General features: G+C 61.6%; 28 protein-coding genes (2 of these 28 cut by a window edge). 19 read left to right on the forward strand and 9 right to left on the reverse strand.

Annotated features, from left to right (window positions below; genetic code table 11):
* A protein-coding gene (locus tag BMY54_RS10655) for a family 2 encapsulin nanocompartment cargo protein terpene cyclase (RefSeq protein ID WP_305881821.1) crosses the window boundary here: on the reverse strand, nucleotides 1–5 show its beginning. 997 nt of this gene lie to the left of the window's left edge; the window shows 5 of its 1,002 coding nt (coding positions 1–5); its start codon is at nucleotides 3–5; its stop codon lies beyond the left edge, outside the window.
* Nucleotides 6–268: 263 nt separating this feature from the next.
* Between BMY54_RS10655 and BMY54_RS10660 the strand changes: the two genes are divergently transcribed.
* The 7 genes from BMY54_RS10660 (at nucleotide 269) to BMY54_RS10690 (ending at nucleotide 28,043) form a co-directional block, all read left to right on the forward strand.
* A complete protein-coding gene (locus BMY54_RS10660) occupies nucleotides 269–1,441 on the forward strand; it encodes an MFS transporter (RefSeq protein WP_093431924.1) in 1,173 nt (390 codons plus the stop codon).
* Between the two features lie 72 nt (nucleotides 1,442–1,513).
* Nucleotides 1,514–2,254, forward strand: a complete 741-nt coding sequence (locus BMY54_RS10665; RefSeq protein ID WP_093431927.1) for a thioesterase II family protein — start codon at nucleotides 1,514–1,516, stop codon at nucleotides 2,252–2,254.
* A 39-nt stretch (nucleotides 2,255–2,293) separates the two neighbouring features.
* Nucleotides 2,294–3,277: a TauD/TfdA family dioxygenase gene (locus BMY54_RS10670; RefSeq protein WP_093431930.1), complete on the forward strand. Its 984-nt coding sequence runs from the start codon at nucleotides 2,294–2,296 to the stop codon at nucleotides 3,275–3,277.
* A 178-nt stretch (nucleotides 3,278–3,455) separates the two neighbouring features.
* Entirely contained in the window at nucleotides 3,456–6,857 is a 3,402-nt protein-coding gene (locus BMY54_RS10675) for a non-ribosomal peptide synthetase (protein ID WP_093431933.1), read from the forward strand.
* A complete protein-coding gene (locus BMY54_RS10680; protein ID WP_093431936.1) occupies nucleotides 6,854–14,677 on the forward strand; it encodes a non-ribosomal peptide synthetase in 7,824 nt (2,607 codons plus the stop codon). The genes BMY54_RS10675 and BMY54_RS10680 overlap by 4 nt, the downstream gene beginning before the upstream one ends.
* A gap of 13 nt (nucleotides 14,678–14,690) precedes the next feature.
* Nucleotides 14,691–27,011, forward strand: coding sequence for a non-ribosomal peptide synthetase (locus tag BMY54_RS10685; RefSeq protein ID WP_093431939.1), 12,321 nt, complete (start codon nucleotides 14,691–14,693; stop codon nucleotides 27,009–27,011).
* Between the two features lie 75 nt (nucleotides 27,012–27,086).
* Nucleotides 27,087–28,043: an alpha/beta hydrolase gene (locus BMY54_RS10690; RefSeq protein ID WP_093431942.1), complete on the forward strand. Its 957-nt coding sequence runs from the start codon at nucleotides 27,087–27,089 to the stop codon at nucleotides 28,041–28,043.
* Between the two features lie 1,175 nt (nucleotides 28,044–29,218).
* On the opposite strand, the gene BMY54_RS10695 is transcribed toward BMY54_RS10690, so the two are convergent.
* The 5 genes from BMY54_RS10695 to pvdM all read right to left on the reverse strand — a co-directional run bounded on the left by BMY54_RS10695 (nucleotide 29,219) and on the right by pvdM (nucleotide 37,151).
* Nucleotides 29,219–31,699: a TonB-dependent siderophore receptor gene (locus BMY54_RS10695; RefSeq protein ID WP_175559580.1), complete on the reverse strand. Its 2,481-nt coding sequence runs from the start codon at nucleotides 31,697–31,699 to the stop codon at nucleotides 29,219–29,221.
* Between the two features lie 114 nt (nucleotides 31,700–31,813).
* A complete protein-coding gene (locus BMY54_RS10700; RefSeq protein WP_093431948.1) occupies nucleotides 31,814–33,463 on the reverse strand; it encodes a cyclic peptide export ABC transporter in 1,650 nt (549 codons plus the stop codon).
* A gap of 109 nt (nucleotides 33,464–33,572) precedes the next feature.
* Nucleotides 33,573–34,460 (reverse strand): dihydropyoverdine dehydrogenase, encoded by an 888-nt coding sequence (locus BMY54_RS10705; protein ID WP_093431952.1) that lies wholly within the window; start codon nucleotides 34,458–34,460, stop codon nucleotides 33,573–33,575.
* A gap of 37 nt (nucleotides 34,461–34,497) precedes the next feature.
* Nucleotides 34,498–35,784, reverse strand: a complete 1,287-nt coding sequence (locus BMY54_RS10710) for a pyoverdine-tailoring periplasmic protein PvdN (protein WP_093431955.1) — start codon at nucleotides 35,782–35,784, stop codon at nucleotides 34,498–34,500.
* A complete protein-coding gene (gene pvdM, locus BMY54_RS10715; RefSeq protein WP_093431958.1) occupies nucleotides 35,781–37,151 on the reverse strand; it encodes a pyoverdine-tailoring dipeptidase-like protein PvdM in 1,371 nt (456 codons plus the stop codon). The genes BMY54_RS10710 and pvdM overlap by 4 nt, the downstream gene beginning before the upstream one ends.
* Before the next feature lie 207 nt (nucleotides 37,152–37,358).
* Between pvdM and BMY54_RS10720 the strand changes: the two genes are divergently transcribed.
* Complete coding sequence (locus tag BMY54_RS10720; protein WP_093431961.1) at nucleotides 37,359–38,984, forward strand: pyoverdine maturation tyrosinase PvdP; 1,626 nt, start codon at nucleotides 37,359–37,361, stop codon at nucleotides 38,982–38,984.
* A 159-nt stretch (nucleotides 38,985–39,143) separates the two neighbouring features.
* Here BMY54_RS10720 and BMY54_RS10725 read toward each other — a convergent pair whose 3' ends face one another.
* From BMY54_RS10725 to BMY54_RS10735, 3 genes are read right to left on the reverse strand one after another with little or no spacing between them, the layout of a single operon-like run.
* A complete protein-coding gene (locus BMY54_RS10725; RefSeq protein ID WP_093431964.1) occupies nucleotides 39,144–40,538 on the reverse strand; it encodes an efflux transporter outer membrane subunit in 1,395 nt (464 codons plus the stop codon).
* A gap of 7 nt (nucleotides 40,539–40,545) precedes the next feature.
* Nucleotides 40,546–42,519 (reverse strand): MacB family efflux pump subunit, encoded by a 1,974-nt coding sequence (locus BMY54_RS10730; protein WP_093431967.1) that lies wholly within the window; start codon nucleotides 42,517–42,519, stop codon nucleotides 40,546–40,548.
* Nucleotides 42,520–43,683 (reverse strand): efflux RND transporter periplasmic adaptor subunit, encoded by a 1,164-nt coding sequence (locus BMY54_RS10735; RefSeq protein ID WP_093431970.1) that lies wholly within the window; start codon nucleotides 43,681–43,683, stop codon nucleotides 42,520–42,522.
* A 322-nt stretch (nucleotides 43,684–44,005) separates the two neighbouring features.
* On the opposite strand from BMY54_RS10735, the gene BMY54_RS10740 reads away from it, so the two are divergent.
* The 11 genes from BMY54_RS10740 to BMY54_RS10790 all read left to right on the forward strand — a co-directional run.
* Nucleotides 44,006–44,488, forward strand: a complete 483-nt coding sequence (locus BMY54_RS10740; RefSeq protein ID WP_042704912.1) for a sigma-70 family RNA polymerase sigma factor — start codon at nucleotides 44,006–44,008, stop codon at nucleotides 44,486–44,488.
* A gap of 131 nt (nucleotides 44,489–44,619) precedes the next feature.
* Nucleotides 44,620–45,954 (forward strand): lysine N(6)-hydroxylase/L-ornithine N(5)-oxygenase family protein, encoded by a 1,335-nt coding sequence (locus BMY54_RS10745; RefSeq protein WP_093431973.1) that lies wholly within the window; start codon nucleotides 44,620–44,622, stop codon nucleotides 45,952–45,954.
* Between the two features lie 573 nt (nucleotides 45,955–46,527).
* The gene (gene mgtA / locus BMY54_RS10750; protein WP_093431976.1) at nucleotides 46,528–49,227 is read left to right on the forward strand and encodes a magnesium-translocating P-type ATPase; all 2,700 of its coding nucleotides are present in this window, start codon (nucleotides 46,528–46,530) and stop codon (nucleotides 49,225–49,227) included.
* Between the two features lie 145 nt (nucleotides 49,228–49,372).
* The gene (locus BMY54_RS10755) at nucleotides 49,373–50,089 is read left to right on the forward strand and encodes an MgtC/SapB family protein (protein ID WP_007913384.1); all 717 of its coding nucleotides are present in this window, start codon (nucleotides 49,373–49,375) and stop codon (nucleotides 50,087–50,089) included.
* A gap of 312 nt (nucleotides 50,090–50,401) precedes the next feature.
* Nucleotides 50,402–50,935: a fimbrial protein gene (locus BMY54_RS10760; RefSeq protein WP_093431979.1), complete on the forward strand. Its 534-nt coding sequence runs from the start codon at nucleotides 50,402–50,404 to the stop codon at nucleotides 50,933–50,935.
* 147 nt (nucleotides 50,936–51,082) lie between these two features.
* Entirely contained in the window at nucleotides 51,083–53,464 is a 2,382-nt protein-coding gene (locus BMY54_RS10765) for a fimbria/pilus outer membrane usher protein (RefSeq protein WP_245398032.1), read from the forward strand.
* A gap of 29 nt (nucleotides 53,465–53,493) precedes the next feature.
* Nucleotides 53,494–54,228 (forward strand): fimbrial biogenesis chaperone, encoded by a 735-nt coding sequence (locus BMY54_RS10770; RefSeq protein WP_093431982.1) that lies wholly within the window; start codon nucleotides 53,494–53,496, stop codon nucleotides 54,226–54,228.
* Nucleotides 54,225–55,247: a fimbrial protein gene (locus tag BMY54_RS10775; protein ID WP_256573864.1), complete on the forward strand. Its 1,023-nt coding sequence runs from the start codon at nucleotides 54,225–54,227 to the stop codon at nucleotides 55,245–55,247. Before BMY54_RS10770 ends, BMY54_RS10775 begins: the two co-directional genes overlap by 4 nt.
* Before the next feature lie 115 nt (nucleotides 55,248–55,362).
* Complete coding sequence (locus BMY54_RS10780; RefSeq protein WP_093431988.1) at nucleotides 55,363–56,550, forward strand: EAL domain-containing response regulator; 1,188 nt, start codon at nucleotides 55,363–55,365, stop codon at nucleotides 56,548–56,550.
* 150 nt (nucleotides 56,551–56,700) lie between these two features.
* Nucleotides 56,701–57,327 carry a response regulator transcription factor gene (locus BMY54_RS10785; protein WP_093431991.1) on the forward strand — a complete coding sequence of 209 codons (627 nt, stop codon included), beginning with the start codon at nucleotides 56,701–56,703 and terminating at the stop codon, nucleotides 57,325–57,327.
* Nucleotides 57,328–57,671 carry the 5' portion of a transporter substrate-binding domain-containing protein gene (locus tag BMY54_RS10790; protein WP_256573866.1) on the forward strand. It continues 3,292 nt past the right edge of the window, so only the first 344 of its 3,636 coding nucleotides appear in the window; the start codon lies at nucleotides 57,328–57,330; its stop codon lies beyond the right edge, outside the window.

The raw sequence follows: 57,671 nt of genomic DNA on the forward strand, positions 1-57,671 counted from the left end.
GTCATCAGAGCCCGATTGGCGAAAAAAGGCACCTGTCAGACCTGACAGGTCTGCGCGCTTTGCGACAGATGGTCATCCTGGATCCAGAGTCTGACGGAGGTTTCTGGCGGTCTGGTCAGTTGCCAGCGGCAGTCCGGCAGGGGCGACTGAGCCATCTGTTCAGCGAAACGACCCGGGGCTTCGCACCTTCACATTCCACCAACAATTCCCTGCTTCCACGCCACCCGACCCTATGGCAACTTGGCGGCCCTTGATGAGGCTGCAGTCCATGGCAAACCCCTACCGCGAATTGTTCAACGCCCCCGGCGCACGGAATTTTGTCCTGGCCGGAATGATCGCGCGCATGCCGATCTCCATGACCGGTATCGGCGTGATCACCATGCTCTCGCAGTTGAAGGGCGGGTATGCGCTGGCCGGCGCGGTGGCGGCAACCTTTGCCCTGGCCACAGCGTTTTGCGCGCCGCAGGTATCGCGTCTGGTTGACCGTTATGGGCAGCGACGCATTCTGCCGGTATCGGCATTGATCGGCGGCGGGGCGCTGCTGCTGTTGCTGCTGTGCACGCGGTTGCAGGCGCCGAACTGGACGCTGTTTATCTTTGCCGCACTGGCCGGGTGCATGCCGAGCATGTCGGCGATGGTGCGGGCGCGCTGGACGGAGATCTATCGTGGCCAGCCGCAGTTACAGACGGCTTATGCGTTGGAGTCAGTACTCGATGAAGTCTGCTTTATCGTCGGTGCGCCGCTGTCGGTGGGGCTGTGCGTGACGCTGTTTCCCGAGGCCGGACCACTGGCGGGACTGTTGATGCTGGCGGTCGGCGTCACCGCGTTTGTCGCCCAGCGCAGCACGGAGCCCTCGGTGCATCCGCATGAGCCACACCATCAAGGCTCGATCATTCGCTCCACGGACATGCAATGGCTGCTGTTGTTGATGACCGCCATGGGCGTCATCGTCGGTGTGATTGATGTGGTCAGCGTCGCGTTCGCCCAGCAACAGGGGCAGCCGGCGGCGGCGAGCATCGTATTGTCGGTGTACGGAATCGGTTCTTTCCTGTCCGGTATCGCGTTCGGTGCGATGCGCTCGAAGCTGCCGTTGCCGCAGCTGTTTTTGTACGGTGGAGTGGCGACGGCGGTGACCACATTGCCGCTGTTGCTGGCGAGCAATATTGTTGGATTGTCGGTGGCGGTGTTCGTCGCCGGGCTGTTCTTCTCACCGACGCTGATTGTGGCGATGGCGTTGATCGAGCGCATCGTACCGCCGGCCAAGCTCACTGAAGGCCTGACCTGGCTGGTGACCGGTTTGAGTATCGGCGTGGCGGTGGGCGCCGCCGGCGCAGGTGCGCTGGTCGATGCCTTCGGCGCGCGCAGCGGCTTCTGGCTGGCGATTGCAGCCGGGGCGGTAGTCCTCGCATCGGCGGTGCAGAGTTTCCGTCATCTGAAGTGATCGGCTAACCGACTAATTCCCGCGCTATCTCATCCGTTCTCTTTTACAGATAACCCTATTGAGGTAAACGCGGTGACAAAGCTGACACTGCTGTGCCTGCCCTATTCGGGCGCCAGCGCCATGGTCTATAGCCGCTGGCGGCGCCAACTGCCGTCGTGGCTGCACTTGCAACCGGTGGAGCTGCCCGGGCGCGGTGCCCGTTTCGACGAACCCCTGCAAATCGACATGCGTGCGCTGGCCCGGCAACTGGCCCGCGAGCACAAGGCTGGCTTGCAGACGCCTTACGCACTGTTCGGGCATAGCCTCGGCGCGCTGCTAGCGTGCGAGATGGCGCATGCCTTTCGCGAACTCGGGGTACCGGAACCGGTGGCGTTGTTCGCTTCCGGTACTGCTGCGCCAACGATGCGCAGTGACTACGATCGCGGCTTTGCCGAAGCGCGTAGCGATGAGGAATTGATCGATCAGCTGCGCACTTTTCAGGGCACCAGCGAAGAAGTGCTGGCTAACAAAGAACTGATGAGCCTGACCCTGCCGGTGCTGCGCGCCGACTTCATGATGTGCGGGCGCTTCACGCCGGCGCAGCGTTCCTTGCTCAATTGTCCGGTGCACGTGCTGGGCGGCAAGGAAGACCGCGCGACCACCGAGCAACTGATCGGCTGGAGCAAGGAAACCCTGGGCAGTTTTTCCGTGGACATGATGACCGGTGGGCATTTCTTCATTCATGAACACGAAGCCCGGGTCATTCGCACGATCAAGACCCATCTGGAAGTCCATCAGCGCCGTCATGCGCAGGCTACGGCACCGGCGTTTTAGCGCGCGGTTCACCTATCGAGTGATTACAGGAGGCCAGTCATGGCTGTTGCTGTGGGATTTTCCGTTCGGCCACTGCTGCCGCAACGGGGGCGCTTGCCGTTGTTGGTGGAAGCGACCGATGCGGACACTGACTTGTTGGTGGTGTTCGATGAATTGAAAGAACTGGTGGACGAGCATCTGCTGCGCGACGGCGGGGTGCTGTTTCGCGGCTTCCGTCTGAACGGTGCCGAACAGTTCCGGCAGTTCGCGGCCAGTTTTGGCCATCCGTTGTTGAACTATGAATTCGGTTCGACGCCGCGCACCAACGTGACGCAGGGCGTGTACACCTCCACCGAATACCCGGCGCACCAGAGCATTCCGCTGCACAACGAGCAGGCTTATTCCCGCGACTGGCCGATGAAGATCTGGTTCTACAGCATGATCGCCGCCAAGTCCGGCGGCGAGACGCCGATTGCCGACAGCCGTGAAGTTTATCGGCGCATTCCGTTGGCGATTCGCGAGCGCTTCGTCAGCAAAGGGCTGATGTATGTGCGCAACTTCGGCAACGGTTTGGATGTGGCTTGGGAAGACGTGTTCAACACCGACGATCGCGAGGTTGTCGAGGCCTACTGCAAGGCCCACGGCATTGTCTGCGAATGGAAGGACGACGGTGAGTTGCGTACTCGCCAGACTTGTCAGGCGGTGGCGGTGCATCCTGTGACCGGCGACAACGTCTGGTTCAATCAGGCGCACTTGTTCCATATTTCCAACCTGCAAGCGGAAGTGCGCGAAAGCCTGCTCGATATCGTCGACGAAGAAGACTTGCCGCGTAACGTTTATTACGGCGATGGCTCGGCGATTGAAGACGAGGTGCTGGCGCAGATTCGCGCGGTGCTCGATGAGTGCGCGATCAGCTTTCCCTGGCAGGAGGGCGATGTGCTGATGCTCGACAACATGCTCTCGGCACACGCGCGTTCGCCATTCGAGGGGCCGCGCAAAGTGATTGTCGCCATGGCGGAAGGGCATTCACAGGGGCCGCTCTGAGCAATCCCCACGCCTGGTGGTAAAGCAGCCGAAGCCGGTCTCGTACCGGCTTCGGCGTTTGTGTGCCTACCGTCGGGCCGCTGTTGCGCCAGCGCGCTAAATCATCACGTTTGTCATTCGTTCTTGTTGATACGACCGGGTCTCCTGGTCACGCCGCCGATCAGCAAGGACCCCATGCATGAATGCCGCAGACGCCCAGAAACTAGCCCGTCGCTTTATCGAACTGCCACAGGACAAACGCCGTTTGTTCCTCGCCGGCATGGCCCGTGAGGGCATCGATTTTGCGCAGCTTCCCATGACTGCCTGTGACGGAATCGCCGAGCGCGACGGGCTTTCGTACGCCCAGCAGCGGATGTGGTTTCTTTGGCAACTGGACCCGCACAGTGCCGCTTACAACTTGCCGATGGCGGTGCGCCTGACGGGTGACCTGCAAGCACAGGCGCTGGAGCAGGCGTTCAGTCTACTGGCGGCGCGGCACGAGTGCTTGCGCACCACCTTCGGTCAGGAAGGTGAGCGCGCGTTTCAGCGCGTCGCCGAACCGCAGCCGTTGAAACTGCCGATCACTGATCTGAGTGCGCTGCCCGAGGCCCAGCGCTGGCCGCTGGCGCAGCAGCACATGATGGCTGAGGCCGCTCAGGCCTTCGATCTCGAGAACGGTCCGCTGCTCAGCCTGCGCCTTTTGCGCCTGGCCGAGCAGGAGCATGTGTTGCTGCTGACCTTGCACCACATCATCGCTGATGGCTGGTCGATGAACATTCTCATCGATGAATTCATGCGCACTTACGATGCTCTGGTGGCGGGGCGCGAGCCGTCATTGCCGGCACTTACCGTGCACTACCGCGATTTCGCCCTGTGGCAACGCAGTTGGCTGGAGGCCGGTGAGCGCGAACGTCAGCTGGATTACTGGCGCACGCAATTGGGCGACGAGCATCCGCTGCTTGAGCTGCCGACCGATCGTGCCTATCCGGCGCAATCCAGTCATCAGGGCGCGCGTCTGGAAACGGTGATCGACGCAGCGCTGCGCCAAGCGCTGAAAAGCCTCGCGCAACGTCAGGGCGTGACGCTGTTTGTGGTGCTGTTGGCCGCGTTCAAAACGTTGCTGCATCGCTATAGCGGCCAGACCGATATTCGCGTCGGCGGGCTGATTGCCAACCGCACCCGCAGCGAAACCGAAGGGCTGATCGGCTTCTTCGTCAACACGCAGATTCTGCGCAGTGAAGTCACCGCACAAACCCGTTTTGCCGATCTGTTGCAGAGCCTGCGTCAGGCCGCGCTCGGTGCTCAGGTTCATCAGGATCTGCCGTTCGATGCCTTGATCGAAGCCTTACAACCGGCGCGCAGCCAAAGCCACAACCCGTTGTTCCAGGTGATGTTCAACCACCAGCCGCTGGTGACCGACTTGCACGATGTGCAACTGGAGTCCGGTTTGCAGGTGGGCTATTTGACTGAGGAGCAATTGGCCGGCAGCGGTCGCCAACATGCCGCCACCAGCGACCTGATGCTCGACACCCGCGAGGAGGGCGAGCAGTTGTTCGCGGCGTTCACCTACGCCACCGATATTTTTGATGCCGCGACCATTGCCGCGATGGCCGGGCATTGGCGCAACATCCTCGCGTCCGTGTGCCGCGATCCGCAGCAAGTCGTCGGCGAAATCGAACTGCTGGCGGCGGCGGAACGTGCACAACTGATTCAGGCCACCGCAGCAGAACCTGTGTTCGCCAGCGTGCAGAGCCTGTTCGAAGCGCAAGTAGCGCGCACGCCACAGGCAGCGGCGGTGATTCTGACGACCGAGCCGTCGCCGGCACTCAGCTATGCCGAGTTGAACAGCCGCAGTAATCGTCTGGCCCATCAGTTGCGCGCTCGCGGTGTTGGCCCTGACGTGCTGGTCGGCGTGGCGCTGGGGCGCTCGCTGGAACTGGCGGTGGCATTGCTGGCGGTGCTCAAGGCCGGCGGCGCCTACGTGCCGCTGGATCCGCAAACCCCGGCCGAACGTTTGCGCCATGTGCTTGATGACAGTGGCTTGAAACTGTTGCTGACCGATCACGCCGGCCTCGCCAGCCTGCCGGATCTGGATGACGTCGATTGCCTGTGCCTGGAGCAACTGGCCGAGAGTGATCGGGCCGACAATCTGCCGGTGACGGTCGCCGCGCAAAACCTCGCCTATGTGATTTACACCTCCGGTTCCACCGGGCGCCCGAAAGGCGTCGCCGTCAGCCACGGCGCGCTGAGCGAGTTCATCGCCCGCGCCATCGATTACAGCGACCTGCGTGAAGGCGATCGCGTTCTGCAGTTCGCCACCAGCAGCTTCGACGGCTTTGTCGAGCAGTTTTTCCCGCCGCTGTGCCACGGCGCCGCAGTCGTCCTGCGCGATGCGCGGTTGTGGGACAGCGCGGCGTTGCATCAAGTGATTGTCGATCACGGCATCACCCTGGCCGACTTGCCGGCCGCTTATTGGTATTGGCTGGTGCAGGAATATGCCGCTAATCCACCGAGCGGCTTCGGTGCGCTGCGGCAGATTCACGTCGGTGGCGAGGCGATGGCGGTGGACGGTTTGCGCCTGTGGCAACAGGCCGGTTTGGGCCATGTGCGACTGCTCAATACCTACGGGCCGACCGAAGCCACGGTGGTGTCGAGCATTCACGATTGCACGGCATTGACGGCAGACGCCGTGTCGTGGCGCGGCATTCCGATCGGCCACGGTCTCGACGCGCGGCGTTTATACGTGCTGGACGATGATTTGAACCTGCTGCCGCAAGGCGCGGTGGGTGAGTTGTACATCGGTGGTCCGGGCCTGGCGCGGGGTTATCACCGCCAGCCGATGCTCAGCGCCGAGCGTTTTATCGCCGACCCGTTTGCCGATGGCCAGCGCCTGTACCGCACCGGTGACCGCGCGCGCTTGCGACCTGACGGAGCCGTGGAGTACATCGGCCGGGTCGATCATCAAGTGAAGATTCGCGGTTTCCGCATCGAGCTGGGCGAAATCGAATCGCGCCTGCAGCAATGCCCTGGCGTTCGCGAAGCCGTGGTGCTGGCGGTGCCGCTCAGCGGCGGCCAGCAACTGGTGGCCTACGTAGTCGCCGATCACGCCACGCTCGAAAACGCCGCGACGCAAGCGGCGTTCCGTCAGCAAATTCGCGCTGCCCTGCAAGCCCATTTGCCGGACTACATGGTGCCGGGCCACTTGCTGTTGCTGGCGAACCTGCCGCTGACACCCAGCGGCAAGCTCGATCGCAAGGCGTTGCCGGCGCCGGATCCGAGTCAACTGCAAGGCGACTATCGCCCGCCGCAAACAGTCACCGAACAACAACTGGCGCAGATCTGGACGGATGTCCTGCAAGTTTCGCGGGTCGGTCTGGACGATCACTTCTTTGAACTGGGCGGCCATTCGTTGCTGGCGGCGCAGGTGATCGCGCGCATCAAAACTCAATTGGGCGTGGTGCTGCCGCTGCGCAGCCTGTTCGAGAAGCCGCTGCTGACCGAGCTGGCCGCCGTGCTGGCGCAACTGGCAGATGGCGCAACGAACGACGACTGGTCCGACATGGATCAGTTCATCAATGCTTTGGAAGGAGAAGAAGTATGAGCGGCACCATGGCGGAACGTATCGCGAAGAGGTTCGTCGGCTTGCCGCTGGAACAGCGTCGACTGTTTCTGGCCAAGTTGCGCGAAGATGGCAAGGACTTCAGCCTGTTGCCGCTGCCGGTCAGTCGTCACGATATCGCGCCGATTCCGTTGTCGTTCGCTCAGCAGCGGCTGCTGTTTCTCTGGCAACTCGAACCGCAAAGCGCCGCCTACAACATGGCCGCCGGCCTGCGCCTGAACGGGCGTCTGGACGAAGTGGCACTGCAGCGTTCGTTCGATCATCTGGTGGCGCGCCATGAAGTCCTGCGCACGGTGTTCCAGACTGACGGTGATCAGCCGCATCAGGTGATCCTTGCGCAGCAACCGCTGGCCGTGGAACGCATCGACCTGACGGACTTGCCGACAGCAGAACGCGAGCAAGCGTTGGCGCAACAGGTGCAGACCGTCACCGCACGACCATTCGATTTGCGCCACGGGCCGCTGCTGCGCGCGAGTTTGTTTGCCTTGGCCGACGAGGAATTCGTGCTGGTGGTGAGCATGCACCACATCGTCTCTGACGGCTGGTCGATGGACGTGATGGTCAAGGAATTCGTCCAGAGCTATCAGGCCTTCAGCCTCGAACGCGAACCGCAATTGCCGGCGCTGGCGCTGCAATACGCTGACTACGCGATCTGGCAGCGCCGCTGGCTGGAAGCCGGCGAGGGCGAGCGTCAACTCGATTACTGGCGCCAGCAACTGGGTGAAGAGCATCCGCTGCTGGAAGTGGCGCCGGACTTCGCCCGGCCACTGACGCAAAGCTTCGAAGGCCAGACCCTGAGTTTTGATTTCGGTGCGCCGCTGTCCCTGCAACTCAACGCTTTTGCCCGTAGCCAAGGCATCAGTCTGTTCATGCTGGTGCTGGCCGGGTTCTCGTTGTTCCTGTCGCGGCAGGCCGGGCAGCGCGACATTCGCGTCGGCGTGCCAAATGCTAACCGTGGTCGTGCTGAAGTCGAAGGGCTGATCGGCTTTTTCGTCAACACCCAAGTGCTGCGTTGCGAGGTGGATGAGCGCGGCAGTTTCGAGGATTTGCTGGCGCGGGTGCGTGAAGCTTCGTTCGGCGCGCAGGCGCATCAGGAGTTGCCGTTCGAGCAACTGGTGGACGAGTTGGTGGCTGAACGCACCCTCGGCCACAACCCGCTGTTCCAGGCCAAGTTCAACCAGAACGTCGGCATGCAGAAACAGCGCGCGATGGCTCTGCCAGGGCTGACTGTTGCCGAATATCCGCTGGACAAGGACGGCACTCACTTCGATCTGGCGCTGGACATCACCGATGACGGCACGCTGATTCACGGCCAGATGACTTATGCCAGCGATCTCTATCGCCCGCAGACCGTCGAAGCTTTCGTGCCGGCCTTGCTCGGTCTGTTCAGCGAATTGCTGAAAGCGCCGCAGGCACCGTTGCACAGTGTTGCGTTGATCTCGCCAGCGCCGCTCCCGGCACACGCCGAACCGGCGTTGTTGGTGTTGCAGCACTGGGATCGTGAAGTCGCGCGCCAGCCCGAAGCATTGGCCGCGTGCGACCTGAATCAGGCCTTGAGTTTTCAGGCGCTGGATCAGGCGGCCAATCGACTGGCCCATCATTTGCGCGCCCAAGGCGTGCGCGACGGCCAACCAGTGGCGGTGCTGATGGAGCGTTCGCTGGACTGGCTGACCTGTGTGCTGGCGATCTTCAAGGCGGGCGCGGTGTACATGCCGCTGGACGTCAAGGCGCCGGACGCACGTTTGCAGCAGATGCTCGGCGCTGCGAAAGCACGGCTGCTGTTGTGCGCCGAAGACGATGCGCGTGTCTGCGCGCTGGCGGTCGATGGCTGTCAGGGCATCGCCTTTGCAGCGTTGCAGTGGCAGTCAATGCCGGACACTTGCCCAGCCGTGACGCTGTGCGCGCAATCACCGGCGTACGTGATTCACACCTCCGGTTCCACCGGGCAACCGAAAGGCGTACTGGTCAGCCACGGTGCGCTGGGCAGTTATGTGCGCGGTGTGCTGGAACGACTGGCGCCGACGGCGGACAGCAGCATGGCGCTGGTCTCGACCATCGCTGCGGATCTTGGTTTTACCGTGCTCTTCGGTGCGCTGTGTTCCGGGCGCCTGTTGCATGTCTTGCCGGAAGAATTGGGTTTCGATCCGGACCGCTTTGCCGAGTACATGGCCGCGCATCAAGTGGGCATGCTGAAAATCGTCCCGGGCCATCTGGCCGCGTTATTACAGGCCGCGCGGGCTGCCGACGTGCTGCCGGAACACGCGTTGATTGTCGGCGGTGAAGCGTGCTCGCCGGCGCTGGTCGAGCGCGTGCGCCAGCTCAAACCGGGCTGCCGCCTCATCAACCACTACGGGCCGAGTGAAACCACGGTGGGCGTGCTGGCCCATGAAGTCGGTGATCTGACCCTGACGCGCAGCGTACCGGTCGGTAGCGCACTGGCCGGCGCTCACGTTTACGTGCTCGACGATGTGCTGAACAACGTTGCCGATCAGGTGGCCGGCGAGTTGTATATCGGTGGTGACAGCGTGGCGCTGGGCTACCTGAATCAGCCGGGGCTGACGGCCGAGCGCTTCCTGCCCGATCCGTTTGGCGCGTCGGGTGCGCGGGTGTATCGCAGTGGTGACCGGGTACGCCGCAATCGTCAGCAAACGGTGGAATTCATCGGCCGCGCCGACGATCAGGTCAAGGTGCGCGGTTATCGCGTGGAGCCGGCGGAAGTCGCGCGGGTGTTGCTGGGCCTGGACGGTGTCAGTGAAGCGGCGGTGCTGGCGCTGTCACTGGATGACGACCCGACGCGTCTGCAACTGGTCGCGTGGTGTGTGCCGGCGGCGGGGCGGACCATGCAGGCGCAGGCGCTGCGCGAGCAATTGCAGGCGTGCCTGCCGGATTACATGGTTCCCGCGCAGATTGTGCTGCTGGAAACATTGCCACTGACGGCCAACGGCAAGCTCGACAAGCGTGCTTTGCCGGTGCCGGGCGTGGTCACTCAGCACTTCGTCGCGCCAGTGGGTGAAGTCGAAGAAAAACTCGCGGCGATCTGGGCCGATGTGCTCAAGCTTGAACGCGTGGGCAGCAGCGACAACTTCTTCGAACTGGGCGGTGACTCGATCCTCAGCCTGCAGATCATTGCCCGGGCCAAACGCCAGGGCATCAAGCTGAGCCCCAAGCAACTGTTCGAAAAACAGACCATCGGCCAACTGGCTGCGGTGGCCAAGTTGATCGAAGCCAAAGCCGTCGCGGCGGCACCGGTCGCTCGCGGACCGTTGCCGCTGTTGCCGATTCAGGCACGTTTCTTCGCAACCGCGATTGCCCAGCGTCAGCACTGGAACCAGTCGGTGATGTTGCAGCCGACCACGCCGCTCGACGCCGCGCATCTGCGCACAGCGCTGGCGGCGTTGATCGAACAGCACGATGCGCTGGCGATGAATTTCCAGGCGTCCGCTGACACGTGGCAGGCAATGCCGCAGACTCAGCGTGATCCGCAGCTGTTGTGGGTGCGTGAGCTGGACAGCCTGGATGCTTTGCCGGCATTGGCCGATGTGGCCCAGCGCAGTCTGAATCTGCAACAAGGGCACTTGGTGCGGGCGGTGTTGGTGAACCTGCCGAATGCTGAGCAACGCCTGTTGCTGGTTATCCATCACCTGGTGGTCGACGGTGTGTCGTGGCGCATTCTGCTGGAAGATCTGCAGCACGCTTACACTGCGCTGGCGGCGGGCACGCCGCTGGTCTTGCCGGGCAAAAGCAGCTCGCTGCACAGCTGGGCCGAGCATTTGCACCGTTACGGGCAAAGCGCAGCGCTGGCCGCTGAGAGCGCCTACTGGCGGCAAACCCTGGCGGCGGGCGACGCGCAACTGCCACGGGATTTCCCGCAGGACACCCAGACCCGCGCACAAGCGGCCCGGGCCAGCACGCGCTTGAGTCAGGCGCTGACCCATAAGCTGCTGAAAGTGGCGCCAGCGGCGTATCGCACGCAGATCAACGACCTGTTGCTGACGGCCCTGGCGCGGGTGTTGTGTGACTGGAGCGAACAGCCTTCGGTACTGATTCAGCTCGAAGGTCATGGTCGCGAAGATCTGTTCGACGACATCGACCTGAGCCGCACCGTGGGCTGGTTCAGCAGCCTGTTCCCGGTGCGCCTGACACCGGCGGCGACGCCAGGTGCGTCCCTCTGTGCGATCAAGGAGCAACTGCGGGCGGTGCCGGGCAAAGGCATCGGGTTTGGTGTGCTGCGTTATCTGAGCCAATCCGCCGAGTTGCAGGGATTGCCGCAGCCGCGCGTGACCTTCAACTACCTCGGCCAGTTCGACGGCGCATTCAACGCCGACGCGGGTGCGCTGTTCGTGCCAAGCGGCGAAAGCACCGGCGCCAATCAGGACGCGGCCGCGCCGCTGGGTAACTGGCTGAGCGTTGACGGTCAGGTCTACGGCGGTGAGCTGGAATTGACCTGGACCTTCGGCAGCGGCATGTATCGCGCAGAAACCGTCGCGGCGCTGGCCGAAGCCTATCGTCGCGAGCTGGAGCGTTTGATCGAACATTGCTGCGACAGTGGCGAGGTGGCTGTGACGCCGTCGGACTTCAGTCTGGTAACGCTGACCCAGGCACAACTGTCGGCGCTGCCAATCCCGGCCCGCGACATCGTCGACCTCTATCCGCTGTCGCCGATGCAGCAGGGCATTCTGTTCCATAGCGTCAACGATCCGGAAAGCCCGGCGTACACCAATCAATTGCGTGTGGATGTGCAACAACTCGACGCCGAGCGTTTCCGTCAGGCCTGGCAGCAAACCGTTGATGCCCACGAGATCCTGCGCACGGCATTTGTCTGGCCACAAGACGCTGGCGCCGCAGTACAAGTGGTGCGTCAGAGTGCGCAGATGCCATGGCGCGTGCAGGACTGGCGCGGTCGTGCTGACCTCGGCACGGCGCTGGAAAAACTGGCCGGCGAGGACTTGGCCAACGGTTTCGACCTGACCGGCGCGCCGCTGTTGCGGGTGACGCTGGTGCGCACCGACGAGGCCACGCATCACCTGATTTACACCTGCCATCACATCCTCATGGACGGCTGGAGCACCTCGCAGTTGTTCGGCGAAGTGCTGCAGCGGTATGCCGGCATGACCCCGGTGGCCGGGCAGGGGCGTTATCGCGATTACATCGAATGGCTCGGCCAGCGCGACCAACAGGCCAGTCGTGATTTCTGGACGACCGCCCTCGCTGATCTTGATGAGCCGACGCGTCTGGCCGGTGCCTTGTCGGGCGGGCAGCACGCGGCCAGCGGTTACGCCGATCACGAGCATGTATTCAGCGAGACCTTGACCGCTGAGTTGAACCGCTTCGCCCGCGAGCAGAAAGTCACCCTCAATACCTTGGTGCAAGCGGCGTGGCTGGTGTTGTTGCAGCGTTATACCGGGCAGGACCATGTGGCCTTCGGCGCGACCGTCGCCGGGCGTCCGACGGATTTGCCGGGTGTCGAGCAGCAGATCGGTCTGTTCATCAACACCTTGCCGGTGGTCGCGGCGCCGTCCGCCGAGATCGCCGTCAGCCAGTGGCTGCAACAGGTGCAGGACGTCAATCTGGCCCTGCGTGAACACGAGCACACGCCGCTCTACGACATTCAGCGTTGGGCCGGTGCCGGTAACGGCGCGTTGTTCGACAGCATTTTGGTGTTCGAAAACTACCCGATGGCCGAAGCGCTGCAACAGGGCCCGGCCACCGGTCTGACGTTCTCGGCGATTCGTCGTCAGGAACAGACCAACTACCCGTTGACGCTGGTGGCGGTCACCGGGCGTGAACTGAGCCTGGGGCTCAGTTACGACCGGGCCAGTTTCGATGCGGCCGCAATCAGCGGTTTGAGCGCGCAACTGGAGAGCCTGCTGACGCAGTTCCTCGCCGATGCCTCACAACCGCTGGGTGCGTTGCAATTGCTCGCCGAACCGCAGCGTCAACAAGCCATCGCTTGGGGCAAAGCTGACCTCACGGCAACGGACGCGCGCACGGTGCTGGAACACCTCGCCGCGCAAGTGCAGCGCCAACCGCAAGCGCATGCAGTGCTGTTCGCCGAACAACAGATCGATTACCAAAGCCTCGATGCTCGGGCCAATCGTCTGGCGCACAAGCTGCAGGCACTGGGCGTCGGGCCGGAAGTGCGCGTCGGCGTGTGCATGCGACGCACGCCAGATATGCTCGTGGCGTTGTTGGCCATTCTCAAGGCCGGTGGCGCCTATGTGCCGCTGGATCCGGACTACCCGCAGGAACGCTTGCTGCACATGCTCGATGACAGCCGCGCCGCCGTGCTGATCACCGAACCGGCCGCACTGGCGCTGCTGCCTGAAAACTTGAGTGCGCAGGTGTTGTTGGTGGAAGAGGGTGCGTTGAGTTCGTTCCCGGCAACTGCGCCGCTGATGAATGTCACTGCGCAGAATCTGGCGTACGTCATCTACACCTCCGGTTCCACCGGCAAACCGAAAGGCGTAGCCATCACCCACGGCAACCTGTCGGCGCTGATTCAGTGGTCGGCCGGGGTCTATCGCGAAGAACAGTTGCGTGGCGTGCTGGCGTCGACGTCGATCTGCTTCGACCTGTCGGTCTGGGAGATTTTCGTCACTCTGGCTTGCGGGGGTTGCCTGGTGTTGGCGGACAATGCGCTGGCGCTGGCCGATTTGCCGGCCCGCGAACAGGTCACCCTGATCAACACGGTGCCGTCGGCGATTGCCGCGCTGCAACGGGCCGGGCAGATTCCGCTTTCGGTGGCGACCATCAACCTGGCCGGCGAACCGCTCAAGCAAAGCCTGGTCGACACGTTGTACGCGAGCACGTCGGTGCAACAGGTCTACGACCTCTACGGGCCGTCGGAAGACACCACCTATTCGACCTTCACCCTGCGCACCCCGCAGGGGCAGGCGAACATCGGCCGGCCGTTGCCGAACACCGTGGCCTATCTGCTCGACAGCCAGTTGCAAGTACTGCCGAGTGGCGTGCCTGCCGAGTTGTACCTGGGCGGTGCCGGTGTCACCCGGGGTTATCTGCTGCGCGCGGCACTGACCGCCGAACGTTTTGTGCCGAACCCGTACGCCAGCAACGGCGAGCGCCTGTACCGCACTGGCGATCTGGTGCGCCAGGGCGGCGACGACAACATCGAGTACATCGGCCGGGCCGACCATCAGGTGAAGATTCGCGGCTTCCGTATCGAACTCAGCGAAATCGAAGCACGGCTGCTGGAGCAGGATGAGATCCGTGAAGCCGTGGTGCTCGCGCAGGACGGAGCCGCCGGCAAACACCTGCACGCCTATGTGGTGGCGGCGCAGGCTGTGGTCGATCAACCGGTGTTGGCGGAACGCTTGCGCAATGCGCTGGCCAGTCGCTTGCCGGCGCACATGGTGCCGGGCCACTTGCACCTGATCGACGCCATTCCGCTGACTCCCAACGGCAAGCTCGATCGCAAGGCGCTGATGGCCTTGGGCGACGGCCCGACGCAGCAGCACTATCAGGCGCCGCAAAGCGATTTGCAGTGGGCTGTGGCGACGATCTGGCAGGAGGTGCTGGAGGTCGAGCAGGTGGGCCTCGCGGACAACTTCTTCCAGCTCGGTGGGCATTCGTTGCTGGCCACGCTGGTGGTGACCCGGATCAAGGAACGTCTGGGCGACAAGGTGCCGCTTAAAGAGTTGTTCGAAACCGATACCCTCAAGGCGTTCTGCGCGCGAATCGAGGCTCTGCGCGTCGAAATGTCGCCCGTTCAGGATGAATTGGCTAAATCCCTGGAGGCCCTCAAACGTCTATCCCTCGATGATCTGGAAAAACTGATTTCTTGAGAGGGAAAAACGCGTGCAAGAGTTAATCGAGTCGGTAGGACAACTTTCGGCTAAGCAAAGAAAGGCTCTGGCGGTTCTGCTCAAGCAGAAAGGCGTCAACCTCTTTGACATTGCCCCGGTTTTCAAGCGCACGGCCGAAGAGCCGTTGCTGCTGTCCTACGCTCAGCAGCGTCAGTGGTTTCTCTGGCAGTGGGCGCCGCACAGTGCGGCCTACAACATTCCGACGGCCCTGCGTTTGCAGGGCCCGCTGGATGTCAGCGCGCTGGAGCGCAGCGTCGAGGCGCTGATCGAACGACACGAAACCTTGCGCACGGTGTTCTCCCAGGAAACCGCGCAACCTTTGCAAGTGGTCCTGCCCGCAGGGCCCTTTGCACTGGAGATTCATCAACTGAACGCTGAGCTGGCCAGCGACGCGGAGGCCTCGATCCAGGCGTTCGTACAGACCCAGAGCCAGAAAACTTTCGACCTGCAGCACGGCCCGCTCTTGCGCGCAGCGTTGCTGCAAGTCAGCCCCAATGACCATGTGCTGGTGCTGACCCTGCACCACATCGTCTCCGATGGCTGGTCGCTGCAAGTGATGATCGAGGAACTGGTGCAGCTCTACGCCGGTTTCAACCTCGATCACGACGCCGGTCTGCCGGCCTTACCGATTCAATACGCCGACTACGCCTTGTGGCAGCGGCAGTGGATGGAGGCCGGTGAACAGGAGCGGCAACTGGCCTACTGGCAAGAGAAACTCGGTGGCGAACAACCGGTGCTGGAGCTGCCGATGGATCGCCCGCGCACCATCGAGCAAAGCTTCGCTGGCGCCAGCCATAACCTGATTCTCGACCCGGCGCTGAGCAACGCGCTCAAAGCCTTCGCCCGGCAAGAAAACGTCACCCTGTTCGTGGTCTTGCTGGCCTCGTTCCAGGCCTTGTTGCACCGCTACAGCGGTCAGGCCGACATCCGCGTTGGCGTGCCGAATGCCAACCGTGGCCGGGTAGAGATCGAGCGGCTGATCGGCTTCTTCGTCAACACTCAGGTGCTCAAGGCCGACATCGATGGGCAGATGTCCTTTGTCGATCTGCTGCGTCAGGTCAAACAGACCGCGCAAGAAGCGCAGGCCCATCAGGACTTGCCGTTCGAGCAACTGGTCGAAGCACTGGAGCCGGGCCGCAGCCTCAGTCACAGCCCGCTGTTCCAAGTGATGTTCAACCATCAGGCCGAGCGCCGCGCGAGCGTCGAAACCCGTTTGAATGGCCTGAGCATCGAGCCACTGGAATGGCAGAGCCAGACCGCGCAGTTCGACCTGACCCTCAACACCACCGAACAAGCCCATGGCATCGAAGCCGTGCTGAAGTACGCCACCGATCTGTTCGACGCCGCGACCATTGAGCGTCTGGCACAACACTGGAATGCGCTGTTGCAGGCCATCGTCGCCGCGCCGACCCAGCGCATTGGCCAGTTGCCGATGCTCGATGCCGGCCAGCAGCAACAATTGCTGGCGCAGTGGAACCCTGAGCGCATCAAGCAACCGCTCGAGCAGTGCATTCACCAAGCCATTGAAGCGCAGGCCGAGCGTTATCCCGACGCGATCGCCGTGACGTACGACGGGCAACGCCTGACGTACGCCGGACTCAATCGCCGCGCCAATCAGTGGGCGCATGCGTTGATCGCCCGTGGCGTCGGCCCGGACGTGCGCGTTGGCGTGGCGGTCGAGCGTTCGCTGGACATGATTGTTGCCATCCTTGCCGTGCTCAAGGCCGGTGGCGCTTATGTGCCGCTGGATCCGGGCTACCCGGATGATCGCTTGAGCTACATGATCGCGGACAGCGGCATCGAGCTGCTGCTGACCCAGGGTCATCTGCTCGCGCAACTGCCGGTGCCACCGGGGCTGGCGTGCCTCGATCTGCATCAGGCGCCAGAGCCCGGCAATGAAACCAACCCGCCATGCCTGACCTCGCCGGACAGTCTGGCGTACGTCATTTACACCTCCGGTTCCACCGGTAAACCGAAAGGCGCATTGCTGCCGCACGGCAACGTCATGCGGCTGTTCAGCGCCACCGAACACTGGTTCGATTTTGGCCCGCAGGACAGCTGGACGCTATTCCATTCCTACGCCTTCGACTTCTCGGTCTGGGAGATTTTCGGCGCGCTGTTGTATGGCGGCAAACTGGTGGTGGTGCCGCATGACATCAGCCGTTCTCCGGAAGATTTCTATACGCTGCTGTGCGATGAAAACGTCACTGTGCTGAACCAGACGCCGTCGGCGTTCAAGCCCTTGATGCAGGTCGCCAGCGAGTCGACGCGCAATAACTCTCTACGCTACGTGGTGTTCGGCGGCGAGGCGCTGGAAGTGCAGAGCCTGCGCCCGTGGTTCGAACGCTTCGGCGACCGTGCGCCGACGCTGATCAACATGTACGGCATCACTGAAACCACGGTGCACGTGACCTACCGGCCGTTGTCGATGGCCGATCTTGAACAAAGCCACAGCAGCCCGATTGGCGAGCCGATTGTCGACCTGTCGTGGTACTTGCTCGACGGCGCGCTGAACCTGGTGCCACAAGGTTGCATCGGTGAGTTGTACATCGCCGGTGCCGGTCTGGCGCGGGGTTACCTGAATCAGGCCGGCATGACCGCAACACGTTTTGTGCCAGACCCGTTCAATCCGCAGGCCGGCGAGCGTCTGTATCGCACCGGCGACCTGGCGCGGCTGCGCGGCGACGGGGTGATTGAGTACATCGGCCGTATCGACCATCAGGTGAAGATTCGCGGCTTCCGTATCGAGTTGGGTGAAATCGAAGCGCAACTGCTCAAGCATGCCGATGTGCGCGAAGCCGTGGTGCTGGCGGTCGACGGTATCAGCGGCCAGCAACTGGCGACGTGGATTGTCGCGAACGAAGAACTGGACGGCGAAGGGCAGGGCGCACTGCGCGATTCGATCAAGGCGCATTTGCGCGAAACCCTGCCGGATTACATGGTTCCGGTCAGTTGGGCGTTCCTTGAGCGTCTGCCGCTGACCGCCAACGGCAAACTCGATCGCAAGCAACTGCCGCACCCGGAAGTTGCGCAGGTGCAGGAAGTCTATGCCGCGCCGCGCAACCAACTGGAGCAGCGTCTGGCCGAGATCTGGCAGGAGGTGTTGAAGGTCGAGCGTGTCGGCCTCAACGACAACTTCTTCGAGCTGGGCGGCGACTCGATCATTTCTATTCAGGTGGTCAGCCGCGCGCGTCAGGCCGGCATTCGCTTCAGCCCCAAAGACATCTTCCAGCACCAGACCGTGCAGCGTCTGGCGACCGTCGCGCAACAGAGTGACGCGGTGCAGATGCAGCAGGGCGAAGTACTCGGCGACGCGCTGCTGACACCGATCCAGCATTACTTTTTCAACAGCGACATTCCGGCGCGGCATCACTGGAACCAGTCGATCCTGCTGACCCCGGCCACCGCGCTGCACGCGGCGCCGCTGGAGCAGGCGCTGGTGCAGTTGCAGCGCCACCACGACGCTTTGCGCCTGCGTTACCGGCAAACCAACGATGGCTGGCAGCAGAGCCACGCGCCGGCGGATCAGGCGCAAGGTTTGCTGCGCACGGTCACGCTGGATGACAGCGCAGCATTGCCAGCGCTATGCCTGGACTTGCAACGCAGCCTCTATCTGCTCGACGGCCCGCTGATTCGCGCAGCATTGGTCGACTTGCCGGACGCCAGTCAGCGTCTGTTGCTGGTGATTCACCACCTGGTGGTCGATGGCGTGTCGTGGCGCATTCTGCTCGAAGATTTGCAAAGCGCTTATCAACAATTGAGTAGCGGTCAGGCTGTGCGTCTGCCGGCCAAGACCAGCGCGTTCAAGGATTGGGGCGAGCGTCTGCAGGCGCATGCCCGTAGCGCTGAACTGGAAAGTGAACTGGATTACTGGCGCGGGCAACTGCGCGAGGTGTCGGTCGAGCTGCCGCTGGACAACCCGCAGGGCCAGTTGAGTAACCGTTTCGAGCGCAGCGTCGATACGCGTCTCGACGCCGAACGCACTCGCCAGTTGCTGCAACAGGCACCGGCGGTTTATCGCACCCAGGTCAACGACCTGCTGCTGACCGCGCTGGCCCGCGTGTTGTGCCAATGGACGAATACCGACAGTGCACTGGTGCAGCTTGAAGGTCACGGTCGCGAAGACCTGTTCGATGACATCGACCTTAGCCGCACGGTGGGTTGGTTCACCAGCATGTTCCCGGTGCGCCTGACCCCGGACGCCAGTCTGGAAACTTCGATCAAAGGCATCAAGGAACAACTGCGCGCGATCCCGAACAAAGGCCTCGGCTATGGCTTGCTGCGTCATCTGGGCAGCGCCGAGTCGCAAGGGGTCTTGAACGAACTGGCGCAACCGAAGGTGACGTTCAACTACCTCGGCCAGTTCGACAACAACTTCGATGAACACGCCCTGTGGGTGCCGGCCACTGAAGACAAGGGCGCCGGTCAGGACGAAAACGCGCCGATGGCCAACTGGCTGACCATCGATGGCCGGGTTTATCAGGGGCAGTTGAGCCTGACCTGGACCTACAGCGGTGATGTCTTCGAAGAGGCGACCATCAACGCGTTGGCCCGCGCCTACGAAGTGGCGCTGGGCGAGTTGATCGAGCATTGCCTGAGCCATCCGAGCGGTGGTTTGACACCATCGGATGTGCCGTTGGCCGGGTTGTCCCAGGCGCATCTGGATAGCTTGCCGATCGCCGCCCAGCGCATCGAGGACATCTATCCGCTGGCGCCGATGCAGCAAGGCATCCTGTTTCACAGCCTGTACGACGCCGATGCCAGCGCCTATGTCTATCAGATGCTGCTGGATATCGACGGCCTCGACGTGGCGCGTTTCCAGCAGGCCTGGCAGCGCGTGGTGGATCGCCATGAAGTGCTGCGTGCCGGTTTTATCTGGGGCCGCGATGGCCTCGATGCGCCGCTGCAAGTGATCAATCGCCAGTTGACCCTGGAAATGCCCGAAGTCGATGTGCGCGGTATGGCGGACTTGCCGGCCGTGCTCGAAGCGCGGGCGCAGGCTGATCGCGCACGCGGTTTCGATCTGCAGAATCCGCCGCTGCTGCGCCTGTGCCTGCTGCGCACGGCCGATGATCGCCATCGCCTGATTTTCACCTGCCACCATATCCTCATGGATGGCTGGAGCAACTCGCGGATGTTTGGCGAGGTGTTGCAGGATTACGCCGGTCAGCCGGTGCCAAGCGCGCAGGGCCGTTATCGCGACTTCCTCGTCTGGCTGCAAGGTCAGGACAAGGCGGGCGCAGAGGATTTCTGGCGCGGACAACTGGCCGCACTTGACGAGCCGACCCGACTGGCTTCGGCCTGTCACGGGCGTACCGTGCCGGGGCCGGGCAAACAGATGCATCGCCTGCATTTCGACCAAGCCTTCACTCAGCGCCTGAACGGTTTCTCCCGTCAGCAGCAAGTTACCCTCAATAGTTTGGTGCAAGCCGCGTGGTTGCTGGTGTTGCAACGCTACACCGGTCAGGCCACGGTGGCCTTTGGTGCGACCGTGTCCGGACGTCCGGTGGATCTGCCGGGCATCGAGCAGCAATTGGGCCTGTTCATCAACACCTTGCCGGTGATCGCCAGCCCGCAGGCCACGCTCAGCGTCGGCGACTGGGTGCGCAGCGTGCAGGACAAAAACCTGTTGCTGCGTGACTACGAGCAGACGCCGTTGCAGGACATCCAGCGTCTGGCCCAGCTGAGCGGCGAAGCGCTGTTCGACACCTTGCTGGTGTTTGAGAACTATCCGGTGTCCGAAGCGCTGGAGGCCAACCCGGGCGGTCTGCGTTTCGCTGGCCTGGAGCACCGCGAGCAAACCAACTACGGTCTGACCCTGATCGCCGGGGCCAGCGATGTCTTGAACCTGGATTTCAACTACCTCACCGAACACTTTGCCGAACGCAGCGTGCTAGGTCTGGCGGGGCATCTGGAAGAAGTGCTGCGTCAGTTCATTGAGGCGCCGCAGCGTCTGCTCGGTGAGATCGGCCTGTTGCCACTCGCCGAACGCCAGACCCTGGCGCAATGGAACGACCATCAGGCCGCGTATCCGGCTGAGCGGTTGATCCCGCAAAGTTTTGAACGTCGCGTCGCGGCGCATCCGCAGGCACTGGCGCTGAGTCATGCCGGCGTCGCCCTGAGCTATGCCGAGCTCAATCAACGCGCCAACCAGTTGGCTCATCATCTTGTCGCACTGGGTGTCGGCGCGGAAATCCGTGTCGGCGTGGCGATGCCGCGTTCGGCGGAGCTGGTCATTGCCCTGATGGCGGTGCTCAAGGCCGGTGGCACCTATGTGCCGCTGGACCCGGATTACCCGGCGGATCGCGTGGCCTACATGCTCGACGACAGTCAGGCGAAAGTATTGCTGACGCAGCAGTCGCTGCTGGCGCAACTGCCGCAGACCGATGCGCAGGTGGTGCTGGTCGAGGCGGGTGGTGCAGCATTTGCCGAGCAGCCTGCGGACAATCTTCCTGCGCGCGGGGATTCAGCCAATCTGGCCTACGTGATCTACACCTCCGGCTCTACCGGCAAGCCGAAAGGCGTGGCCATTGCCCATCGCAACGTGCAGGCGCTGATTCACTGGTCCGCCGAGGTCTACAGCGAAGACGATCTGCAAGGTGTACTGGCGTCGACGTCGGTGTGCTTCGACCTGTCGGTGTGGGAGATCTTCGTCACCCTCGCACGCGGCGGCTCGATCGTCATGGCGCGCAATGCCCTGGAACTGCCGGACTTGCCGGAGCGCGATCAGGTGCGCCTGATCAACACCGTGCCGTCGGCGATTGCCGCGCTGCAACGCACCGGGCAAATTCCGCCGGGCGTGCGCATCATCAACCTCGCCGGTGAGCCGCTGAAGCAGAGCCTGGTCGACACGCTCTACCGCGAAACGGCGGTGGCGCATGTCTACGACCTGTACGGGCCGTCGGAAGACACCACCTATTCGACCTGCACCCGCCGCGAACTGGGTGGTCAGGCGAACATCGGCCGGCCGCTGGTCAACACCACGGCGTATATGCTCGACGGTCAATTACAGCAAGCGCCGCTGGGCGTGGCGGCTGAGCTGTATTTGGCCGGCGACGGCATCACCCGTGGCTACCTGTTCCGCCCGGGCCTGACCGCCGAACGTTTCCTGCCCAATCCATTCTCGAGCAGCGGCGAACGCATGTACCGTACCGGCGACCTGACCCGCTTCAGCGATGACGGCCGGATCGAATACGTCGGCCGCATCGATCATCAGGTCAAGGTGCGCGGTTTCCGCATCGAACTGGGTGAAATCGAAGCGCGTCTGCTCGCTCAGGACAGCGTGCGCGAAGGCGTGGTGCTGGCGGTGGATGGCCACAGCGGTCAGCAACTGGTGGCGTATGTGGTGCCGAGTGACAGCAGCCTCAGCCTCGAACAATTGGACGATTTGAGTGAAACGCTACAGGCCGCGTTGAAAGCGCATCTGCCGGACTACATGGTGCCGGCGCAGTGGCTGTTCCTCGAACAGTTGCCGCTGACACCGAACGGAAAACTCGACCGCAAAGCCTTGCCGGCAGCGGACCTCAGCCAGTCGCAGCGCGAATACGTGGCGCCATCAACGCCGTTGGAGCAGCAACTGGCCGAGGTCTGGCAGGACATTCTGAAGATCGAGCGGGTCGGCGTGACCGACAACTACTTTGCGCTGGGCGGCGATTCGATCATCTCGATCCAACTGGTCAGCCGTGCGCGCCAGCAGGGGATTCGCTTCACCCCCAAAGACCTGTTCCAGCAGCAGACCGTGCAGAAACTCGCCGCTGTGGTTGCGCTCGAGTCGTCGACCGACGAGGCGCCGTTGGATTATCCGCTGGCGCAACTCGATCAGGCGCAGCTCGATGCGTTGCCGGTGCCGGCCGACCAGATCGAGGATGTCTACCCGCTGTCGCCGATGCAGGAAGGCATGCTCTTTCACACGCTGTCGGATAACGGCAGCAGCCTTTACGTGCAACAGGTCAGCCTGCCGATCAAGGGCCTGGACGTGGAGCGCTTCCGTCAGGCGTGGGAATTTGTCATCGCCCGTCAGGCGATTCTGCGCACCAGTTTCCATTGGCAGGACGGCCTGGCCAAACCGTTGCAGGTGGTGCATCGCCATGCGCCGTTGCAAATGCAGGTGCTCGATTGGCGTGAGCGCGAAACCAGTGAAGAACTGATTGCCGAGTTCGCCAGCGATGACCGTGCGCTCGGTTTCAATCTGGCCGATGCGCGTTTGTTGCGGGTGACCCTGCTGCGCCTGAGCGACGATCAGTACCAGATGATCTGGACCAGCCACCACATCCTCATGGACGGCTGGAGCAGTTCGCGGCTGTTCGGTGAGGTGCTGCAGTATTACGCCAAGGGCGTAATCATCGGCGAGAACGGTCGTTACCGCGACTTTATCGCCTGGTTGCAGGCGCAGGATCAGGACGCTCAGGAGCTGTTCTGGAAGGCGCGGCTGGCGGCGGTCAACGAGCCGACGGCACTGAGCCAAGCGATGCACCCGCGCCACAGCGCCGATGTCGCCGGTCACGATGCAATCTATTCGAACTGGGATAAAGCGCAGACCGCGCGGCTGTTGCAGTTCTGTCGCGACCTGCGCATCACCCCCAACACGCTGATTCAGGGTGCATGGTTGCTGCTGTTGCAACGCTACACCGGGCAGCAGACGGTGACCTTTGGCGCCACGGTGTCGGGGCGTCCGGAAAGTCTGGCGAATGTCGGCAACATGCTCGGTCTGTTTATCAACACCTTGCCGATCATTCAGACCCCGCAAGCCGATCAGCGTCTGGCTGACTGGCTGGGCGAAGTGCAGGCCTACAACCTCGACATCCGTGATTATTCCCAGGCGCCGCTGGCGGATGTACAGCGCTGGTCCAGCCTCGGTGGGCAGGCGTTGTTCGACAGCATCGTGGTGTTCGAAAACTTCCCGATCGACGATCGCTTGCAGGAAGACAACGACACCGATCTGACCTTCGGCAAATCCATCGGCCATGGCGTGACCAACGTGCCGATGGACCTCGCGGTGATGCTCGGCGACGAGTTGTCGATCGAATACCTGTACCTGCGCAGCCACTTCAGCGCCGAGGCGGTTGTCGGTATTCGCCAGACCATGGAAAACACCCTCGCCGCGATGCTGGCGGCGCCGTACGAACGCCTCGGTAATTTGCAGCGCCTGAGCGGCGAGCAATGGCAAGCGGCGCAAGCCTGGAGCGCTGAACCGGCACACACCCATCAAGCCGCGCTGTTGCCGGAACTGATCAGCCGTCACGCGCAACAGCAGCCGCAGGCCATCGCCCTGCAATGCGCCGGAATGAACCTGACCTACGCCGAACTCGAGCAACGCGCCAACCGACTGGCGCACTGCCTGATCGAACACGGCGCCGGGCCGGAAGTGGTGATCGGCGTGGCCTTGCCACGCTCGCTGGAAATGGTCGTGAGCTTCCTCGCCGTACTCAAGAGCGGGGCGGCGTACGTGCCGCTGGACATCGACTATCCGCCGGAGCGTCTGGCCTACATGATCGAAGATTCCGGCATGGCGCTGTTGCTGACCCAGAGCAGTCTGCGCAGCACGTTGCCGGCGCCGCAAGGCCTGCTGCGCCTGGAAATCGATCACCTCGATGAAAGCCGCTACGCCGACCACGCCCCCGAACGTCGCGTGCAGGAGCAGGGCCTGGCCTATCTGGTCTACACCTCGGGTTCCACCGGCCGGCCGAAAGGCGTCGCGGTGACCCAAGGCCCGCTGAGCATGCACTGTCAGGCCATCGCCGAGCTGTACGAAATGGACGCCAGCAGTTGCGAGCTGCACTTTATGTCGTTCGCCTTCGACGGGGCCCATGAGCGCTGGTTGAGCACCTTGTACAGCGGCGGTCGTCTGCTGATTCGCGACGGTTGCCTGTGGACGCCGGAGCAGACCTATCAGGCGCTGCACGACTACGGCATCACCATTGCCTGCTTCCCGCCGGCCTATCTCAAACAACTGGCCGAGTACGCGGCGGCCAGCGGTATTGCACCGCCACCCGTGCGCATCTATTGCTTCGGCGGTGACGCGGTGCCGGATCAGACCTTCGAGCAGGTCAAGGCTGCGCTGCGTCCGCAGTACTTCACCAACGGCTACGGCCCGACCGAAACCGTGGTCACACCGATGCTCTGGAAAGTCCCGGTCAGCCAGCATTGCGAAGCGGCGTACGCGCCGATCGGCCGTGCCGTGGGCGCGCGCTCGCTGTACGTGCTGGACGAAGACCTGAACCCGCTGCCGCCAGGCTTTGCCGGTGAGCTGTACATCGGCGGCTATGGCGTCGCCCGGGGTTATCACGGCCGTCCGGACCTGACCTGCGAGCGCTTCGTGCCCAACCCGTTCGCGGCGGGCGAGCGCCTGTATCGCAGCGGCGATCTGGTGCGTTTACGCGCCGACGGTGTGGTCGATTACGTCGGCCGCATCGACCATCAGGTCAAGGTGCGCGGCTTCCGCATCGAACTGGGTGAAGTCGAGGCCAGTCTGCGCCAGTTGCCGTCGGTCACCGATGCACTGGTGATCGCCCGCGACAATGCCTCGGGCAAGCAACTGATCGGTTATGTGGTCACCGCAAGCGGCGAGGACATCGGCGATGAACTCAAGGCGGGCCTGCGCGCCTCGTTGCCGGAATACATGGTGCCGGCGCAGATCGTCTGCCTGAACGCTTTCCCGGTAACGCCTAACGGCAAGCTCGATCGCAAGGCGCTGCCGGAACCGGAATTCAAAACCGAAGAATACGTCGCCCCGCGCAACGAGCAGGAAAGCCTGCTCGCGGACATCTGGGCGCAGGTGCTGCAGGTCGAACAAGTGGGCATCAGCGACAACTTCTTCGAACTGGGCGGCGATTCGATTTTGAGTTTGCAGGTGATCTCCCGCGTCAGAAACCACCCGACGTTGCAGATGGATCTCAAGCTGCGCGACCTGATGCGTTATCAGACCATCGCCGGCATCGTCGAGCAGGAAGCGGCGAAGGAGGGCACGGCACAACCGCAGACGGACGTCACGCACGTGGCCGCCGAGGGCTTGTTCAATCTCTTGCCGATTCAGGAGTGGTTCTTTGCTGAAGGCATGGCCGAGGCGCATCACTACAACCAGTCATTGCTGTTGAGCGCGCGCCAGCCGCTGGACCTCGATGCGCTCGAGCAGGCACTGGGCTGGATCGAGCAACATCACGACTCGTTGCGCCTGCGTTTCTCCCACGAAGGCGGGCGCTGGATGCAGCGTTACTGCGACCTCAGTGAACAGGGCGAGACGTTGCTCTGGCGCCGCGAGGCGGACAACAGCGAGCAGGTCGAAGCCTTGGCCAACCTTGCCCAGCGCAGCTTGAAACTCGATGACGGGCCGGTCTGGCGAGTGATGCACGTCGCCTTGCCGGATGGCCAGGCGCGCCTGCTGGTGGTGATTCACCACTTGGTGGTCGACACCGTGTCGTGGCGAATTCTGCTTGATGATTTGAAAGTGGCGTACGAGGCGTGCGTGCAGGGGCTGCAGCCGAAACTGCCGATTCGCACCAGCAGTTACCGATCGTTCGCCGAAGCCTTGCAGGCGCAGGCGCCGGTGATTGCCGAGCAGGAACTGGGGTATTGGCTGGAGCAACTGGATCAGCCGGGCGTCGATTTGCCATGCGACAACCTGCGCGGCAAAAACCTCGTGCGTCAGCAGGCACAGGCGCGGCTCAAATTGTCCCGCGAGCACACGGAACAACTGCTCAAACAGGCCCCGGCGGTGTATGGCACGCAGATCAACGACCTGCTGTTGTCGGCGCTCAGCCGTGCCCTGTGCCGCTGGAGTCAACAACCGTCGGCGCTGATCCTGCTCGAAGGCCATGGTCGTGAAGACCTGTTCGAGTCCATCGACCTGAGCCGCAGCCTCGGCTGGTTCACCAGCATGTTCCCGGTGCGTTTGCGCCCCGACAGCGACGACATCGGCCAGTCGATCATCAATGTGCAGGCACAGTTGGCAGCGGTGCCGCAGAAAGGCATCGGCTATGGCGTGTTGCGGCATCTGGCAGGCGCTGAGGTGTCGAGGCAACTGGCCGAGCTGCCGCAAGCGCGGGTCACGTTCAACTACCTGGGGCAATTCGACCAGAGCTTCGACGAGCAGGCCCTGCTGGTGCCGGCGCTGGAAGAAACCGGTGACAACTACAGCCTCAAAGCCAATCTGGGCAACTGGCTGGAAATTGTCGGCCAGGTCTATGACGGTCAGTTGGCCTTGCGTTGCATCTACAGCAGCCAGCGCTATCGCGCCGGCACCATGGATGCCTTGATGAGCGATTACCAGTGTGAGCTGGAAGCGTTGATCGAACATTGCATGGCACGCGCGGGCTGATCGCCACGCGCTCAGTCATCTCCGGGGGCGCTGCCGAGGCGCGCCCCTTTTTTTGCCGATACAAGGATTTTAGCGATGTCGTTACACCCTGATCTGGAAGCCTTCCTCGACCTGGCCCAAGACAGCCAGGACGCCGGCCTGCCGGCCATGCACCAAATGACCCCGAGCGAAGCCCGCGCGACTTTCGAACAGACCACGGCGCAACTGCGCTGGCCGGCGCCTGAAGACCTGTTGGTCAGCGAAATCGACACGTCGGCACGTGATGGTGCGCCGCTGGCACTGCGTCTGTATCGACCCAATGCTGCGGTCTCGCCGATGCCGGTGCTGGTGTATTTCCATGGTGGTGGTTTTGTTGTCGGCAGCCTCGACTCTCACGACGGTGTGTGCCGCGAGTTTTGCCAGCGCACGCCGTGTGCGGTGTTGTCGGTCGGCTATCGACTGGCCCCGGAGCATCGTTTTCCAACGGCACTGGAGGATGGCGAAGACGCCTTGTCGTGGTTAGCGGAAAACGCCGTGAGTCTTGGGCTTGATACCTCGCGCGTGGCGTTTGGTGGCGATAGTGCCGGCGCGACGTTGGCCACGGTGCTGGCGATTCAGGCGGTGGTGCAACCGCATACTGTGGCCATCGCGCCGAAGGCACAGTTGTTGTGCTATCCGGTGACCGATGCTTCGCGCGTGCACGATTCGCGGTTGTTGTTCAGCGAGGGGTATTTGTTGGAGAGCGATACGCTTGACTGGTTTTATCAGCATTACGCTCGCAGTCCGGAAGATTATCTGGATTGGCGTTTTTCGCCGTTGTTGGCGGAGGATCTGCAGGGGGTGGCGCCGGCGATTATGTTGTTGGCGGGTTTTGATCCGTTGCTTGATGAGGGGCAGGCTTACGCTGATAAGTTGCGGGGGCAGGGGGTGAGTGTTGAGGTTGAGCATTGTCCTGGGCTGACGCATGATCTGCTGCGGATGGCTTCGGTGATGCCTGATGTTTTGCGGGTGCATGAAGGCCTCAGCCGGGCGTTGGCGCGGGTGTTGGTTTGATTTTTGAGGGGGGTGGTTTTTGGGTGAATATCCGTTGCTGCGGTAATGGCTCCTTGGGGTTCCGCCCTTACGGCGGGTCACTTTTTACAAACGCCTAAAAAGTAACCAAAAACGCTTGCTCCTACGTGCGGCCCGCTCGCTGGGGCTCGGGGTTCCTTCGCTGCGGGATCGATCCGGGCGCAGCGCCTACGGTTTGCTTCGCTGCACCTCCTCTCGCTGTGTTTGGCTTCGCCAAACGGTCGCTGCGCTCCCACGCCCGGATCAATCCCTCCACTCAGCCTTCCGACGTCGCCTTACAGATCAAGATCAAGAGCAGGCGAGCTGACACTCGGCCTATTGAGTGGTGAAGAGCGGGTGTTCGGCTTTGGATTTGAGGTGGATTTTCCCCTCACCCCAGCCCTCTCCCGAGGGAGAGGGAGCCGATTTTTGGGCTTGTCAAAATCTGAGTTCGACTCGGTATCGCATGTCGGCGAAGCTCTCCCAAACACCCTGGTCAGTCCCCTCTACATCCGGGAGTGGAGGGAGAGGGGCCGATTTGTGTGTTTTTCAAAACCTGAGTTCAGCGCGGTATCGCACGTCGGCGTAGCTCGCCCAATTACCTCAATCATTCCTCTCTTTTTCTTGGAGGGCGAGGGGCTGATTTGTTTGCTTTTCAGAGCCTGAGTTCAACGCGGTATCGCACGTCGGCGTAGCTCTCCCAAACACCTCGATCAGTCCCCTCTCCCTCCGGGAGAGGGTTAGGGTGAGGGGCTTTTGATCTGGCTTTTGATCTGGCTTGTGATCTTGCTTTGGCTTTGGTTTTTGATCTTTTGCCCCATCGGCAGGCCGAGCGTAGGTGTTCATCCGGGGGTTAGGCGCGCAGCGCCGTGCGGCGAAGCCGCATACATCGAGAGGAGGTGCAGCGAAGCAAACCGTAGGCGATGCCCCCGGATGGACACCGTAGCGAGGGAACACTGAGCCTCAGCGAAGTGCCGTACGCCGGGGCAAAGCCTTTTGGGTTACCTTTTCGGCGTTTGGAAAAGGTGACTCGCTGTAAGAGCGAAACCGCCATCGGCAACACCCGCAGCAACGGATATGCCCCCAAAATCCAAAGAGCATGGTCGGCCCGAAGGCCGCCAAGACCAACAGGCGAAAAAAAGCCCCACCAAAGCGGGGCTCTCTCACATCACACCCAATCAGAAGTCAGCCTTGACCGACATCACGAAGTTACGCGGATCACCATAGAAATTACCGAACCCTTCGGTACCAATGGTCGAGTAGTAACGCTTGTCAAACAGGTTATTCCCGTTAAGCGCCACCGACCAGGTGTCATCGATACGGTAGCCAATGCGACCGTTCCAGACCGCATAACCGGCGCCATCAATGTTGTCACCGCCCAAAGGCGAAGTCCGGTAGTTGCCCGTCTGCGCGTTGACACCCGCACCGATCGTCACGCGATCCAGCGGCCCGCTCAGGCTGTAGTCACCCCAGATACGCAGCAAATGGCGCGGCACGTAGGAGTTGTAGACCACGCCATCCTGCGTGGCGTCGGCATCTTCCAGCACCTTGGTCTGGGTGTAGGTGTAACCGGCGAGCAATTGCAGCCGATCAATCACCTCACCACTGACTTCAGCTTCGAAGCCCTGCGCGCGAACCTTGCCGGAGTTGATCGAGCAAGAACTGTCTTCGCAACGCGGGTCATCCTGGGCGGCATCTTTCTGAAGGGTGCGGAACAGGTTGAAGGAGCTGTTCAGACGACCGTCGAACCACTCACCCTTGATCCCCAGCTCGTAGCTCTGGCCAACCAATGGCTTGAGGGTGCTGCCATCGATGGTCTTGTAAGCGCCTTGCGGGGTGAAGATGTCGGTGTAGCTGGCGTAGGCGGTCAGGTTGTCGTTGAGGTCGAACAGCACACCGGCGAACGGCGTGACCTGGCCGGTTTCGGTGGACTTGGTGTCGACCTGGGTGCCTTCGCCACGGAAGTACTGCACCGAATCGGTGTCGGACTTGTACCAGCTGACACGGCTGCCCAGTACCAGGGTCAGCGGATCAGCCAGTTTCAGGCGGGCGATCGAGTAGGCGCCGTATTGCTTGATGTGCATGTCCACCGGGCCGCCACGGGAAGCGTTGGCCAGGTAGTAGCTTTCGTCCGGTTGCGGGATGTGGTGGTTGGGGTCGAGCACGTTCTGCCGTTGGGGCAGGGCGGCGACGGCGTAGAAGTCATCCTTGTGCGAACGGCTGGCGTTGGCGCCGATGGTCAGTTCATGTTGCTGGCCGAAGGCGTCGAATTTGCCGTCGACATAGGCATCGAAGCCGTAGTCGCGCTGGTCGTAGTCGTAAATACTGCCCAGCATCAGGGTATTGGTGGCGGTGGCACCGACCGGCACGGCGCCGCTCGGGAAGGCGTATTCCATGTCCTGGGTGTTGCGCGAGTACACCCCGGCGACCTTCAGCGACCAGTCGTCGTTGAACTGGTGTTTCAGGTCGGCGAAGTAGGTGGCGCGTTTGCTGCGCTGGTTGTTCCACGCGGTGTTCAGGCAGGTGGAGCGCTTGAGGTGCAGGTCGGAGCCGTCGGCGTAACGCGGCAGACCGCCCCAGCATGGCGTGGCGTCGACGTCTTCCCAGGCGAAACCCAGCCCCAGGGTGGTGTCGGGGCTGAGGTCGAAGTCCAGGGCGCCGTAGTAGATCTGGTCCTTGCGGCTGGCCACGTCATAGAAATATTGACGGGTCTGTTCGGTGACCACGGCGCGACCACGGATGGTCCCGGAATCGTTGAGCGGGCCGCCGGTATCGACCTGGCCACGATAGTTGTCCCAGGTGCCTGCCGACAATGAGAGCTGCGTGTGCGCAGTGTCCTGGCCGCGTTTGCGTACGAAGTTGACGCCACCGGCGGTGCCGCCTGCGCCTTTCATCATGCCGGCTGCGCCACGCAGAACTTCCACGCGGTCATAAATGGCCATGTCGCTGTTGAAGCTGTCGGCCTGCACGTAGCTGCTGCCGATATCCAGCGGCACGCCGTCGTACTGGTACTGGCCAGTCATACGGAAGCCGCGGGAGTAGAAATACTTGCCGCCCATGGGCGAGTCATACACGGTAATGCCCGGGGTCTTCTCCATCACCTGTTCGATGGTGTTGAGGTTCTGGTCATCGAGCATCTTGCGGGTCATCACCGTGACCGACTGCGGGGTTTCCTTCAGCGAGTGCACGCCCTTGCCAATGGTCACGCCGCCGGTGGTGTAGGAGTTGCTGCCCTCGGTGGTGGCGCCCAGGCGGCTGGCGTTGACGTTGGTCGGGGCCAGTTCCATCGCGCTACCGGTGGCCGGGCCGAGCACGGTCACGGTGTTGCCGTCACGCTGGTAGCGAATGCCGGTACCGTTGAGCATCGCCTTGAGCGACTCATCATCCTGGTAGCGGCCGCTGAGCGCGGTCGAGCGCAGACCTTGCAGGCTTTCCGGGCTGTAGATGATTTGCAGACTGGTCTGCTGGCCAAGGGTTTGCAGCGCCTGCGCCAGTGGCTGCGACGGGATGTTCAGGGTCCATTCCTGGGCCTGGACATACGGGGCTGCCGTGAGTGTCAGTGCCAGACCAAGGCCGGTGCCGGCCAGTCGAGTGCGTGTCGCGCCGTGCATCAGCAGGGCTCGAGTCAGAGGGCGAAGCATGAAACGGGATGCGGACATGAGGTTAAGACCTTGGCAGGTATAGTTGTTAATGGTTCTTATTCATCTCATTAAGACGAGGAAGCCGCGGCAAACCGGAAAATTATTTTTCCGGCCAGACCGCGGCCTCGTCGATCAAGCGGTTTGCAGTTCGCTCTTGACCTTGCCGGCCTCCATGCGCACCAATTGATCGGCGACGTCGAAGTAACGGTCATCGTGGGAAATGACGATGATGGTCTTGCCCAGACGTTTGAGGTCAGGCAGCAACTCGGTGTAGAAAATCCGCCGGAACGTCGGGTCCTGATCGGCCGCCCATTCATCGAACACCAGCACCGGCCGCTCTTCGAGCCAGGCATTGACCAGGGCCAGGCGCTTGCGCTGGCCGGTGGACAAATCGGTGGTGCTGAACGCGCCGTCGCGCACGCTGACCTTGTGCGCGATCTCCAGACGTTCGAGGTAGCGGGTCGCGTCCTGCGGGACTTCGCGGTCGCCCTGAATCAGATCGTCGAACAGGTAGTAGTCGGCAAAAATCGTGGTGAAATTCTGCCGGTAGTCATCGCGATTGAGCGCGGTGATCGGCTGATCGTTGACGCGGATTTCGCCTTCGGTTGGCGCGTATAAGCCCAGCAACAGTTTGATCAGTGTGGTTTTGCCGCAGCCGTTTTCACCGACGATAAACACGATGTCGCCCTGTTCGATGCGCAGGTTGACCGGCCCCAGACGGAACGGTTCGCTGCCTTCCACGGGTGGGAAGGCGTAGCGCACGTTGTGCAGTTCCAGGCTGTTGACCGCACCGGGTTTCTTGCCTTGGTCTTCCAGCAACAGATGCGGTTCGGGCGAGGAAAATTGCTCGCTCAGTTCGGCGATGCGGCGGAAGGCAATCTGCGCACGGCTGATGATCGGCAAGGTGCTGACCAGGTGCTCCAGCGGCCCCTTCATGTACAGCAGCACCAGGACGAAGCCGCTCATCACTGCTTTGTCGCCGCTGGGCCAGAAGGATTGCAGGGCCAGCGCCATGCCGATCACCACGAAGAACAGCATCGAACCGAAGGACTTGGCGATGACGAAGGTGTTGATGGATTTGATCTGGGTGTCGCAGATCTTCTCGGCGGTTTTCTGAATACCGGCGACAAACATGCGCTGGCGACGCGGACGGTGAATGCGCAGTTCCTTGGCGCCTTCGGCAATCGCGTTGTAGTGCTTTTGCAGTTCATCCTCAGAGTCGCGTGCGGCGTAGAAACCGCGCATGCCCTTGGCCCGGGCAATCGCTTGAATGGTCGTGCCGATGGCAATGGCCACCAGCATCATCAGGAACATCGGCCAGGACAGCATGGCCAGATAGCCGAGACAGCCGAGGGTAACGGTCATGGAAATTGCCAGCGGGGCAAAGGCGAAGGCGAAGTCGCTGATGGTGTCGACGTCGTGGGTCAGTACCGGGATCAACCGATGGCTGCGGTAGCGTTCGATCTGGTCGATCGGCGCTGACAGCACTTTCTCCCCCAGTTCCTTGCGCAGCTTGGCGATGATGTGCTGGCCGACGTAGTTGGTGCCGATGTCGGACAAAATCGTCGTCAACAAGGCCAACGCACAGAGGCCAGCGAAGATCATTACCACGGTGCGGGTCAGGCCGTCGTCGGAGTGCAGGGCATTGTTGATGGTCGCCAGCAGCACGGTGACGCTCAGGCCGCCGATCATGCCGAGCACGATGGACACAGAGACGATCAGGCGGAAGGGCTTGAGCAAGGCGAACAATTCGTTGATCGCCCCACGCGTAGGCTTGGTCATGGAGGATTCCTGCTTCGGTGCGGAGGGAGTGCCGGTACTTAAGGAAAACGAATGGTCACGGACTTTCTTTAAACGACCGCAGGCGGGGCTGCGGTCGTGGCGGGCAGGATCAGAGGTCGCGCACTACGCGGAACCCGAGCCAGTCGCCTTTGCTGGTCGGCCAGCTGCTGTTGCGGTTGCCGGAGCGCGAGAACACCGGCGCCTCGCCCCAATCGTTGCCGCGCATGACCTGACGCTCGCAGTTTTCCTGGGTCCATGGGCGACCGTCGTTGGGTACGCCGGAGTAATCCTTGTGATAGCAGTCGGCGGTCCATTCGTAGACGTTGCCGTGAGCGTCGTAAACGCCGAAGGCATTGGCCGGGAACGTCCCGGCTGGTGACGTGAAGTTGTAACCGTCGGCGGCACCATAGGTGTTGGCATGTTTGGAAATCTGGTAGTTGTTGCCTTCATCGAACGGGAAAGGGAAGGGCCCGGTGCTGCCGCCGCGTGCGGCGTACTCGCGGATCGATTCGCTTTGCAGGCGATACGCGTGGCCGGTCTTTTTCGATAACCAATCGATGTAGCCCTGGGCTTCGGCGACGTTCATGCACACGGCCGGGTCGCGGGCGGTCTGTTTGAATTCCGGTTTGCCGGCGGTGCAGCGGCGACCCGGGCGATCATCGAAGTCGTAAGGCTTGTTGCCGGTTTCGCGCACATACGCGTCCCACTCGCCGACCAGCACCTGAAAGCGGCTGATGGCGAAGGGTTTGCTGAAGGTCACTGCGTGGCGCGGGCCTTCGTCCGGTTCGCGGCCGACTTCGTCGTCCGGGGTGCCCATGGTGAAGGTGCCGGTCGGCAGCACGACCATTTCCGGGCAGTCCTTGCAGTCCTTGAACACTTTGCCCGGCGCCGGCGCTGTCGCCGCTTGAGCAGAACCGGGCAGCAGGCCGGCGCACAGCGCGGTCAGGGCCAGCGCGGGCAAGGCCTTGAAGGTGAAACAGGCGTGAGGCTTTTTCATGAGTCGTCTCTGTGAAAGGAAAACGGGAGGCGAAGGTTCAGGCGCGCAGTTTTTTGCCGAGGATGGCCATGAAGCGGTCCACTTCGGCTTCGTTGTTGAGCAGGCCCGGCGCGGTGCGAATCACCGGGCCGACATCACGGCTGACCGCATCGCAGATCACCCGGTTTTGCATCAGGTAGGTGGCGACTGCATCACTGTTCTGACCCTTGACCCGGAAGAAAGTGAAACCGGCGGAAAACTGCGGATCGAGCGGGGTCACCAGTTCGATGTTCGCGTGTTCGCGCAGGCGCTGCTTCAGGTAGCTGTTGAGCTGATGAATGCGCGCCTGAACCTCGGCCTTGCCCAGTTGCAGGTGCAACTTGAACGCTTCGTCCACCGCCCAGCGATGCTCGAAAGCGTGGTAACCGCCCGGGGTCATGATCGTGGCGAAAGAGGTGGCTTCGGAGAACGTCGGCACGCTCGGGCTGACGTATTTCAGCTCTTCGCTGCGGCTGCACACGATGCCGGTGCCGCGCGGGCCGAACATCCATTTGTGGGTGCCGGCGATAAAGAAGTCGCAGTTCATCTGCGGGAAACTCAGGTCATCGACACCGAAACCGTGCACGCCGTCGACCACGTAGATCAGGCGATCCTTGTCGTCGCGTTGACGGTTGTGTTCATCGACCAGCCGCGAGATAGCGCTGATTGGCAATTTCACACCGCTGCCCGAATGCACCCAGGTCATGCCGAGGACGCGGGTCTCAGGGCGGATGTTGCGGTTGATGGTGTCGAGCACCTGATCCAGGGAAATGCTTTGCGGCGTTTCGAACAGCCTGAGTTTGCGCACCCGGGTGCCATCGCGGCGGCTGCGGAAATCGAGGATGTTGCGGGTGGAATAGTGCTCGTGCTCGGTGGTGAGGATTTCCTGATCAGGGCGCACCTGCACGCTGCCATAAATCATCGCCAGCCCTTCGGTGGTGCTGCCGGTGAGGGCGATCTGGCCGGGTTTGGCCTGCAGGTATTTGCCGGCCCAGACCCGCACGTTTTCCTGCAATTGTTCGTCGCTCCCCAAATCCCAGTCCATGGCCAGCCCCGGGTTCAGGTCAAGCGCGGCGCGATGGCGTTCGATGGCCTCGCGCACGGGTTTGGGGTGAGAGGTAATCAGGAAATTGGCAAAGTGGATCGCCTGTGGATCCTGATCGAACAACTGGCGCAATTGCGTCCATTTGTTCGCGGAGGCCACGGGGGCGGTCGTCGCCATGGCCGGTGCTGTCAGGCTGGCGCCAAGCGGCAGGGCGGCCGCGACCACGCCAGCCTGTTTCAGAAAAGTCCGGCGGTCTGTCATGGCTTGGCAGTGTCCTGACGGGAAATCAGTGCCGGTTTCGCGGATTTCTGCACCTGATCCCAGACGCGCATGAAGTTGCCGCCCCACAGCTTGGCGATGTCCGCTTCGGAGTAGCCGCGCTGTATCAATTCGGCGGTGACGTTGCGGATTTCGCCAACGTTTTCCCAACCCTTGATGCCGCCGCCGTCGTTGAAGTCGGACGAGATGCCAACATGGTCGATACCGATTTTGCGCACGGTGTAATCGATGGCGTCGCCGAGATCCTTGAGGGTGGCTTTCGGCTCTTCTTCAAGGATGCCGTAGAGGCCGCTGGCGTACTGGCCGAGTTTCTGTTCCGACCAGGCCGTGATGATCGGGTCGCCCGGCATCAGCGCCATGGCCAGGTTTGGCAGTGGCGGCAGATCGAAGCGTGCGCGCAGGGCATTGAGTTTGTCCTGCGTGCCCTGAGTCAGCGGTTTGAGGTACTGCGAGAAGCCGACCACCTGAACCACGCCGCCGCTGTTCTTGATCAGCTGCAATTCCTTGTCGCTGAGGTTGCGCGGAATATCCACCGCCGCACGCGGCGCCGAGTGCGAGGCCACCAACGGTGTGCGGCTAAGCTGTGCAACCTGTTCCAGGCCTTTGGTCGACATCTGCGAAACGTCGATGATCACGCCCAGATCGTTCAAACGCTGCACTGCTTGCTTGCCGATATCGGAGAGACCGTCGAGGGCGTCCGGTGAGTCATTGAAGAACGGCAGCGGGCGCGAGGAGTCCGCCCAGCTGTTGTTGCCGATGTAGCTGAAGCCGAACATGCGCATGCCGCGTCCGGCCCACAGGTCCAGTTTGCTCAGGTCGTTGCCCAGCGGGTAAGCGTTGAGCATGCTGATGAAAATCGCAAACTTGCCTTCGCCATGCAGGCGGCGGAAATCATCCGGGGTGTAGGCGATGCCGACCTGATTGGGGAAGTCGCGGACCATGCCGGTGATGATCTTGTAACGGACTTCCTGTTGGTTGCGGGCTTCTTCGACAAAACCTTCGGTGGGGCGATGCGGGGCGTTCGGGCCGTTCCACATTTCCGGCCAGCCGAACACCGTCAGCGCAGCGCCCGACAAGCGCCCGCGATTGGCCTTGATCAGGTCGAACTGGCCGGAGCCGTCCTTGTCGGCTTCATTGCCGTGGGCGCCGAAACTCAGCGGTACGGTGATGTGGCTGTCGAAGGAGAGAATGCGATCCTGCAACTCGGTCGCCTGTTTCATCACTTTTACCGGGTAGCCAGGGTTGTCCCGAAACCAGTAATCCCAAGCCAGAAACCCTGCGCCGGCGCTGATCGCCAAGGCCAGCGGCAGGCCGATAAATAGAGCCTTTTTCGAACGCGGTTTTGTCATTGCCATCTCATTCAGGTTCGCCGTCGAGGTGCAGGCGCAGGGGCCTTTGCTATCTGGGAGGAACGAGTGGCCGGGCGGGTAATTTAGTCGCGCGCAGGAAAAGCGCTGACGGCGCGTAGCGATCTTTTGCCGGGGCCGTAAATTTCCCCGGCGAGCAAACGTTCTAGCTTGGATAAAGCCTGCTTCATGGCTGACACAGGTAGGGCAATGACGATCTCTCGACGCTGGTTCATGGCGGGCATGGCACTCACGGGCGCCGCGCTGCCTGCCGCTTTTTATGCACATCGTGAGCTGACCCGCGAGGAGTTTCCGATCACCCCGGGCGAGGCTACGGTCGATCTGGCCGATACCGCCGGACAGCAGTTGGCGGACAACCTGCGCGGCGTCTGGGATATCCGTTTCAGCGGATCTGCGGCGGGGCTTGATGGCTTGCCACGCGACGGCCTCGAGTTGTTTCTCGACATTGCCCACCGGGGGCGCGGTTTGCGCGGGTTTCTCGATACCGGTGCCAGCCTGCGCTCAGAAGCGCCTGCGCGTTACCAAGTGATCGGCGATCTGGCGCCGGGCACCGGCGCCGAAATGTACTGGCGGCTGATGCGCACCGATGCGCCGCACGCGCCGCCGGTCTACGAATTCAAAGTCAAACTCGACGAAGTCTGGGCGGCGTTCGGCAATGCCGGCAGCGGTACGTTCACCGGGCAAGTGTTGCGCCTCGATCGGCCGTTGGCGCTGCCCGAACTGGACAATCATTTCATCGCCATCAAACGGCGTTTTCCCGAAGCCCGCGAGCGCACCGGTTTGAACCCGACGCTGTTGGCGTGGCTGGTGGCGCCGGAACATCGCCTGTTCCACCAGCTCTGGCACGCCAGCCGCGACAAGTGGCACAAGCTCTCGGAGAAAAAACGCGACGCCCTGCGCGGTATTGGGTGGCAACCCGGCCCCCGTGACAAGGAGCGCGATGCCCGTGGGCCCAGCAAGGATCGCAATGGTTCGGGCATCGATTTTTTCTTCATGCACCGGCACATGCTCGGCAAGGCCCGTTCGATGCAGGATCTGCCGTCGTGGCAGGCCTTCCCGATGCCGCAACCGGAGCTGGAACGCGACCGCCAGGGCTTCGCCCGCTACTTCGACAATCACGACGGCGATGCACTGCCACCGACGTGGCTGACGGAAGGTGATGACGAATACACCAAGTGGGTCAGCGATATCAAAGCGGCCGAGACCTATCACAGCAATTTCCAGGTCTGGGAATCGCAGTACCGCGACCCGCGCTACCTGGCGAAACTTTCCCTCGGCCAGTTCGGTTCGGAAGTCGAATTGGGTCTGCACGACTGGTTGCACATGCGCTGGGCGTCGGTGGCGCGGGATCCGTCCAACGACATTCCGGTGCCGATGGCGCGCGATCAGGCGGATTTTGCCGCGCGTTGGTATGCCCCGGAAAACGACTTTCTCGGCGACCCGTTTTCCTCCCATGTGAACCCGGTGTTCTGGCGTTTCCACGGCTGGATCGATGATCGCATCGAAGACTGGTTCCGCGCCCACGAGCGTTTTCATCCGGGCGAGGTCAGCCGGCTGGAGGTCAACGGCGTGCCGTGGTTTGCGCCGGGGCGCTGGGTTGAGGTCGGTGACCCGTGGCTGGGGCCAGACACCCATGGCTGCAGCACCGTGCCGGGGTTGCAGATCGGGCGCTCGGTGGAGATGGATCCAGAGACGATGAAGCTGGCGTTGCGCATCACCTTTGGCGATGAAGACAACATGGCCGACCTGTTCCGCAAAGTGCCGCAGCGACCGTGGTACGCGCGGCATCTGAAAGTGAAAGGGCGGCAACTCTGAGCGCAAAAAAATCGCAGCCCGGTGCTGCGATTTTTTTTGCCTGGGGATATTGCTTGCCTGACCTGGCGCCTTCGCGAGCAGGGGACTTTGTAAACGACGCAGATCCAATGTGGGAGCGAGCCTGCTCGCGAAGGCGTCAGTCCAGTCGATAATTTTCGCTCAGATAACCTGCCAACCCCCGCCCAGCGCCTTGTACAGAGCAATGCTGGCCTGCAAACGCGAAAGGCGCAATTGCACATTCATATCCTGCGCCGCATACAAGGTGCGCTGGGTTTGCAGCACCGTCAGCAAGTCTTCGGCACCGGCCTGATAACGGCTTTGGGCAATGTCGAACGCGGTCTGCGCCTGGCTCAGTTCTTCGCTTTGCCACTGGCGTTGTTCATCGAGGCCGCGAATGCTGCTCAGGGCTTTTTCCACGTCAGCGAAGCCATTGATGATCGCCCCGCGATAGGTTTCCAGCAGTTCGTCCTGACGCGCCTTGGCCTTGTCGCGCTCGGCGCTCAGGCGGCCGTTGTTGAAGATCGGCGCGGTCAAGCCGGAAGACAGGTTGTAGAACGTGGTGCGCAGCAGGTCCGCTGCCAAATCGGCGCCGGTGCCGAGGCTGGCGGTGAGGGTGATTTTCGGCAGCATGGCGGCGCGGGCCACGCTGACGTCAGCCTGGGCCGCTGCCAGTTTGGCTTCGGCGCTGGCGATGTCCGGACGCCGGCTCAGCAAATCGCTGGGCACACCACTGGCGATGTTCGGCCATTGCAACTGTTCGAATGACTGTTGCGGTGCCGACAATGCCTGCACCGGTTGGCCGAGCAGGGCGGCGAGGGTGATCAAGGCTTCGCGGGCCTGTTGCTGCACCAGTGGCAATTTGCGCTGCTGTTCCGCTACCAGGCTTTTTTGCTGGGCCAGTTCCAGTGCGGTGGCGCTGCCGGCGTCGAAGCGGGTTTGCACCAGGTGCAGGACGTTCTGCGCGTTGGTTAGATTGAGCTCGGCAATGCGTGCCTGTTCGCGCAATGCCAAGGCCTGCGTGTAACTGTTGGCGACGCCGCTTTGCAGGGTCAGTTCGACGGTGGCACGGTCGAATTCGCTGGCCTGTACACCGAACACGGCGCTGTCGCGTGCCGCGCGTTTACCGCCCCAGAAGTCGATTTCGTAACTGGCGCTCAGCTCGGCGTCGTAGTAATCCAGCGAGCGATTATCCGGGCTGACGTCGAGTTGGCTGTAGCCTTTGCCATGCAACAGTTTCTGCCGATTGGCATTGAGACCGGCCTTGATTTCGGGGAGCAGCGGGGCGCCGGCAATCGTCGCGCTGGCCTGGGCTTGCCTGACCCGCGCAACAGCGGCGCCGAGGTCATGGCTGCCCACTCGCGCCTGTTCGACCAGACGATCCAGCTCGGGGCTGCCGAACTGCGTCCACCATTGGCGGTTGCTCTGCACAGCACCGGGATGCTCAGGCGATTGCCACGCGGCCGGTGGCAGCACGCCGCTGTCGGGGCGTGGCGCAGGGCTGTTACAGGCCGCCAGCAACAGGCTGGCGGCAAGGATGGTCAGTGGCGCTTTCATAGGTCGATCATTCACTGGTAAGGGCCGTGACCGGGTCGAGCCGGGCAGCCTTGCGGGCAGGCATGAAGCCGAAGAGGACGCCGGTGGCCAGCGCGCAGGCGAACGCACCGATGACGGCCAGCCATTGAAACGCGATCGCCACGCCGCTGAACAACAGCACGCCGCCGACCAGCATCGCCAGGCTGATACCGGCCAGGCCGCCGACCACCGAAAGCATCACCGCTTCGGTGAGAAACTGGCGCAGGATGTCGCGCTGACGCGCCCCGGTGGCCATGCGGATACCGATTTCCCGGGTGCGTTCGCGCACGGTCATGAGCATGATGTTCATCACCCCGATACCGCCGACCAGCAACGAGATCGCGGCGATGGCGCCGAGCATCAGCGACAGCGTGCCCTGCGTGCGTGCTTCGGCTTGAATCATTGCGGCGTTGTTGGTCAGTTCGAAATCCTTCTTGCCATTGTGTCGCCGCAGCATCGCCTGTTCGATCGCCTGCTCGGCGTCTTTGACTTTGCGTGCGTCCTTGGCGGCGATCACCACGTATTCCGGATTACGGCTGCCGAACAGGCGCGTGCTGGCCGCCGAGTAGGGCACGGCGATGCGGTTGTCGCTGTCGGAATCGCCGGAGCTCGAGCCCTTTTCCGCCAGAACACCGAGCACCTGAAACGGCACGTTTTCGATGAGGATGTATTGGCCGATCGGATCGGCGACATCCTTGAGCAGCTTGTCGCGCACCTTGGTGCCGATCACCGCCACGGCGGCGGCGCTGTCTTCATCGGCCTGGCTGAAGTAACTGCCCTGAACCACCGGCCAGTTGAAGATGCTCGGGAAATTGGTGTCGTTGCCACCGACGTAACTGCTGTGGTCGGCATTGCCGAAACGCACGCCAGCGGTCGAGCCGTTGACCGGCATGATCCGCTCGACCTGGGGCAGGGCAGCCAGCTCGGCGACGTCGTCGAGGGTGATGATGCCCGGTGGTGTGCGCGGATTGGGTGCGGCGCCGCTGAGGTAGATGATGTTGGAACCGAAGGCGCCCATTTGCGCCATCACCTGGCGTTTGCTGCCTTCGCCCACCGCGAGCATCACCACCACCGAGGCCACGCCGATGACGATCCCGAGCAGGGTCAGCGCGGTGCGAAAACGATTGATCCACATGACCCGCCACGCCGCTTGCACGGCGTCGACCAGTTCACCTTTCCAGGCGCCGGTCTGGGTGCTGCCGCTGCTCAGGCGCTGGCGCAGATCCACCGCTTGCAGGGCGCCGGGATTGGCGCTGCGTGGTGGCGCTGACGGCTGTTCGGCGGTGTCGCTGATGATCAGGCCGTCACGAATCTCGATGATGCGCTTGGCTCGTTGTGCGACTTCGCGGTCGTGGGTGATGAGAATCACCACATGGCCCTGACTGGCGAGTTCGTCGAGCAGGGTCATGACCTCGGCGCCGCTGTGGCTGTCGAGGGCGCCGGTGGGTTCGTCGGCGAGGATGATGTGGCCGCCGTTCATCAGCGCCCGGGCAATCGACACCCGTTGTTGCTGACCACCGGAAAGCTGATGCGGGCGGTTACCGGTGCGGCTGCCCAGGCCGAGCCGCTCCAGCAAGGCACTGGCCCGGGCGTGGCGTTCGGCGGCCGGGGTACCGGCGTAGATAGCCGGCATTTCGACGTTTTCCTGGGCGGAGCCGGACGGAATCAGGTGATAACCCTGGAATACAAAACCAAACGCTTCGCGGCGCAGCCAGGCCAGCGCATCGCTGTCGAGTCGGGCGACGTCTTCTCCGGCGAAGCGATATTCGCCGCTGGTAGGGCGGTCGAGGCAGCCGAGGATATTCATCAATGTCGACTTGCCGGAGCCGGACGCCCCGACGATGGCGACGAACTCACCGGCATGAATCGACAGATCAATGCCGCGTAATACTTCCACCAGCGGGCTGTCATTGCCGCCGTAGGCTTTGCGGATCTGCCGCAGGTCAATCAGTGGGGTTTGCATTCAGCCTCCGCTGCCGGTGGCCGGCGCGCTGAGGATGTGATCGCCTTCGGCCAGGCCTTCAAGCACTTGGGTGCGCAAGCGGTCGCTGATGCCGGTGCGCACTTCGCGGGACTCGATTTCGCCATTGGCGGCGACGATCTGCGCCCGCAGCCATTGTGGGCGTGAGCCGGGTTGCAGGGCGGCGCTCGGCACGGTGAGGGTGTCTTGCGCCTGTTGCGCCACAAAGAACACCTGCGCAGTCATGTCGGTCATCAGGCTGTTGTCGGCGTTGTCGACGTCGAGCAATACGGTGTAGAGCACCACGCGTTCGCTGCCGCTGCGACCGCTGGTGGGACTGCCACCCTGATTCTGTTCGAGCGGGCGCGGCGGCACCGGCAGAATTTGCCGGACGGTGCTGCTCCAGCGCCGAGCGCCGCCGCTGAGCGTGGTGAAGTAGGCGGTCATGCCGGGTTTGACGTGGCCGATGTCCGCTTCGGAAACCTCGGCCCACACGGTCATCGGTGAGAGCCGGGCGATGCGCAGGATCAGCGGGGTTTGCTGTTGCGCGTTGAGCGTCTGGCCTTCGCGGGCGCCGACGGCCACGACGGTGCCGCTCATCGGTGCATAAATGCGCGTGTAGCCGAGCTCCGCTTCATCACTGCGCAGGCTGGCTTGAGCCTGACGGATCTGCGCCTGGAACATGTCGATGCGTGCCTGGGTGGCGCGGACTTCGGCGCGGGCGGTCTGCACGTCTTCCTCACGGGTGGCGCCACCGGCGGCGAGCTTCTGCTGGCGCTGGTATTTCTGTTGCGCGAGGTCGTGCTGGGCGCGTTGCTCCTGCAACTGTGCCTTGAGGTTTTCGATGGAAAACCGCCCGGCATCCAGTTTGGCCTTTTGCGTGGACGGATCGATCTCTACCAGTAACTGGCCTTCCTTGATCGTGTCGCCAGCCTCGACATGAATCTTCTGGATCTGCCCGGACGCCTGCGCACCGACGTCCACATAACGGCGTGGCTGCAGCGTGCCCAGTGCGGTCACGCTGTTTTCGATACTGCTGCGGGTCACCTGCACCGTGGCGAGGGCGTCGCGCCCGGGCGGCAGGACTTGCCACGCGGCAACGGCGATCACGGGAATCAGGCAAAGGGCGGCGAACAGAGCGCGTCGGGCGGGGCGGGGACGTTTCATGCAGGGTTCCGGCCAGTGGAATCGGCCCGTCATTCGGCCAGTACACAGGCGTGCAGAGGCGCTGAACGCTGTCGCATGGCACGACAGATACGGGGAGCTGTCCTGTAAACGATGAATGCACAAGGGAATTTAAGCGCCGTACACATCAAGTAACAGGTAGCCAGACGCGACTATTTGGGGCGGATGTGGAAACAACTCTTTAAATCTATATGAGAATTACTATAAATTACGCACCTTACGTTGCCACTATCTTGCTACTGCGTTTGCGGCGGCTGGATCAGTGTGCTCAAGGACAGGAACTGCATCGATGCGGTCGGGAGTCATGTTGGAAAACTACTATCGCGAGCTGGTGTGTTTCCTTAACGCCAAGCTGGGCAACCGTCAGGTGGCCGAAGATGTGGTGCATGACGCTTATGTGCGGGTACTGGAGCGTTCCAGCGACACGCCGATCGAACAACCGCGGGCCTTCCTTTATCGCACGGCATTGAATCTGGTTATCGATGATCATCGGCGCAACGCCTTGCGCCAGGTCGAATCGCTCGATGTGCTGGACAGCGAAGAGCGCTATTTCACCCCGTCGCCCCACGGCACCCTCGACCACGGTCAACGTCTGGAGATGCTCCAGCGCGCGTTGGCCGAGTTGCCGCCGCGCTGCCGGGAAAGTTTTCTGCTGCGCAAGATCGAAGGTCTGTCCCACCCGGAAATTGCCGAGCACCTGGGGATTTCCAAGGCGTTGGTGGAAAAGCACATCGTCAACGCCATGAAACATTGCCGCTTGCGCATCAAACAATGGGACGCCCATTGATCCTTGCTGGTTAAATTTCCGTTCATCGTCCTCGTTCCTACTCAACAGACGACCTGCTGACCTGATTCAGGCCGGTCAGGCCACCCAGGCTTTATCCCCGCGTTGAGGGGTTCATCCAGAGGACACTGGAAATGACACAGGCAATTGCATCGCCCATCGTTCACGACCTGATCGGCGTCGGTTTCGGCCCTTCGAACCTGGCGCTGGCCATCGCTCTGCAAGAGCGCGGCCCGACACAGGGTGAGCTGGATGTGCTGTTCCTCGACAAACAGGCCAACTACAGCTGGCACGGCAACACCTTGTCGACGCAGAGCGAGCTGCAGATTTCCTTCCTCAAGGATCTGGTGACCCTGCGTAATCCGACCAGCCCGTACTCGTTCGTCAATTACCTCAAGTATCACGGTCGTCTGGTCGACTTCATCAACCTCGGCACCTTCTATCCGTGCCGCATGGAGTACAACGACTACCTGCGCTGGGTCGCCGGGCAGTTCACCGAGCAGAGCCGTTATGGCGAAGAAGTGCTGACCATCGAGCCCGTGCTGCACAACCACCAGGTTGAAGCGCTGCGGGTGATTTCCCGCGATAGCCAGGGCCTGCAACATGTACGCACCACCCGTTCGGTGGTGGTCAGCGCCGGTGGCACACCGCGTATTCCGGAGGCGTTCAAAGCGCTGAAGGGCGATAGCCGCGTGTTCCACCACTCGCAATACCTCTCGCAAATGGCCAAGCAGCCGTGCGTGAACAATCAGCCGATGAGCATCGCGATCATCGGCGGTGGGCAGAGTGCGGCGGAAGCCTTTATCGATCTGAACGATTCGTTCCCGTCGGTGCAGGTCGACATGATCCTGCGCGGCTCGGCCTTGAAGCCCGCCGACGACAGCCCGTTCGTCAACGAAGTGTTCTCGCCTGAGTTCACTGATCTGGTGTTCCAGCAGAACAGCGTCGAGCGTGAGCGTCTGGTCAACGAGTACCACAACACCAACTATTCGGTGGTCGACATCGACCTGATCGAGCGCATCTACGGCATCTTCTATCGGCAGAAAGTCTCGGGTGTTGCCCGTCACGCGTTCCGTACCCTGACCACCGTCGAGAAAGCCACCGCCACCGAAAACGGTATCGAGTTGGCTGTGCGCAACAACGCCACTGGCGAAGTCAGCGTACGCAACTACGATGCGGTGGTCCTGGCCACTGGTTACGAGCGGCAGATGCACCGCAAACTGCTGGCGCCGCTGGAAGAATACCTGGGCGACTTCGAGGTCGATCGCAATTACAAACTGATCACCGACGAACGCTGCCAGGCCGGCATCTACATGCAGGGCTTCTGCCAGGCCAGCCATGGTCTGAGCGATACGCTGCTGTCTGTGCTGCCGATTCGTGCGGACGAGATTGCCGGTTCTTTGTATGACCATGGCAAGAACCGTGGGCATCGGTCGATGGAGGATCTGCTGTTGGCGACTGCCAGCTAAAATCTGCGGCGCTGGAAAGACCGCTATCGCGAGCAGGCTCACTCCTACAATGTTCTGTGTACGCCGGACAAATGTGGGAGCGAGCCTGCTCGCGAAGGGGCCATCAAAATCACCGCAAAATCCGAATCCTGAACCCTTCCTGAACATCCCCCACATTTCCCGACACACCCCCTTTTGCGGGTTTACTCTCCAGACATCGGGGCGTAAGCTTCGCGCGTTTTCATCAATAGCGGAGACCCACAGTGGGTACTTGTTCGAGTGACAGTTGTCGGCCGGTCTCGGTAACCGGCAGATTCTCGGCAAGATAACGCGCAGCCTTTCTCTGCCGTTGTCTCGCCGTAACAGCGAGCAGCGGCATCCCGTGCATGCCTCGTCCTGGGCCATGTCTGGACGTTCCTTCTCATCGACGCTGAACAGAGCGTGATTGCGACTTTATTGTCGTCATCGCAGCCCTATCGACACGCCTGTCGTTTCTGACTGGCGCGCCAAGCCTTGCCGTGCCGGTTTTTCCGGCGGACGAGGCGCGGCCGTACCTGCTTGACGGTTTCCCGGCTGACCATAGGGGCAACAGCCATGAAACTTACGCTCAAGGAATTCTTCGCAGGTTTTCTGCGGACCCGCCACATCGCCCGGCACTTCCGTCGTCTGGCGCTGCTGGAATCGATCAACGACACCACGGTCAGCCGTGAAGTCCCGCCAACCTTGGCCAACACTTTGGTCGACGCTGCGCATTGCGACAGCGGCGTATTGCTGTCGACACTCGGCACGCATTCCGATGGCCTCACCGATTTCGAAGTCGATGCGCTGCGTGCGCAATACGGGCTCAACGAAGTCGAACACGAGCAGCCGCTGCCATGGTGGATTCACCTGTGGCACTGCTACAAAAACCCGTTCAACTTGCTGCTGACGTTGTTGGCGGTGATCTCGTGGCTGACCGAAGACCTCAAGGCCGCCGTGGTGATTTTCTCCATGGTGGTGCTGTCGACGCTGCTGCGTTTCTGGCAGGAAAGCAAATCCAACCAGGCTGCCGACGCGCTGAAAGCCATGGTCAGCAACACCGCTACGGTGATGCGCCGTGACGCGCCGCGCAGCGAATTGCCCATCAAACAACTGGTGCCCGGCGATCTGATCGTGCTCTCGGCCGGCGACATGATTCCCGCTGATTGCCGGGTGCTCAGTGCCAAAGATCTGTTCGTCAGCCAGGCGGCGATGACCGGTGAATCGATGCCGGTGGAAAAATTTCCGCGTCAGCAGGATCGCGACACGCGCAATCCTCTGGAGCTGGACAACATCCTGTTCATGGGCACCAACGTCGTCTCCGGCACGGCGGTGGCGGTGATTCTCACCACGGGCAACAGCACCTATTTCGGTGCGCTGGCCCAGCGTGTCGGCGCAACCGATCGCGCGGTGACTTCGTTCCAGCAAGGCGTCAACAAAGTCAGCTGGCTGTTGATCCGTTTCATGTTCGTCATGGCGCCGCTGGTGCTGTTCATCAACGGTTTCACCAAGGGTGACTGGACCGAAGCATTGCTGTTCGCGCTGTCGATTGCCGTCGGCCTGACCCCGGAAATGCTGCCGATGATCGTCACCTCGACGCTGGCCAAAGGCGCGGTGTTCCTGTCGCGTAAAAAAGTCATCGTCAAACGTCTCGATGCGATCCAGAACTTCGGCGCCATGGACGTGCTGTGCACCGACAAGACCGGCACGCTGACCCAGGACAAGATCTTCCTCGCGCGCAATGTCGATGTCTGGGGCGAAGACTCCGATGACGTGCTGGAAATGGCTTACCTGAACAGCTACTACCAGACCGGTCTGAAAAACCTGCTCGATGTCGCGGTGCTGGAACACGTGGAAATTCACCGGGAACTGAAAGTCGGCACGACGTTTCGCAAGGTCGATGAGATCCCGTTCGACTTCAATCGTCGGCGTATGTCGGTGGTGGTCGAAGGACGTGGCCAGCCACATCAACTGATCTGCAAAGGTGCCGTGGAAGAAGTCCTGGCGGTGTGCAGCCGCGTGCGTCACGGTGAGGTCGATGAAGCCTTGAGCGATGAATTGCTGACCCGGATTCGTCAGGTCACCGCAGCATTCAACGCTGAAGGCTTGCGCGTGGTGGCGGTGGCCGCACGCTCGATGCCCGAAGGTCGCGAGATTTACAGCCTGGCCGATGAACAGGAACTGACGCTGATCGGCTATGTGGCGTTCCTCGATCCCCCGAAGGAAAGCACCGCGCCGGCGCTCAAGGCCTTGGCCGAACATGGCGTGGCGGTGAAAGTGCTGACCGGCGACAACGAACTGGTGACCGCGAAGATCTGCCGCGAAGTCGGCCTCGCGCAACAAGGCCTGCTGCTGGGCAATGACGTCGAGCGCATGAGCGATGACGAACTGGCCGTGGCCGTGGAAACCACCAACGTCTTCGCCAAACTGACGCCGTCGCACAAGGAGCGCATCGTGCGCATCCTCAAGGGCAACGGCCATGTGGTCGGGTTCATGGGCGACGGCATCAACGATGCCCCCGCGCTGCGCACCGCCGACATCGGTATTTCCGTGGACAGCGCGGTGGACATCGCCAAGGAAGCGGCGGACATCATCCTGTTGGAAAAGAGCCTGATGGTGCTGGAGGAGGGCGTACTCGAAGGGCGGCGCACCTTCGCCAACATGCTCAAGTACATCAAGATGACCGCCAGTTCCAATTTCGGCAACGTCTTCTCGGTGCTGGTCGCCAGTGCGTTCATTCCGTTCTTGCCGATGCTGCCGATGCACCTGCTGGTGCAGAACCTGCTCTACGACATTTCGCAGATCGCCATTCCGTTCGATAACGTCGACGAGGACATGCTGAAAAAACCACAACGCTGGCAGCCGGGTGACGTTGGGCGCTTCATGCTGTTCTTCGGCCCGATCAGTTCGATCTTCGACATCACCACATTCGCCTTGATGTGGTACGTATTCGATGCCAACACCCCGGATCACCAGACCCTGTTCCAGTCCGGCTGGTTTGTGGTCGGGTTGCTGACCCAGACGCTGATCGTGCACATGATCCGCACGCCGAAGATTCCGTTCCTGCAAAGCCGCGCGGCCATGCCGCTGCTGGTGATGACCGGGATCATCATGGCGGTCGGCATCTTCCTGCCGATGGGGCCGCTGGCGCACTACTTCAAACTGCAGGCGTTGCCATCGCTGTACTTCGTGTTCCTGCCGGTGATTCTGCTGGCGTACATGGCGCTGACCCAGGCAGTGAAAGGGTTCTACATCCGCCGGTTCGGCTGGCAATAACCGCACGGCCAACACCGTTCCCCTGTGGGAGCGAGCCTGCTCGCGAAGGCGTCCAGTCAGTTAATCATCTGTTAGCTGACACACCGCTTTCGCGAGCAAGCTCGCTCCCACAAGGAGTTGATGCGTTCTCAAGAGGGAGATACACATGCAAGCCATCAACAACCTCAACCTCGATTCGCTGCTCGACACCCTCGTCAGCCTCAGCGCTGCGTTCATTCTCGGCGGTCTGATCGGTTTCGAACGTCAGTACCGGCAACGCACCGCCGGCCTGCGCACCAACGTGCTGGTCGCCGTCGGCGCAGCGATTTTCGTCGACATGGCCAACCGTCTCGCTGGTGCCGAAGGTGCGGTGCGCGTGGTTGCTTACGTGGTCTCCGGCATCGGCTTTCTCGGCGCCGGGGTGATCATGCGCGAAGAGGGCAACGTGCGCGGTCTCAATACCGCCGCGACCCTGTGGACCTCCGCAGCGGTCGGTGCCTGTGCCGGGGCCGATCTGCTCGCCGAAGCCGTACTCGGCACGCTATTCATTCTGGCCGCCAACACCTTGCTGCGGCCGATCGTCAACAACATCAACCGCCAGCCACTGGACGTGGTCTCGGCGGAAGTCACCAACATCGTTTACGTCATCGCCCGGCGCTCCCAGCAAACCGCCGTGTTCGCCTTGCTTGAGGCCGAGCTTGAACGCAGCAACTACCCGGCCAGCGATGTTGATGTGCATGCCTTCGGCGCCGATGAAATCGAAATCGAAGCGACGCTGGCGACAACGTCGGTCGATGGCGATGAACTGGATGCGCTGGTGGCGCGGATTTCCACATCGGCGCTGGTGGTGCAGGCGTTCTGGAGTCCGAGTACCACGGAATGATCGTTTTCGGTTGCTGAGAATTGTCCTACAAGGCGGCAAGAAAGAACCTACATTTTCACCCTTGGGTCTCGATCACTATTTGTTCCGGAGCAGAGATGCCCGGCGTCCTGATGACTCGATGCGTTATTACGGAAGTGCAATGAATACCTGGAAAGTTCGGCAGGGAATGGCCGGAAAGAGGGGGGAACCATTCGTTGCAGATTCCGTGATGAAGGTTGTTCGCTACAGCGAGCAAGCCTGTTGTCGCTGATGAGTAATTGGGAGAGCCAGGCCGCTGGGCCGAATAAACAACTATCCCAAGAGATGTAAAAAATGAAAAAGATCGTCGCTGTTACCGCCGCTACCGTTGTCATGGGTCTCGCTTCTTTCGCCAATGCTGCGACGCCGGCTTCCGGCAACCCTGGCACCGTACGTTTCAATGGTGAAATCGTATCCGGCGCCTGCGGTATCGACGCCAGCTCTCTGGACCAGACCGTTTCCCTGGGTCAGGTGCCATCGAACCAGTTCAAGGCGATCGGTGATCGTTCGACGCCGACCAAGTTCGACATCATCCTGACCGACTGCGACACCACCACCCAGAAGAACGCCCGCTTCACCTTCAGCGGTGTGCAGGATCCAGCGGTTCCGGGCCTGTTCGCCACTACCGGTCTGGCGCAGAACGTCGGCATCCGTCTGCAGGCCAGCGCTGGCGAAATGCTCGATAACGGCACCGAGCAGGTCGCTCCGGTTGTGCTGCAAAACGGCAACAACACCGTGACCTTCGCCGCCATGTATGAAGCCACCTCTGCGACCGTCACCACCGGTGAAGCAGACAGCGTTGCGAACTTCACCGTGGCCTACAACTGATACCGCGGTATCGCACGTTGTAAGAGAAAGGGGTGAAAACCCCTTTTTTCTTTTCCGTCAAAGTTCTGATAAAGGCTATTTCCCGTGTACGGCCGAAAACTTTTCGTGTCTTGCGTGTTGATCTCCTGTGCGCGTTATTCAAACGCTGTGGAGTTTAATTCGGAGTTCCTGAATATCGATAAAAACGACGATATCAGTCTCGGACAGTTTGCCCACGCCCAATACACTGTGCCCGGTCGTTACTTGCTGGATATCACCGTCAATCAGCGTTATTTCGGCTCACGTTCGATCGAGTTCAAGAGCGGCGCCAACCCGCAAGAAAGTTACGCCTGTCTGCCCGAAGACCTGGTGGCGACCTTTGGTCTCAAACCTGCGTTGCTCAAAAGCCTGCCGCGTCTGGCTGAGGGGCAATGTGTGGATTTGCGTGGCATTGAAAATGCCTCGATCAAGTACATGAAAAACCTTGGACGTCTGTCGATCAGCCTGCCGCAGGCCTCGTTCGAGTATGACGATCCCAACTACATTCCGCCTGCCGCCTGGAGCGACGGGCTCAACGGCGCGTTGCTTGATTACCGAGTGATCGCCAACAGCCGCGAAACCAATACGCCGTCCGGCGATTCGCGTTCATTGCAAAGCTATGGCACGGCCGGGGTCAACCTCGATGCCTGGCGCATCCGCGCTGATTATCAGGCGCGGCAAGAGTCAGGTAGCCAGAATAATGATCCCCACGGCGAAGCGTTCCAGTTGAACCGCTTGTACGCCTATCGCGCGTTGCCATCGATACGTTCGAAGCTGTCGGTCGGTGAGGACTATCTGAACTCCGATGTGTTCGACACCTTCGCCTTGCGCGGTGCGACCCTGAGCAGCGACGACCGCATGTTGCCGCCGAACCTGCGCGGTTATGCGCCGCTGATCAGTGGTGTGGCGCGTACCAATGCGACCGTCACCGTATCCCAGCAGGGCCGTGTGTTGTACTCGACCACGGTGACCCCGGGTGCGTTCAGCCTTCAGGATCTCAACAGCAGCGTGCAGGGCACCCTGGACGTGACCGTGCGCGAAGAGGATGGCAGCGAACAAACGTTTACCGTAGCCACCGCTGCAGTTCCGTTTCTGTCCCGTGAAGGCGAGTTGCGTTACAAGGTTTCCGCCGGCCAGCCGCGCCTGACTGGTAACGGCGGCACAGAGCCTGAGTTTGTCGCCTCGGAAGCGGCCTATGGTCTGCCAAGGGACTGGACAATCTACGGTGGCGTGCTGGCGGCCTCGGGTTATCAGTCGAATGCCATCGGTATCGGCAAGGACCTTGGCGTATTCGGCGCAGTGTCTGGTGATGTCACCACGTCTCGGGCGAAGCTGCGCTGGAACGGCGAAACCGTGGCCGGCAACTCTTACAGAATCAACTATTCCAAGCGTTTTGACGCCATTGGCACCGACCTGCGGTTTTTGGGTTATCGCTTTTCCGACAAGACCTTCACCAACTTTTCGCAGTTTGTCGGCGATGCCGATTCCTATGCGATGAACTCAGGCAAGCAACGTTATTCGGTGACCTTGGCCAAGCATTTTTCCTGGTTATCGACGAGTTTTTCCTACGACCATTCGACTTATTGGGACGCGCCGGCAGCCGATCGTTTCGGCATGACCGTGGCGCGCAGTTTTTCCCTTGGCAACGTCAAGAACATCACCGCAAACCTGTCGGCTTACCAGACGCAAAACAGTCGGCAGAATGACTCGCAGATCTACCTCGGCGTGACGGTGCCACTGGGGGGCAATTCGATGGCCTCCAGTAACCTGCAGCGCTCGGGTTCCGGCGATTCGTCCGCCAGTGTCGGCTACAGCCATGACGACGGCGAAGGCGTGAACTATCAGGTGTATGGCGGCGTTGGCGACAACCGCTACGTCAACGCCTATGTCGGTAAACGCGCTTCGAGTTACCGCGCCAATGCGTCGGCCTCCACCGATGGCAGCACCTATCGCTCGCTGACCGGCGAACTCGACAGCTCGCTGGTCGCCACCCGTTATGGAGTCTCGGCCCATGGCAATGGCACCAATGGCGATACGCGCCTGCTGGTGTCCACCGATGGCGTACCGGACGTGGCCTTCACCGGGCAGACCCGCACCAACCGGGACGGCTATGCGGTGATGGATGGCTTGCCCTCGTTTCAGGCTTACGAAGCGCGGGTCAACGTCGAAAAACTGCCGCTCAACACCGAAGTGTCCAACCCGATCCAGCGTCTGGCGCTGACCGAGGGAGCCATCGGCTACGTCAATTTCGCCACGGGGCAGGGCCGCAACGCATTTGTCGTGTTGACCCGCAACGACGGTAAACCGGTGCCTTTCGGCGCATCGGTGCAGGACAAGAACACCAACCGGGAGGTGGGCATCGTCGGAGAGGCGGGCGTCACTTATCTGTTGGGCATCAAGGTTGGGGCTGAACTGGTAGCGCGTTGGGATGACGCCGGCCAATGCAGTCTGGCCAAACTCCCTGAGGAGGACGTGGTTAGCAATATCGCCAAGCCTGCCCAGTGTCTGTAACCGCGTCTTCCAATAAACCCGGAGTCATCATGTCTCGTTTTGCCTTGTTTACTGCTCACCGTCTGTTTCTGGCCGCGGGCCTTGCTCTGCCGCTGTTGGCCAGCGCCGCTGTGGTGCCGGATCGCACCCGGCTGGTGTTCGAGGAAAGTGCACCATCGGTCAGCGTCACAGTCAGCAACAAAAACCCGCAACTGCCATTTATTGTGCAGTCGTGGATCGAAAACGAGAGTGGCCAGAAAGTCACCTCACCGTTCATGGTCCTGCCACCGCTGCAGCGCATCGAGCCGAACGAAAGCAGTGTGCTGCGTATCGTGAAATTGCCCGAACTGGCCCTGCCGGCGGACCGCGAGTCGGTGTTCTATTTGAACATTCGCGAGATTCCGCCGAAGAGCCAGGCCGTCAACTCGATGCAGATCGCCTTGCAGTCGAAGATCAAATTGTTCTATCGCCCGGCAGCGGTGAAGCGTGAGCGTGGCGAAGACCTCGCGCTGGGCCTGAACCTGAAAATCGACCCGGCAGCGAAACAGCTGATTGTCGATAACCCGACACCGTTTCACATCACTGTGGTCGGGCTGCTGGCCGGCCCGGAAAAAACCAGAATGCCGATCGATACGGTGATGATCGCGCCACGCGGCAATGCGCGGTTTGCCCTGAGCAACACCGCGTTCAGCACCTTGCGGGTGTCGAACATGAATGACTTCGGTGGCCAGTCCGACACGCTGTTCAACTGCGTGGCGAACGTCTGCAAAGGCGTGAGACCGTGAGCCTGTTCTCTACGCTGACCCGGCTGGCCGCGGCCGCAGTGCTGCTGGGCGCGTCGCAGTTGGCTTCGGCGATGGTCTGCAAGTCGCTGGACGGCGGCAGCTACCTGAGCGAATACATTGGCCCGGTGTCGGTGCCGGACACCGTGCCGGACGGCACGATCATCTGGCGCTCGAAAACCCATGTGGTGCCGGCCGACTGCTGGAAACTCTTCGATCTGCACTTCAGGGAAGACGATCCGATCTACTTCTATGGCAACCCGGCAGGACTCAATGCCACCCCGTGGGGCATCGAATTCGGTCTGGTGTATCGCGGCGTGACAGCCTGGGACGGCGACTGGAGTTCCAACCCGACCCAGGGCGTGAACAGCGGATTCGTATCCCGTGGTTGCCCGGACGCGACCAGCGGCGCTGACATGCTCGCGTGTTCACGGGTGACGCCCAGCATTGCGTTTCAGGTGGTGATCCGCAAACGCGGATTGTTGCCCTTGCAGCGTCCCTCGCAAGACACCTACGACGTGTTCCAGTTCGACGGTCTCTATGGCTTGAATGGCGGGCCGAGCAACCCGGCGGGCAACTTCCGCTTTCAACTCTCCGGGTTGCAGAACATTGTCGGCACCGCGTGCACGGTCGATGTCACGGTGACGCCGGAGCCGGGCATTGTCGACTTTGGCGTGATTCAGAAAACCACCACTGGGTTCTCGCCGCCCAATCCGACCCGGCCCTTCAGCCTCGCGCTGGAAAAGAAGTGCAGCAGTGCGATCAACATCGGTGCGACGTTTGTCACCGCCAACCAGCAGGGGCTTTACAACATTCTGCCGACGGCGGGCAGCCAGTTCGGCATTCAGGTGCGCGATGCCCACAACAATCTGGTGCAGATCAACGAGCCTTTCCCTCTGGCGAATTTTCCGGCGGACGTCAGCCATATCGATGTGCCGTTCAGCGCGTCGGTGGTGTCGCTGGGCGATCCCGAAGTCGGACCGTTCGAAGCGATCATGGTTGTGCAGATCGTTTACTACTGATGACGCCTTAGCCTCTGGGAAATTTCCTACATTGACGCAGGATAAGTCCTGCGTTCAACCCTGCTGGCGCAGGCCACTATCCGGTCTCCCGGGTCAATTGAGTGATTAAAGGAAGATGACCTCCCCACGTATTCTGGTGCTGGAAAATCATGAGTTTGCCCGCAACGTGCTGGTCAGGATGTTGCAACGCCTGAGCGTGCGTGACGTGTTGCAAGCACCGGATGCCGAGCAGGCCATGGTGCAGATGCACCTGCAGGGCGGGGTCGATATCGTGATCTGCGACCTCACTGACCGGGGCCTCGATTGCCTGGAATTCCTCCGTGTTGCCAGCCACAGCGGTATGGTGCGCGCGGTGTTGCTGTGCAGTGAACTCCCCCCAGAGCTGGCGCGCACCTTGGGGCAAATGGCCTCGCTGGGCGGTCTGCAATTGCTCGGAGTGCTGAGTCGGCCGGTGCAGCTGCGTGCCTTGAACCGCCTGCTGTATCGCTATAAACACGGGCGGATCCCGCCGGTGCTGGCGCCACCGAGCAAAGAGTTGCCCCACGAAGATGAAGTGCGCCGCGGGCTGGCGCTGGGTGAGTTTCGGGCGTGGTTTCAGCCGCAGTTTCAATTACACAGCGGTGCGGTGATCGGCGTGGAAGCGCTGGTGCGTTGGCAGCATCCTGCGCGCGGGACGCTGTTGCCTTGCGACTTTCTCTCCGCCGTGCTGGCGTATGACTTGACCGACCAGATGTTCAAACAGTTGCTCGAGCAGGGCCTGAACCTGCTGGGCATTTTGCGTCATCGTGGTGTGGCCTTGCAGTTGGCGTTCAATCTGCATGCCTCGCAACTGACCCATAGTGCTCTGGTGGAACACATCAAACGGGCGCTGGAGCGGCACGGGTTCAACGGATCGGTTCTGATGCTCGAACTGGCGGAGAACGGTTTGCTCGATTGCCCGCCCGGCACGCAGGAGAACTTGTTGCGTTTGCGCCTGCTGGGCTGCGGATTAGCGGTCGACGACTTCGGTGTCGGGTTTTCCTCGTTGAAGCTGATGTGCCAGTTGCCGTTCACCCAGATAAAACTCGATGGCCGTTTTGTCCAGCACCTCGACCGTCAACGCAACCGGGCGATGGTCGCCAGTACGAGGGTGCTGGCTCGTTCGTTAGGAATGGATCTGGTGATCGAAGGCATCAGCAGCCCAAAGGTGCTTGAGCATGTGCGCGAGCTGGAGTGCGAAATGGGTCAGGGTTATTACCTGGCCCGTCCCATGAACGGACATGACTTGTTGCAATGGCTGGAGAAGCCAGAGGGCGAGCGCTGATCGTTGTGCGGTGCTGTGCGGTGTTTTCCAAGAATTTTCCTACAATTCTGTGGTGCTCGTGTATGTTCTGCACGTGGAGCATCTGGACTGCTGTCCCATTGTTATTTGTGGCGTTGCCAAGTAGTTGATCAACGTCTTACAGGGGTTTTTATGTTGAAAGCGATCATCGTGGACGATCACCCGTTCATTCGCTCTGCGGTCAAGATGCTGTTGAAACAGGAACATTTCGAAGTCGTCGCGGAAGCGGACAATGGCGCCGATGCTGTGCAGCTGGCCCGCGAACATACCCCCGACCTGATCATTCTGGACATCGCCATGCCCAAGCTCGACGGCCTGGAGGTGATCTCGCGTATCCGCGCGCTGAACCTGTCTTGCAAGGTCCTCGTGCTGACGTCGCAGTCGGCACAGTTCTATTCCATGCGCTGCATGAAGGCTGGCGCAGCCGGATACATGTCGAAAACCAACGACCTCGACGAGTTGGTCAAAGCCATCAAGGTGGTGATGGACGGCTATACCTTCTTCCCCAATCTGGCCAGCAGCTCGGTGCGCCGCAGCGATGCGCAGGCCACCGATCTGGAATTGATTCAGAGTCTGTCTGATCGCGAGTTGACGATCCTGCAGCAACTGGCCAAGGGTTTGAGCAACAAGGAAATCGGCGAAGCCATGCTGTTGAGCAACAAAACCGTCAGCACCTACAAGACGCGGCTGATTGAGAAACTCAACGTCAAGTCGGTGGTGTACCTCGCCGATTTTGCCAAGCGTAACAACCTGCTCTAGATGATTATTTTCGTCAGAAATTGCCTGGCCGGTCTGGCACTGTTCGGCTCAATGTCGTTGCTGCAGGCCATGGCCGCGACGCAGCCCGATACATTGCAATTGCTCGGTCGCTCGGATGTCGACGAGTATGCCGTGCCACTCGATGAGCCGGACTGGAGCTGGTTGCGCCGCAAGGGGCGTCTGTTGCTCGGCGACAGCAGCCCTGATTACGCGCCTTTTGCGATCACCGGCAACGGCAATGATTACGAAGGTCTGACGGCCGATTACGCACAACTGATCGAACAATTGCTGCACGTCACGGTCGAGGTCCGGCGCTACGCCTCGCGTGGCGATCTGCTGACGGC

This window comes from Pseudomonas sp. ok266 (genome assembly GCF_900110195.1).
Classification (GTDB): Bacteria; Pseudomonadota; Gammaproteobacteria; order Pseudomonadales; family Pseudomonadaceae; genus Aquipseudomonas; species Aquipseudomonas neuropathica.

Coding starts and splice junctions, on each gene's coding strand:
- BMY54_RS10660 (WP_093431924.1), top strand. CDS start 269: ATGGCAAACCCCTACCGCGAATTGTTCAACGCCCCCGGCGCACGGAAT.
- BMY54_RS10670 (WP_093431930.1), top strand. CDS start 2,294: ATGGCTGTTGCTGTGGGATTTTCCGTTCGGCCACTGCTGCCGCAACGG.
- BMY54_RS10675 (WP_093431933.1), top strand. CDS start 3,456: ATGAATGCCGCAGACGCCCAGAAACTAGCCCGTCGCTTTATCGAACTG.
- BMY54_RS10680 (WP_093431936.1), top strand. CDS start 6,854: ATGAGCGGCACCATGGCGGAACGTATCGCGAAGAGGTTCGTCGGCTTG.
- BMY54_RS10690 (WP_093431942.1), top strand. CDS start 27,087: ATGTCGTTACACCCTGATCTGGAAGCCTTCCTCGACCTGGCCCAAGAC.
- BMY54_RS10695 (WP_175559580.1), bottom strand. CDS start 31,699: ATGTCCGCATCCCGTTTCATGCTTCGCCCTCTGACTCGAGCCCTGCTG.
- BMY54_RS10700 (WP_093431948.1), bottom strand. CDS start 33,463: ATGACCAAGCCTACGCGTGGGGCGATCAACGAATTGTTCGCCTTGCTC.
- BMY54_RS10705 (WP_093431952.1), bottom strand. CDS start 34,460: ATGAAAAAGCCTCACGCCTGTTTCACCTTCAAGGCCTTGCCCGCGCTG.
- BMY54_RS10710 (WP_093431955.1), bottom strand. CDS start 35,784: ATGACAGACCGCCGGACTTTTCTGAAACAGGCTGGCGTGGTCGCGGCC.
- pvdM (WP_093431958.1), bottom strand. CDS start 37,151: ATGACAAAACCGCGTTCGAAAAAGGCTCTATTTATCGGCCTGCCGCTG.
- BMY54_RS10720 (WP_093431961.1), top strand. CDS start 37,359: ATGACGATCTCTCGACGCTGGTTCATGGCGGGCATGGCACTCACGGGC.
- BMY54_RS10725 (WP_093431964.1), bottom strand. CDS start 40,538: ATGAAAGCGCCACTGACCATCCTTGCCGCCAGCCTGTTGCTGGCGGCC.
- BMY54_RS10730 (WP_093431967.1), bottom strand. CDS start 42,519: ATGCAAACCCCACTGATTGACCTGCGGCAGATCCGCAAAGCCTACGGC.
- BMY54_RS10735 (WP_093431970.1), bottom strand. CDS start 43,683: ATGAAACGTCCCCGCCCCGCCCGACGCGCTCTGTTCGCCGCCCTTTGC.
- BMY54_RS10740 (WP_042704912.1), top strand. CDS start 44,006: ATGTTGGAAAACTACTATCGCGAGCTGGTGTGTTTCCTTAACGCCAAG.
- BMY54_RS10745 (WP_093431973.1), top strand. CDS start 44,620: ATGACACAGGCAATTGCATCGCCCATCGTTCACGACCTGATCGGCGTC.
- mgtA (WP_093431976.1), top strand. CDS start 46,528: ATGAAACTTACGCTCAAGGAATTCTTCGCAGGTTTTCTGCGGACCCGC.
- BMY54_RS10755 (WP_007913384.1), top strand. CDS start 49,373: ATGCAAGCCATCAACAACCTCAACCTCGATTCGCTGCTCGACACCCTC.
- BMY54_RS10760 (WP_093431979.1), top strand. CDS start 50,402: ATGAAAAAGATCGTCGCTGTTACCGCCGCTACCGTTGTCATGGGTCTC.
- BMY54_RS10770 (WP_093431982.1), top strand. CDS start 53,494: ATGTCTCGTTTTGCCTTGTTTACTGCTCACCGTCTGTTTCTGGCCGCG.
- BMY54_RS10780 (WP_093431988.1), top strand. CDS start 55,363: ATGACCTCCCCACGTATTCTGGTGCTGGAAAATCATGAGTTTGCCCGC.
- BMY54_RS10785 (WP_093431991.1), top strand. CDS start 56,701: ATGTTGAAAGCGATCATCGTGGACGATCACCCGTTCATTCGCTCTGCG.